The organism is Rhodococcus sp. NPDC058521 (genome assembly GCF_042719695.1).
In the GTDB taxonomy this organism is placed as follows: domain Bacteria; phylum Actinomycetota; class Actinomycetes; order Mycobacteriales; family Mycobacteriaceae; genus Rhodococcus_F.
Genome location: NZ_JBHXNL010000002.1, coordinates 283802 through 340827 on the forward strand (window position 1 = coordinate 283802; position 57026 = coordinate 340827).

Genomic DNA, 57026 nt, shown 5'->3' on the forward strand with positions numbered 1-57026 from the left:
CGACTCCGGTCGGCGGGCCTTCCCGCACGTTGGTCACCGCCGCGAACCGACCGTCGCCGACACCCAACCACGTTCCCCCGCTGGTGATGTCACGTCCGGCGACGATTCCGTTCTCCCACCTGTGGACGGGCTCGGTGGGGCGCCTGTAGAACTCGTCGCGGTTCGCTGCCACTATCAACGGGTATTCGGGGTGAACCTTCCACGCCACGAGAAGTAGGCACATACCCGGATCCTACGAGAGCGATTGCCGCATCCACGATCTGCTCTTCGGAGACGAGCACCTGCAACGCCGCGTCTCCGAGCGGGACGAAACTGTCGGCGCTGGTCACCCGGCTCATTGCTCCGCCGAATTCTGCATCGATCAGGGCGGCGAACACCCCTTCCGACACCCCACCGGAGCGCCGGGTCTCGTCGACTACGAGAACGCGGCCCGTGGCCGTTGCCTCACGGAGCAGGGCTTCCGTCGGCAACGGCACCAGCCAGCGCAGATCCGTGATCCTGGCCTCGATTCCTCGCTCACCGAGAGTTCGTGCTGCCCGAAGTGCGAGTGGTATCCCGTTTCCGAACGTCACGATCGTCAGATCCAACCCCGTGCCATACGTACGTATTGTCCCTATCGGGGTCCGATCCGAACTCGACGGATACGGGGCCAGCCACCCGTCGTCTCCCGTCTCGTACAGATCACGCTGGTGGTACAGGGCGATGGGTTCGAGAAACACGCACGGAACTCCGGAGACCTGAGTAGCGGCGACGCACGTATGCAGCATCGAAGCGGCGTCCGCCGGGTGCGAAGGCGACGCCACGACGATCCCGGGGATGTCTCGAAGCACGGCGATCGCGTTGTCGTTGTGGAAGTGGCCACCGAACCCCTTCTGGTAGCCATACGCAGCGACTCGAAGAACCATGGGGTTCCGGAACCTGCCTTCGGAGAAGAACCGCAGCGTGGCCGCCTCGCCCCGCAATTGATCCTCGGCATTGTGGAGGTACGCGAGATACTGGATCTCCGGGATCGGGAGAAAACCCGACAGTCCGGCGCCCAGCGCAAGACCGAGAATCGTCTGTTCGTCCAGCAGTGTGTCGAACACCCGGCCGGGCCCAGCTCGCGCCGCGAGACCCCGCGTAACCCCGTACACCCCGCCCTTACGGGCAACGTCCTCCCCGAAGACCAGCGCGCCTGGACAGGAATCCAGAATGTCGGCGAGAGCACGATTGACGGACTGGGCGAAAGTGAGCTGTTCGTCGCTACCCTCCACCGGCGCAATCGCCGCAAGAACTTCGGCTTCGGACGGCACCACCAGCGGTGCCATGATCTGCGCGACCGACGTGAGCGGGAAACACGCCGCCGCGGTCTCCGCACGAACGCGTACTTCCTCCCGCGCCGAATCGTACCTACCGAGCACTTCGGACACTGTGAGGCAACCTTTTTCGACCAGAGCGCGGGCCGTCGCGAGCACAGGATCGCGAGCCATGTCTGCTGCGACATCCTGGGTGTGGCGATACGCAGACTCCACGTCGGAACCGGCATGACCCATCAAGCGGACCGTACGCAGGTGCAGAAGTGCGGGTTTGCGATACGCGCGTACCCAATCCGCCGCACGCGTCGCCTCGTCGAAAGTGCCCACCACATCCGCACCGTCGGCCGTGAAGTACTTCAGTCCGGCTACACCGGAATACAACTCGGCTATCCAGCCCTCCGGGGTCGGGACACTGATACCGAGCCCGTTGTCTTCGCACACCAAGAGCAGAGGAAGTGCAATCCCTCGGTAGGCGATGTTGACGGCCGCGTTGATCGCGCCGGTGGCCGTCGAGTGATTGGCCGAGGCATCCCCGAAACTGCACACCGCCAACGCATCACGCGGCCACGGTGACGGTATCCCCAATTTCGCTGCCCGCGCAATCGCGAACGCAACACCCACCGAACGTGGAAGATGCGAGGCGATTGTCGAGGTCTGTGGAATCACCGCAATGTCCTTGCGGCCGAACACCTTGTGGCGGCCACCCGAGATCGGATCGTCCGACGCGGCGACGATTCCGAGCAGCACATCGAGCAGCGGATCGCCTTCGTCCACCTGCCTGGCCCGGGTCAGATAGAACCCGCCGGATCGATAGTGCAGCAACGCGGGATCGGTCGGACGCAGCGCAGCCGCCACCGCGACGTTGCCCTCGTGCCCGGACGAACCGATCGTGTAGTACCCCGAGCCCTGCGCACGCAACCGACGTGCCGCCAGGTCGAGATGACGACTGTCCACCTGGTCGTCGAACAGCTCGAGGCACCGACCCACGGTCAGGGACGAACCGGCACGCACCGGCTGGGAGAGCGGCGGGCGGGGCAGGACCTCGGACGGTAAGCCTCGGACACGTTCGAGGAAGTGCTCGTCGACCGGTTCCGCCATGGGAACCACTTCCTTCCGGACGCGCTCCACGTTTCCTGCTCGCCATTGTCGCCCGAACGCCCGCGGTGCGCTGGTATACGCTCGATGCTGCTATGAGCACCGACCAGAGCGAGCCCACCGCCGACACCCTGTTCACCTCGGTGGACGAGGTGAACGACCGGCTGTCCGCTGTCGGATACCTGCCGTCACTCGACATCGCAACGGCCGTGTTCCTCGCCGACTACCTGCACAAACCACTTCTCATCGAGGGGCCGGCAGGTGTCGGCAAGACCGAACTGGCCAAGGCGATCGCGGCGGCCACGAAGTCCGAGTTGGTGCGTCTGCAGTGTTACGAGGGCATCGACGAATCGCGGGCGCTGTACGAGTGGAACCACGCCAAGCAGCTGCTGCGCATCACCGCAGAACAGGGAACGGAGTGGGAAGCCACACGTGACCACGTGTTCACCGAAGAGTTTCTCCTCTCCCGTCCGCTGCTGACCGCGATACGCAACAACGAACCCACCGTGCTACTGATCGACGAGCTGGACAAAGCCGATATGGAGATCGAAGGACTCCTCCTCGAGGTGCTCGGCGACTTTCAGCTGACCATTCCGGAGATCGGCACCATCGAGGCGGTACGCACCCCCTTCGTGGTGGTCACGTCCAACGCGAACCGCGAGGTGTCCGAGGCCCTCAAGAGGCGGTGCCTGTTCCTCCATATCGACTTTCCGACACCGGAACTCGAGCTGGCGATCGTACGATCCAAAGTTCCGGAGCTGGACGAGACCGTGGCGTCCTCCGCTGTCGAAGTGGTGTCCGCATTGCGAAAGCTCGAGCTCCGGAAACCACCGTCCATCGCTGAAACGGTCGACTGGGCACGGACCCTCCGTGGACTCGGAGTCAGAGAGGTCGGCGACGCCGTCGTCAGATCGACAATGGGCGTACTGCTCAAGTACAAGTCCGATCACGAAACTGCAACCGAGAAACTGCATCTCGGCAACAAGCGGGGCAGCAAGTAGCGTGTCCACCAACGTGAACTCGGAGAAGCTCGTCGAGTTCGTCGGCGTCCTGCGTGAGCACGGCGTGGAGATCGGCACGAGCGACACGGTCGACGCTGCGGCAGCAACGGTGGTCCTCGGCCAATCCGATCGAGACCGCCTCCGGTCCGGCCTGGCCGCCACCCTCCTTCGCAGACCCGGTCAGCGCGAAGTCTTCGACCGAATATTCGCGCTGTTCTACGACGGGGGTGAGGCTGTGCCGCTTCCCCCGTCCACAGACGTCACCGAACTCCGAGAGATGGTTGTCGACGCAATTTCCGATGGGGACACGGATGGTGTTGCGACACTCGCAGAACAAGTCCTCGACTCGCTGGGCGCGATCGGCGGCGAAGGCTCGTCCGGATCGGGCAGAGGCGAGGGCCGAGCGCAGTTCTCTGCCTATCAAACATTTCAGAAACTCGGGTCCCCGGACGAACTCGCGAAAGAAGCACAGTCGCAGCGCGGTTCGACAGGGGACGACACCAGAGACGCAGTGTTCGCACTCGAAGCAGAGCGTCGGGCCGGCGAATTCAGAGCCCTCGTGGAAGCCGAGGCACTTCGTCGAGTGGCCCGCATACGGGGTGCGAAGAAGGTCGCCAAGAGCGCGGTGCGCGAGAGCACGGAGGATCGGGCTTTTCTATCGGCGAACCAGCGGGATCTGGCCGAGATGCGGAGGCTCGTCTACCCACTCGCACGGACACTTGCCACGCGAGTTTCGGCACGCCGACGCAAAGCCACTCGCGGCCGAATCGACATGCGCCGTACCGTTCGCAAGTCGATGGGCACCGGCGGCATTCCGATGCGACCGGTCCTCCAGGCACGCCGCCATGGGCGTCCCGACCTGATCATCCTCGCGGACATGTCCGGCTCCGTTGCCGGGTTCGCGGAGTTCACACTGATGCTCGTGCAAGCGATGCAGGACCAGTTCACGAAGGTGCGCAGTTTCGGCTTCGTGGACTCGTGCGACGAGATCACGCATATTTTTCGCCCCGGGGAGCCGCCGACAGCGGGCTTCGCCGACAGGGTCGTGGCCGAGACCGACGTCGCGCGCTTCGGTGGCAGCAATTACGGAACTGCGTTCGCCGCGTTCGGAGCGCAGTATCTCGACGCCATCGGTCCCAGAAGTTCGGTGTTGATACTCGGTGACGCCCGAACGAACTACGCAGATCCCAATGTCGCAGTACTGCAAGCCATGCGGGCGCGCGCCAAGAACATCTTCTGGCTCAATCCCGAGCCGGCGCGGTCGTGGTCGTCGGGCGACTCCGCAGCACACACCTACGCCGAGGTCGTGTCCATGTACGAGACGGGGACCGTCCGCCAACTTGCCGATGTCGTCGGCCGGTTGCTACCCACCTGATCCGCGCTACCGTCGATTACATGTACAGCACCGAGATAGAGGTTCGCACGGGCAACGTGGCGGTGGTGCACGATCTCACCACCGACATCGAGAAGTTCCTCGGGGATGCCGGTGCGGGGAACGGGCTGCTCCATGTATGGGTGCCGCATGCCACTGCCGGTCTCGCAGTCATCGAGACGGGGGCGGGCAGCGACGAGGACCTTCTCGCTGCGGTCGACGATCTACTACCGCGCGACGGCAGATGGCGACACCAACACGGTACCCCTGGACACGGGCGCGACCACGTTGTCCCGGCTTTCGCTCCGCCTTACGCCACGATTCCCGTCCTGGACGGCACAGCTGCCACGGGAGTCTGGCAGTCCGTCTGTCTCGTGGACACGAACGTGGACAACCCTGTCCGCAACGTCAGGTTCAGCTTCCTCCCTGGCTGAACGTGGCCTTCCCGGTCGCGAGGAAGCCGGTCAGTCGTCACCGTGTTCGTCGTAATGATCGCCGTGCGCTGCGTGTCGATGACCGTCGTGAATGTAGTCCACGTGATCCCCGTGCTGAACCGCCTCATGGCCACAGTCCGAGCCGTGGACGTGCGTGTGATCTTCGTGCGTGCGATGTTCGGCAGTGGTCATGATTCGTCCCTCCGACGAGCAGTCGACCGACTGGAGCCGGCCGGAAGGGCCCCGCTCATCTCCTGGTTCGAGGGTAGATCCCGAGATCATTCCGAGGCTAGTACTCGGAGCATTCGAAACCTCGACTCGAACCATTGACTCGAACTGGTGTTCGACCTAAAGTGGGTGCATGGGGTCGGGGGACGTTTTCTCGGGGGTGGAGTCATCGTCGGATGATGCGTGGCGGTTGGCGGATCGGGTGTTGTGTGATGCGGTGCTCGAGGTGTCGTCGCAGATCGCGGTGTTGGAGGCGCGGCGGGTGCGGTTGGTGGCCGAGGTCGATGCCCGCTGCCGGATGGACGTGCTGGGGTATCGGAATACGAAGATGTGGTTGGGGCACACCACATTGCTCGAGGTCGGTGCCGCAGGCAGGTTGATCGCGTTGGGTGCGGTGTTGGGGAAGTACCCGTCGGTGGGTGCCGCGTTGGATGCGGGTGAGGTGTCGATCGCGGTGGCGGGGCTGATCGTCGGGTTCTGCGAGAACCCGCCGGCAGGAATGCCCGCCGATGCCTTACCGGCGTGTGTGGACGCACTGTTGGTGGCGGGACGGGGACCGTTGGCGACCGCACCTGGGGTGCGGGCGGTGATCGCGAAACTGGAACGCATCTTCGAATCCGACACCCCACCACCGGCCGAGGACACCGACCGTAACGAATTTCATGCCTGCCGGACGTTGAACGGTCGGGTGGCGGTGAAGGCCGATTTGGATGCGGTATCCGGGGAAATGCTGTTGTCCGCGTTGTCCGGGCTCTGCGCGCCGCGCCCCGCCACCGACGGCACCAAGGATTCGCGTTCTCCGGCCAAGCGGCGGGCGGATGGGTTCACCGAACTGCTCCGCCGCTATTTGGCTGCCGGGGCCGGCCCGTCCGAGGGTGGTGTGAAGCCGCACCTGTCGGTGATGGTGAAGGCGGCCGATCTTGCCTCGCATCCGAAACCCGCTCCTGATTCCTCGGCCGCCGACTCGCATCGGGATCTGCTGTCCGATCCGGAACATGATCATGTGGGGTGGGCGTCGTGGATGGGTCCGTTGACGATCTCCACCACCCGCATGCTCGCCTGTGATTGTCTGCTCTCGGCGGTGGTCGTCGACCCGGACGGTGCCCCATTGGATGTGGGGGCCACGGTCCGCACGGTGACCGCGAAACAACGCCGCGCACTCGCGGTGCGTGATGGTGGGTGTGCGTTCCCGAACTGTGGGGCACCGGTGTCGTGGTGCGAAGGTCATCACATCGTGCACTGGGCCGATCACGGACCCACCAACCTGAACAATCTGGTGTTGCTGTGCAGGTTTCATCACCGCCTGATCCATCACTCCCAGTGGGAAGTGATCATGGGCGACGATCGGTATCCGTGGTTCCTGCCCCCACCACTTCCGGGTGAGCGACCGGTGTTGCCGTCGAACCGCCGCACCGGACACGAGCACACCAGGGCCGGACCCGACGCCGCCTGACCCACACCACCGACCAGCGCCGCCCACCAACCACCACCAGGCGGCGCCAAACGGCATGGGAATCAGGAGTATTCCCCGATCTCCTCGGCGAAGGCTAGACCGACGCGCGGGGCCGAACCCAGACCCGGTGTGCCACGGCGAGCAGCACCAGCCACGCGACACCGACGACGAGTGCTACCCGGGTGTCGGACACGAAGGCGAGCACTCCGATCACGAAGCCCAGGAAGACGATCGCCGCGATCTGTGCATACGGCCAGAACGGGACGGGGAAGGCGAGCTCGGTCGATTCCTGTTCACTCATGCGCCGCCGCGCCTGGAACTGGGACAGGAGGATCATGATCCATACGAAGATCGTCGCGAAGGTAGCGATCGACGCGATCACCAGAAAGACCTTGTCGGGGATCAGGTAGTTGAGCAGCACACCGACGAGCAGGGCTCCCGCCATGATCACCACGGTCATCCACGGAACTCCGTTGCGGGAGACCCGCTGCATCACTGCGGGAGCCTGACCGGCGCAAGACATTCCGTACATCATTCGGCCGGCACCGAATATGTCGCTGTTGATTGCGGACAGGGCGGCGGTAATGACCACGATATTGAGGACCGTCGCGGCAGAACCGATTCCGAGACCGTCGAAGATCTGGACGAACGGACTTTCGTCCGAGCCGATCTCCTGCCACGGATTTATCGCCATGATGACGGCGAGGGTGAGCACGTAGAACAAAATGATTCGCACCGGAACGGTATTCACGGCCCGAGGAATTGTCCGAGCAGGGTCTTCTGCTTCGCCCGCGGTGATTCCGATGATCTCGGTTCCACCGAAGGAAAACATGACAATGGCGAAACATGCTATGAATCCGCCGATTCCGGTCGCAAAGAACCCGCCGTCCGTCCACAGATTGGACACACCGACTTCCGTGTCGTGAATCCCGAATCCGAAGACGATAATTGCGGCACCGCCCACGATCATCGCGATGATCGCTGTGATTTTCACCAGCGTGAACCAGAATTCGAGTTCGCCGAAGGTCTTCACGCCGAGGAGGTTCACCGCACCGATGAAGAAGACGATCGCGAGCACCCAGATCCAGCGCGGCACGTCGGGGAACCAGAAGCCCATGTACACGCCGAACGCGGTGACGTCGGCGAGGCACACGATCACCATCTCGAACGTGTACGTCCACCCTGTGGTGAACCCCGCCAAAGAGCCGAGATGTCTTGTCGCATACTCACCGAACGATCCGGAGACCGGGCTCGCGACCGCCATTTCTCCCAGCGCACGAAGCACGATGTACACGGCCGCGCCGCCGATCAGATATGCGAGAAGTACCGAGGGCCCGGCACGGTCGATCGCTTCTGCCGAACCGTAGAAAAGCCCTGTGCCGATGGCGGACCCGAGTGCAATGAATCGAATGTGCCGAGCCGTCAGGCCACGCCGAAGTCCAGCCGATTCACCCTCGACCGAGGGGCCGGCGTCAATGTTGTCCATGTATCTGTGACCGAGTCAGTGAGCTGCTTTGAATGCCTCTTCGATCTCGGCGGGAATGCGGCCACGCGAGGACACCTCATAGCCGTTTGCGGCAGCCCAGTGACGGATCGCCTTGGTCTGTTCGCTGCTGCGGCGCGGGGATGAGGTCGACGAACCGGCCGTCCGCTTCTTGCCGCTTGCAACCTTCGCCGCATGCTCGATGTAGTAGCCCAGCTTGCGGTGGAATTCCTGCGCGTTCTTGTCGTTCAGATCGATTTCATATTCGGTTCCATTGACGGCGAAAACAATGTGTTCGCCTTCTCCGGACTCGATGGGCGTGTCGTCGAGATCATCCACCAGTTCAACAATTACTTTTCTTGCCACGAATCAATCCAATCGTCGGTGAAAACTCGATGACAAGATTACGTCGAGTTGTAGCAATTCCGCAAAGTCGGCGATGCCATTCACCGCACCCGACCTACAAAAACCGGACCGTCCGGTTTGTCACGATTCGGCGCGAAACACTCATGCGCGTACGTCGACCTTGGCATAGTGAGCGGTGTCCATCAGGCAAAACAGTGGGGTAGGCCATGGTCTCACGCGTTCTTCGTCCGTTACTCGTGCTTGCTGTGAGCGTCACGCTCGGTGCGGCTTTTGCCGGCGCCGGGACGGCGGCCGCCCAAGATCCACACACGGCGCCCGCATCGGTGCTCGGATTGCCGACGCCGGACCCGGACCCGTTCTACGCGCCGCCACCCGACCTCGCGGAGCGAGCGCCGGGGGATGTGCTGAACATTCGACAGATGCCCCCGAACCTGTACTTCCCGGGCAGCGCGGTATGGGAAGTCCTGTTCCGGTCGACGGATTCGCGTGGGCTGCCGATCGCTGCCAACACCACGTACTTGTTGCCACCGAACCATCAGCCGGACGGCCCTTTGGCGTCCTATCAGCACATCATCAATTCACTCGGACACAAGTGCAAGATCGCGACCGAGCTCTACACCAGCGACCCCTTCACGCAGATTCGTGAGGCCCCCGGTCTCAACATCGCGCTTGCCCGAGGATGGGCGGTTGCACTCCCGGATCATCTCGGTCCACGAATGGCGTACGGGGCGGCGAAGCTCGGCGGTCAGATCACCCTGGACGGAATTCGTGCCGTGAAGAAGGTTCCCGAGCTGGGTGTCACGAACAGCCAGGTGGCCTTGGGTGGCTACTCCGGCGGCGGCATGGCCACCGCCTGGGCGGCCGCTCTGGCCCCGAAATATGCACCGGAACTCGACATCGTGGGTGCTGCCCACGGCGGCACTCCGATGAACCTGACCACGATGGCCGAGGCCCTCGGCGTCAATCCGCACCCGGCATTCGGCCTCGCGATGGCTGCCGCGATCGGCCTCGAACGCGAATATCCCGATCGCATCCACCTGAGCAGCCAGTTGAACAATCAGGGCCGATGGCTACGCGGATTGATCAACAACGGGTGCACGAACGAGATCATGTTCTGGGGAGTCGGCAAGAATGCAGCCGAACTCACCGACAACCCGAACTTCATGGACGACCCCGACGCCTGGAAGGTGCTCGAGGAGAACAGCCTCGAGCTGTATCCGGGTGTCCCCGAGACACCGATATTCGAATGGCACAGCCCCACCGACGTCTTGATCCCGGTCGACGCGATCGACAGAACCACCGCACGCTATTGCGAGGCCGGCACGTACGTGAAGACGACGCTCACCCCGAGTCCGGACCACCTCTCGGCGGCCGCCCTGGGGCTGGTGCCCGCTTTGGACTGGATGGACGCTCGATTCCGGGGCGAGCCGCTACCTGCCACCTGCTGATATCGTCAGTTTCGACCGAGCAAGGGAATCCGGTGCGAACCCGGAACTGACGCGCAACGGTGATGGGCCCAAGCCCGAGTCCGAATACTTGCCGGGTCGTGCCTACACGCGGCCCGAACCACCTCGAGCTCCGCGAACGAGCCCAGAGCAGAAGGGCGCCCTTCTCGTGCGCACATCACATCTCCGGCGGGGCGCCGCACACGCGACGGCACTCCTGTTCGGAGCATCGCTTCTGGCGGGTTGCGGAACGTCACCCGAACCTGAATCCGGCTCGTCCAGCCTTTCCGAACAGCCGGGCGACACGGTATATCCACTGACCATCGACAACTGCGGCGAATCCGTCACGTTCGACGGGCCACCGCAGCGCGCGGCCTCGCTCTACCAGAGTTCCACCGAGATTCTTCTGTCCCTCGGACTTGCCGACCGCATGGTGGGCACGTCCACCTGGTTCGATCCGGTTCTGCCCGAGCTCGCAGCCGCCAACGAGCGTGTACCGCGACTTGCCGACAACGACCCTTCTCTCGAAACGGTCCTGGATACCGAACCCGACCTGGTCACCTCTGCAAGCGCACATACGTTCACGAGTGGCGTGGTGGCCGAACGCTCCCGGTTCGAACAACTCGGCGTCCATACGTACCAATCGCCGTCGGTGTGCACCGGCGCGACTGTCGAGGGCGACACGGTCACACGAAGCGAGAAACTCACCATCGAGACTCTCTATCGGGAGATCCGCGAGCTGGCCGCGATCTTCGATGTCCAGGAACGCGGCGCAGAACTGGTGGAACAACTTCGGGCACGAGTGGACGCGGCGAAGAATGCGTTGGCGGGCGACACCCCGTCCCCGAGCGTCGCCTTCTGGTTCTCCGGGATCGACCAGCCGTTCATGGCAGGCTGCTGTTCCGCGCCCGGACTGCTTGCATCCGAAGTGGGTGCCACCAACGTTTTCGAGGATTCGAGCGAGGATTGGCCCGAGATCGGTTGGGAGACGGTGGCGGACCGCGACCCCGAAGTACTGGTTCTCGGCGACCTCAGCCGCACTCGAGTGGAGGGTGACTCGCTCGACACCAAAATCGCCTTCCTCGAGTCCAATCCGGTGACCCGGGAGATGTCCGCAGTACCGGACCGGCGTTACGTGATTCTGACCGGTTCCGAACTCGATCCCGGGATACGCGAGGTAGCTGCCATCGAGAAGCTGTCGGCCGGGCTGCAGGGATCACCCTCCTGATCCCTGCAGAACCCGTCTCAGCCCACCGAGCCGGCAATCTGCCGCGTGCTCGCGTTGAGCCGGTTCCACGCGTTGATCGCGGCGATCTGAACGAGTAGCGCGGACAGTTGTTGTTCGTCGTAGACGTCGGCGGCGTCGCTCCACACGTCGTCGGGGACCGGTTCGGCGCGATCGCTCAGCCGGGTCACACACTCGGTGAGTGCGAGCGCAGCGCGCTCGGCGTCGTCGAAGTAGGGCGCCTCGCGCCAGGCCGATACCGCGAAGAGTCGCTCGTTGGTCTCGCCGGCCTGCTGCGCTTCCTTTGCGTGCATGTCGACACACACTCCGCATCCGTTGATCTGGCTCGCGCGCAGGTGGATCAGATGCACCGTCCGTTCCGGTAGATCGACGTCGCCGGTGGACGTGCTCAACGCGTAGAGCGCCTTCATCGCTTTGGGGAGAACCATCACCGGGTTCTTCATTCGTGCCTGCATCGCCGTCTCCTTCGTGTGTGGTTTTCGTTCGCCACACCTATGACGGAGCGGCCCACAACTTCGTGACAGCCGAAAGACCCGCAAGAAAGCCCTTGACATTGGATACTGCTACTATCCATACTTTGGATAGTAGCAGTATCCAACTCCGAAGGAGGGTAGATGCAACGACATACGCATTCACACGACGGCCAACTCGTCGTCTTTCTCATCGGGATGACGGTGAACCGCTGGTGGAGGCCTGATCTCTGGCTCCCCGCGCTGGTGGCGATGCCTCGCATGCTCCGTGAGCTGTCCCGGGAACCGGAGTACGGATTCCTCGGATACCGGATGACTTTCACGGGACTTCATCCCACCGTCATCCAGTACTGGAATTCGCTCGACAAGCTCTACGCCTACGCGAGCGACCGCACCGCCGAGCATCGCCCGGCGTGGGCGGCATTCAATCGACGCGCCGCTAAAACACCTGGTGCGGTGGGTGTCTGGCACGAAACCTACGTCGTCGACCGCGCGGAATCGGTGTATGTGGACACCCCCGAGATCGGGCTGGCCCGGTTCACGACCCGGGTACCTGTGTCCAAGGGAACGAACCACGCCAGGGCGCGTATCGAGCGCTCCGAACTACGAACGGAGAACTGACATGGAACCGCTGATCGCCCTGATTCTGGTCACGCTGGCGGTGGCCGCACTCGGCACGCTCGGTATCGATCGCTTCAAATCGTGGCCTGTCGCCCTTCGCGGCGGATTGGCCGCGATGTTCACCCTGACCGGCGTGGTGCACTTCGTCGGAATGCGTGAGGAGCTGATTGCGATGGTGCCACCCGCGCTTCCCAACCCAGGCCTTCTGGTCACGATCACAGGAATCCTGGAACTCGCGGGGGCGGTGGGCCTGCTGATCCACCGCACGGCACCGTTGGCCGCAGGCTGCCTGTGCGTCATGTTGTTGGTCATGTTTCCGGCGAACGTGTTCAAGGCACTCGACGGCCCCGTCGGGTTCTTCGACTCGCTGGTTCCGCGCACGATCATGCAGGTGATATTCGTGGGCGCGACCGTCGCCGTCGCACTCAGCCGAAGGGGAAGACCCAGCGGCGCAGAGCAAGAAAGCGCACTCCGCCCACAGCTCCACTGACCGCGATGACCAGAGCAGCCTGCACGATACCCGCGACCGCAGGAAAAGCCATCCCGACCAGCGCGAGGGTGGCGGTACTCGAAGCCATTCCGAGCAACGCGATACCGCCGCCCTCGCCTTGAGCCGTCAACCAGTGCACACGGCCGGCCGCATGGAAGGTCGTTCGTCTGTGCAACTCGTTCGCCAAGACGGTGCTGAGGAGTGCTCCGATCACGTTCGCCACCAACACGCCCTCGGAGCGAAGCAGCAGGAACACCACGCCGTACAGCACGTTGCTCGCCCCACCCACGAGCACGAAACGGACGAACTGATCGATCGCACGCTCGCCGTGCAGGTCCACTGCCCAGGCACGACGAGGGAGAGTGGTGTTGCCGAGAGTGGCCGTCACCTGCGTCTCCTTGCTTCGATTCCGCTCACCCCTCAGGAGCGGAACTGCGGATTCCGGTAATCTAACACGATCGGAATCAACAGTTCCGGTTACCGGCTACGATGTGACGATGCCGACACCACCCCTGCGCCGCGACGCCCAGGAGAACCTCCAACGCATCCTCGCGTCGGCGCGGATCGTCTTCGCCGAACGCGGTGTCGAGGCAAAACTCGCGGACGTCGCCAAACATGCAGGTGTGGGCGTCGGCACGGTCTACCGAAGGTTCGCGAGCAAAGACGAACTGATCCAAGCGCTCTTTCAAACCCGCGTGGACGAACTCGGTGCAGTCGCGACACGGGCAGAAGAGTTCGACGAACCCTGGGACGGCCTCGAGTACTTTCTCGAACAGAGCTGCCGAATGATGAACGCCGACCAGGGCCTCCGCGACCTCGTGATGAACGGCCGAATCAGCCGGGAGGCCATGCGGCAATCCCGCGAACACTACGTACGACGGCTCGAGGCGTTGATAGAACGAGCACAGAAGAACGGTTCCCTTCGAGCCGATTTCGAACCAGGCGATGTTCCGGCCATCATGTTCATGCTGCAGTCCACCAACGACTTCGCCGGCTCCCAGTCCCCAGGGCTGTGGCGCCGGATGCTGAGGATCATCCTCGACGGATTGCGATCGGAGCGCACCGAACCCAGCGCCCTTCCCGTCGCCGCACTCACCGCGACAGAACTCGGCAGCGCACTGCGCGCCCGACACTGCACACCGACGGAACCAGGCTGACTCCCGGATCCGTTGCCGGAACGTGATGTTCGAACGGCTAACGCCGACAGTGACGGGCACGACAAATGGGCATGAGTAAACCGAGCAGGTCGATTGCCAAACTGACAGCGGTCATGGCCATTGCACTCATTTCCGCCGCGTGCGCCGGCAACGAGGTTACCGGCGCGACCGAGTCGAGTCCGCCCGCCACATCGGCGCCCGCAGCCGAGAACCGGACTGCCCCTGCGATGCCGACCGCAGACACCCCAGCCACCGAAACCTCGGCCGGCAATCCCCCGGTCGGCAGCACTCCGGTCCTGGTGCCCCCATCCGCGGAGAACCCGGCCGCCCAGCCGGCAGACCCACCCAACCGTGACGACGCCACGGTCGACGCCCGCCACTATCAGCAAGGCTCGAACTACTACTTCCAGTCGCCCAGCGGCTCGATCATGTGCGGCATCACGGAGGGCCCGGAAGCCACCGGCTGCCAGATGATCGACGTCGACCCGACGCCGCCGGCGGAAATGCAGGAGTGCTGGAACCGGGAGAACACCAGCGGCGGTGCAAAGGTCAGCGGAACCGGCTCGGAGTACGTCTGCACGAACCAGGGCGTCTACGTCGGCGCACCCACGGACGGCGGAGACAGGGGTGGCGGACGCGTACTCGAGTACGGGGACGTGCTGATCGTCAGAGGCGTGGCGTGCACATCGGAAACCACCGGAGTCACCTGCTACATGGGACAGAACGGCTTCCACGTCTCGAAGGAAGCGACGAACCTCTTCTAGCGGAGCTACTACCCCTTACCGAAGCGGAGCTTCCAGGGCACCCGCGCGGACTCCAACTGCACGGCAAGGCTCATCTTCGACACGCCTTCGGTGCGCTCCTCGAAACGAATCGGCACCTCCGCGATCCGTAGCCCCTTCTTGACGACGCGGTAGTTCATCTCGACCTGGAAGGCGTAACCGTTGCTTTTCACCGAGGCCACGTCGATAGCCCGCAGGGTGTCGGCCTTCCATGCCTTGAAGCCAGCGGTCGCGTCCTTCACCTTCAGCTGCAGGATCGCGTTGACGTAGAAATTGGCCCATGCCGACAGCGCCTTGCGGTGCCAAGGCCACTCGCTGGCCGTGGCACCACCCTCGACGTAGCGCGAACCCAGGACGACGGCCGCATCCGTGGTGGTCAACACCTCGATCATGGCGGGAATGGCGGTGGTCGGGTGGGACAGGTCGGCATCCATCTGGATGACGATGTCGGCGTCCTCGCTCAGTGCGCGGGTCATGCCTTCCACGTATGCGCGCCCCAGGCCGTCCTTGACAGTGCGGTGCAGGACGCCGACGGGGATCGGGCCGTCGACGGCAAGCTTGTCGGCGACGTCCCCGGTTCCGTCGGGTGAGTTGTCGTCCACCACCAGGACGTGGAGGTTCGAGATCTTCAACGCCGCGAGAAGCTCGACGATCTTGGGCAGATTGTCGCGTTCGTTGTAGGTCGGGACCACGACAGTGACCTTGGGCGAGACGTTCTCCATATCAACCTTCGTACGATCTGTGCTCCCGACAGGGGCCGACTATCGGCCGTCAGCGAGGATGCCTTATGTCTTGACAATCTAGCGGCAATACCCCGGAACCCACGTATCCAGGTTTGCCAACTCGACGGTCGGCCCACGCCATGTGCGGACATATCGGACATACGGCGTTCACGTCAGATCGTAGAGCGTTACGCCGTCCACGGTGATCGGAGTGAAACTCTCCTGCACCCACGTGGCGATTTCGGAGGAGACACCATCGGATCCGCCAGGACCCATCCCGCCACAACGCACCGTTCGAGCCCGCCTACTTCGTTGTACACGGGTACGACCACGTCCAGAACGGTCGCGACATGCTCATGCCCATGGGCCGCGCTCAGCGGCCTGGGGAGGGAGCTCGTCGTCATGCATGCCAGGCTCGAGGCCCCAGCCTGCGACCCTCCTGGAAGGAGTCTGCCAGTTTCCTGCCGGTGAAGCCGTCAGCTGAAGAAGACTGCTGCGTTGTCGGCAAGATTCAGGAGCGGCTGCGGCCACACCCCGAGCGCCACCGTCAGGGCCGCGGCGAATCCGATCGCTCCGATCGTGCCCGCACCCGGTGTGACGACGTCCGGTTCGTCACCGTTCGGTTCGGTGAAGAACATCAGGACGATCACCCGAACGTAGAAGAACGCGGCAATCGCGCTGCTCAACACGCCGACGATCACCAGCGGCACGGCTCCACCCTCGACCGCCGCCTGGAACACGGCGAACTTGGCAACGAAACCACTGGTCAACGGGATTCCGGCCATGGCAAGGAGGAAGACCGCGAAAACCGTGCCCAACACGGGAGACGTCCGGCCGATGCCGGCCCAGCGGTCGATGCCGGCGACCTCACCGTCGCCGTCACGGACGAGTCCCACTATTGCGAAGGCGCCGAGGGCGGTGAACCCGTAAGCCACGAGGTAGAAGAGCGTCGCCGCGATCCCTTCTCGATCGGCGGCGATCACCCCGGTCAGCACGAAACCGACGTGAGCAACCGACGAATACGCCAGCATCCGCTTCACATCGGACTGTGTAACCGCGAGTATCGCGCCCACGGCCATGGTGAGAATTGCGACGGCCCACAGCATCGGGCGCCAGTCGTCCTTCAACTCGGGTAGGGCGACGGAGAAGATTCGCAGCATGGCTCCGAAGGCGGCAACCTTGGTCGCGGCCGACATGAAGGCCGTGATCGGTGTGGGCGCACCCTGGTACACGTCCGGAATCCACGAATGGAACGGCACCGCACCGACTTTGAAGAGCAGGCCCACCGAGAGAAGGGCCGTGCCGGTCAGGACGAGCACCGGCCCCTGCGCTTCGGTCGCGATGGCCGCACCGATACCGCTGAGGTCGGTGGTTCCGGAGTATCCGTACAGCAGGGCCGTCCCGTACAGGAAGAAGGCCGACGAGAATGCGCCGAGAAGGAAGTACTTGAGGGCTGCCTCCTGCGACAGCAGTCTGCGACGACGAGCAAGACCACACAGCAGGTACAGGGGAAGCGAAAAGACCTCGAGAGCAACGAACATCGTCAGGAGGTCACCCGACGCCGGAAAGAGGAGCATGCCGGCGACGGCGAGCAGTGCCAGCGGAAAGACCTCGGTCTGACGAATTCCGAGTGTCGTCGCCTCACGTTCGGCGACACTTCCGGGCACCGCCGATGCCTGCGGCGTGAAACCGTCCAACCCCGGTATGTCGCCTCGCGAAGCGATGCCACCACGCTCGGCGATCAAGAGCAGGGCGGCGATCGAGATCAGCAGGATGGTGCCTTGCAGGAAGAGGGCCGGTCCGTCGATCACCACGGAGCCGAGGGCGGCGAACTGCCCGCCGTCATCGCCGAGACTGCCCGCGAGAACGACCACTGCCACGAATGCCGCAACAAGACCCGCGACTGCGACGCCCAATTGGGACACGAATCGAACGGACTCCGACAGGAAGGCCTCGACGAGCACACTCACGACTGCGGCACCGAAGACGATCAGCATCGGAGCGAGAACACCGTATTCGATACTCGGCGCGTTCATGGTTGCGCAACTCCTTCCGCCGGCTGATCGACGTCGATGATCGAGTCGACTGCAGGGGTGATCACTTCGAGCGCGGGTTCGGGGTACATCCCCAGGAAGACCAACAGGACGAGTAGCGGCGCAACCACCGCTACCTCACGCCGAACCAGGTCGGGTACCCGCTTCGTCCGCTCCGGGCCGCCCATGACTCGTTGGTAGAGCCACAGAATGTAGACCGCTGAGAGAACCAGTGCACTGGTGGCGATCACGGCGGCCACCGGATACTGCGTGTAGGTACCGATCAGCACCAGGAACTCGCTGATGAACGGCGCGAGGCCGGGTAGGGACAGGGTGGCGAGACCTGCCACGAGGAACGTTCCGGCAAGGACGGGAGCGATCTTCTGCACCCCGCCGTGGTCGGCGATGATGCGAGTTCCGGTGCGGGACACCAGGAATCCTGCGATCAGGAAAAGCGCGGCGGTCGACAGGCCGTGGTTGACCATGTAGAGCGCGGAACCCACCTGGCCCTGCGAGGTCATCACGAAGATCCCGAGGATGATGAAGCCGAAATGAGAGATCGAGGTGAAGGCGATGAGACGCATCATGTCGGTCTGTGCGATGGCACACATTGCGCCGTAGACGATTCCGATCACCGCCAGGGTGATCACCACAGGCGCGAAGTAGTGAGCCGCATCGGGAAACAACTGCAAGCAGTACCGCAGCATGGCGAACGTGCCGACCTTGTCCACGACGGCCATCATGAGGACAGCGCTCGCGGGTGTCGCTTCGACGGCCGCGCCGGGAAGCCAGGTGTGGAAGGGCCAGAGGGGAGCCTTCACCGCGAAGGCGAACATGAAGCCGAGGAACAGGGCCTTCGCGATGGGTGAGTCGATCGTCAGCTCGCCGGAGGACACTGCGGCGACGATCTCTCGGAAGTCGAACGTGCCACCGTCGAACGGACTGTCCGAGCCCGCGGTGACGACATACAGCCCGATCACCGCGACGAGCATCACGAGTCCGCCGAAGAGGTTGTACAGCAGGAACTTCAGCGCCGCCGCTGATCGCTTGGCGCTCTTGGTCGGACCGAAGCCACCGATGAGGAAGTACATCGGGATCAACATGGCCTCGAAGAAGATGTAGAAAAGGAATACGTCGAGGGCCACGAAGGACATCAGGACCATCGACTCGACGACGAGAATCAGCGCGACATACGTATGTACGGACTTCGGGCGTGAATCCTCTGCAACGTCGTTCCATCCTGCTGCCAGGAGCAACGGTGCCAGGAGAGATGTGAGAAGCACCAGGCTCAGTGCGATTCCGTCGAGTCCGAGGATGTATCGGGTCCCGAAAGCCGGTATCCAGGCGTGCGACTCGACGAACTGGTACTGCTCGCCGGCAGAGTCGAACCCGATGGCAAGTCCCAGTGCGCATCCGAGGACCACGACGGACACCGCCGTGGCGGACCATTTGGCTGCCCACCCGCTACCCGCGGGGAGCAGCATGACACCGACGGCACCCACCAACGGCAGCAGCCACAGTACGGTCAGCCAGGGGAAGGTACTCACAGCAACCTCACCGCCATCATCGCGCCGACAAGGAGCGCAGCGCCCGCCAGCATGAACAGGGCGTAGGACCTGACGAACCCGGTCTGTATTCGACGGAACCTGCTCGAGAGCGACCCGACCGAAACTCCGAGACCGTCGACGGCGCCGTCGATCACGCGGTCGTCGGCAACGGCCAGGGATTGCGCCAGCACGCGGCCCGGTCGCATGAACACCTCCTCGTTGATCTTGTCTCCGTAGAGGTCTCGCCGTGCGGCAGCGGTCAGCGCCGAAACATCCTGGGGGGCTTCGACAGGAATGTCGTCGGGTGCCCGCGCATACGTTCGGTACGCGACGGCCACACCGGCGAGCACCACCGCGAAGGTGGTCGCCGTGATCACCCAGACCGGCACGCCGAGTTCCTCGTGATGTTCACCGACCACCGGCTCGAGCCAATGTTGCAGCGCACCACCGAAAGCGAGGGCGCCACCGGCCGCCACGGAGCCGATCGCGAGCAGAATCATCGGCCAGGTCATGACACCGGGAGACTCGTGCGGGTGTGCGTCCTGTCGCCAACGGCGTTCACCGAAGAAAGTCATCAGCATCACGCGCGTCATGTAGAACGCCGTGAGACCCGCACCGAACAGCGCTGCGCATCCGAGCACGATCCCGGAAGCGCCACCGGATGCGAACGCCGCCTCGATGATCTTGTCCTTCGAGAAGAACCCGGCGAAGGGTGGTATCCCGATGATCGCGAGATAGCCGAGCCCGAATGTCACGAACGTGATGGGCATGAACGTGCGCAACCCACCGAAACGTCGCATGTCGGTCTCGTCGTTCATGCCGTGCATCACCGACCCGGCACCGAGAAAGAGACCGGCTTTGAAGAAGCCGTGCGTCAGAAGATGCATGATCGCGAAGGCATACCCGGCGGGCCCCAGGCCGGCTGCCAGGACCATGTAACCGATCTGGCTCATCGTGGAAGCGGCGAGTGCCTTCTTGATGTCGTCCTTGGCGCAGCCGATGATCGCACCGAACAGCAAGGTCAAGGTACCGACGATCACCACCGCCACCTGAGCGGTGGGCGCAGCGTCGAAGACCGCACCCGACCGCACGATCAGGTACACACCGGCGGTCACCATCGTCGCGGCGTGGATGAGTGCCGACACGGGGGTGGGGCCCTCCATCGCATCGCCGAGCCAGGACTGCAGCGGCACCTGCGCCGACTTCGCACACGCGGCGAGCAGCAGCATCAACCCGATCGCGGTCACCGTTCCTTCACCGGTCGCCGCGACCCCACCGAACACCGTGTCGAAGTCGAAGGATCCGAACGTCGCGAACATGATCATCAGTGCGATCACCAGACCGATGTCACCGACCCGGTTGACCACGAACGCCTTCTTCGCTGCCGTCGCCGCATTCGGCTTGTGTTGCCAGAATCCGATCAACAGGTACGACGCCAGGCCGACTCCTTCCCAGCCCAGGTACAGGCCGAGGAAGTTGTCCGCCAGGACGAGGAGCACCATCGCGGCGAGGAACAGGTTGAGGTAGGCGAAGAACCTCCTTCGCCCCGGGTCATCCTTCATGTACCCGACCGAATAGATGTGGATCAGCGAGCCGACACCGGTGATCAGCAGCACGAAGCAGACGGACAGCTGGTCCAGCTGTAGACCGAAGTCGACCTGTAGATCCGCGACCGGAACCCAGGTGAACAGCGTCTGTTTCAGCGTTCGGACTTCGGTATTCGCTCCCAGCATGTGCACGAACTGCGTGGCCGCGACGACGAAGGACGCAATCGCAAGGGTGCAGCCGAGCAGATGCCCCCAGTGGTCGCTGCGTCGGCCGGCCAGGAGCAGCACGACGGCACCGGCCAGCGGCAGTCCAGGAAGCAGCCAGAGCGCATCCACGAGCACGGTCATCTCCCGTCCACGTCAGTACTTCAACAGGTTGGTGTCGTCGACCGAAGCCGACTTGCGGGCACGGAATATCGTCATGATGATCGCGAGACCTACGACCACTTCCGCCGCCGCCACGACCATCGTGAAGAAGGCGAAGATCTGACCGTCGAGATCGGCATGCATCCGCGCGAACGTCACGAATGCCAGGTTTGCGGCGTTGAGCATCAGTTCGATGCACATGAACACGACGATGGCGTTGCGGCGGAGCAGGACTCCCACCCCGCCGATGGTGAACAGTAGAGCGGAGAGGTAAAGGTAGTTCTCGGGATTCACGAGTTCTTCCTCTCCTGGTCTGCCGGGTCGTCGGGTTCCACGGGGGAGAGCAGCCGGTTGACGGACAGTGCCGAGAACGACCCATCGGCAAGCCGTGCCGGCACGTCCACCGCGTTGTGCCTCGCGTACACACCGGGACTCGGTAGCGAGGTGACCGGCGGCCCGGACTCGGAGTCCGCCCAACCCCGAAAGCGCTCCTCCGACAACTCGCGCTGAGTCTTGGGGCGTTGGAATCGTTCTCGGTGCGCAAGGACCATCGCGCCGAGGGTTGCGGTGATGAGCAGGGCTCCGGTCAGCTCGAAGGCCCAGACGTAGCGGACGAAGATCAGCTCGGACAGTGCTTCCACCCCGGATTCGCCGGGGGTACCGAGTTCGGCACCCGGTGCGCGGTCCCACAACATCGCCACGTTCCCGAGCCCCGCGATGAGGAGAACACCGAACCCGAGACCGGCAACAATGGCGGCTACGCGCTGCCCCTTGAGGGTTTCGACAAGGGACTCCGACGAATCCACGCCGATCAGCATCAGCACGAAGAGGAAGAGCATCATGACCGCGCCGGTGTAGACCACGATCTGGACCACGCCGAGGAACAGGGCGCCCTGCGCGATGTAGAAGACGGCGAGAACGATCATCGTCGTCGCGAGAAACAGCGCCGAGTACACGGCTTTCGTCGCACACACGACGCCGAGTGCACCGAGCACGGCCACGATCCCGAGGACCCAGAACTGAACGGCTTCACCTGTGGACGTCTGCGCGGCCGCAAGCACCGCATCCGAACCCGATACCAGCACGCTCGGCGTCAACGTCCCTCACCACCCGATTCGGGATCGTCGGCGTCTTCTCGTGGCACCAGCAGGCGGTCCTTGTCGTAGATGAGACCGGCCCGATTGTCGTCCACCATCTCGTAGTCGTTGGTCATCGTCAGTGCCCGCGTCGGGCAGGCCTCGATGCACAAACCGCAACCGATGCACCGCAGGTAGTTGATCTGATAGACCCGACCGTATCGCTCACCCGGGGAATAACGTTCGGTCTCGGTGTTGTCCGCGCCCTCGACGTAGATGGCGTCCGCCGGGCAAGCCCACGCGCACAGCTCGCAACCGATGCACTTCTCGAGACCGTTCTCGTGTCTGTTCAGTTGGTGGCGACCGTGAAACCGTTGGGCGGTGGCGACCTTCTCTTCCGGGTACTGCTCGGTGTTCGGCTTCTTGAACATCGTCTTGAACGTGACACCGAAACCTGCCACGGGACCGATGAATTCAGGCATCGTTACCCTCCTTCGATGAGACGAGCTGTCCGGGTAGCGGTGGAACGGGGAAGCCACCCGAGAACGCGTCGAACGGCTGCGGATCGACAGGGGTATCGGGATCGTCTGTGGGAACGTTCGCCTTGGCAGGGCCGATCACGCTTCGCACCATGACGGCCACGAAGGGCGTCACGACGATCCCGGCCACCGCGAGGGCGAGGTGATGATGTTCGAACCCTTCGTTGTGGAATGCTCGAACTACAGCCACCACCATCACCCACACCAGCGCGGCCGGAATCAGAACCTTCCACCCGAGGTTCATGAACTGGTCGTAGCGCAGTCGCGGCAGCGTGGCACGCAACCACACGAAGAAGAACAGGAAACCCCACACCTTCAGCACGAACCACAGAAGCGGCCACCAGCCGGAATTGGCACCGTCCCACATGCTCACCGGCCACGGCGCGCCCCATCCACCGAGAAACATCGTGGTGGCGAGTGCGGACACCGTCACCATGTTGATGTACTCGGCGAGCATGAACATGGCAAAACGCAGCGAGGAGTACTCGGTGTGGAACCCGCCGACGAGCTCGCCTTCGGCTTCCGGCAGGTCGAACGGTGCACGGTTGGTCTCTCCGACCATGGACGTCACGTAGATGACGAACGAGGGCAGAAGGAGGAATACGTACCAGATGCCGTTCTGCGCAGCGACGATCCCGGAGGTCGACATCGTGCTCGCGTACAGGAACACCGCGGCAAAGGTGAGTCCCATCGCCACTTCGTAAGAGATGACCTGCGCCGTCGAGCGCAGACCACCGAGCAGCGGATAGGTGGATCCGGACGACCACCCTGCGAGGACGATTCCGTACACACCCACCGACGTGACGGCCAGAATGTAGAGCACCGCAACGGGGAGGTCCGTGAGCTGCAACGGCGTTCGAGTCCCGAATATCGACACTCCGGGACCGAATGGAATCACCGCGAACGCCATGATCGCCGGAACCACCGCGATCACCGGGGCGAGCAGGTAGATCGGCTTGTCGATGCCGGCCGGAGTGATCCCCTCTTTGAGCGCCAACTTGATGCCGTCGGCGAGACTTTGCAGGATGCCGGCCGGACCCAACCGGTTCGGTCCCACCCGCATCTGCATCCAGGCCAGTACCTTCCGCTCGGCATAGATCGCGACGAGAACGGTGAGGACGAGGAAGGCGAAGATGCCGACCGCCTTCAGCAACACCAGCCACCACGGGTCGTGCCCGAAGGCGGACAGGTCGTACCGGGCACCCAGATGAGATCGGGCGGCCAGATGAGATGGAGCAGCGATCACGAGACCACCCCCAGCGCTCCCGGCCGAATACCGACGACGGAACCTGCGAGGGCCCCGAGTGACGCGTAGACCGTGCTGCCCGGTGAGTTGGTCGGCAGCCACACGACGGAGTCGGGAATCTCGGTGATCTCGAGCGGAAGGGTGACGGCACCTCGTTCGGTGTGGACGGTCAGTGCCTCGCCCTGGCGAACCCCTACCTGCTCCGCCGTCGCGGCGGACAGGCGTGCCACGGGAATGCGTGCGGTACCTGCAAGGTTGGGCTCGCCTGCCTGCAAGCTTCCGGAGTCGAGAAGCATTCGCCACGTGGCGAGCACGGCCTCGCCGGGGCCCGGATCGTGGACGTCGGATGGTGGGCGCGGTGGCATGGGTTCGGGCTGCCTGGCGAAACTGCCCAGCTCACCCAATTCGGCGCGGGCAGCTTCCGTATCCGAAAGCCCCAGTGTCACACCCATTCTCCGGGCCAGTACGTCGAGGACCCGCAAGTCGGACATCGCACCGGTCTCCCGTAGCGCCGTGTCGAACTCGCGGGGTCGTCCTTCCCAATCGACGAAGGTGCCCGATTTCTCGGCCACGGGCGCTATCGGAAAGACCACATCTGCTTGTTCGGTGACCGCTGATCGACGAAGCTCCAAGCTGACTACGAACTCCGCCCGTTCCAGCGCCGCGTTCGCGAATCCCGGGTCCGGCAGGTCCGCCGGGTCCACTGCGCCTATCAACAATGCGTCGAGTTCGCCCGAGTGGGCAGCGGCGAGTACGGCTGTTCCGTCACGACCCGGCGTAGCGGGTATGCCGACACCCCAGTGCGACTCGATCTCTCGGCGTGCCATCTCGTCGCCTACCGGTCGACCACCGGGAAGCAGGTTCGGCAGCGCTCCCATCTCGACTGCCCCCCGATCACCCGCCCGCCGTGGCACCCAGGCCAATCGGGCACCGGTCTTCTCGGAGAGTGCAACAGCAGCGGACAAGGCTCCAGGGATGACGGCCAACCGCTCGCCGACCATGATCACGGCTCCCGGTTGCCGCAGTCGGTCATCGCCGCACAGTGCGTCGAGGGCCTTCGCCTCGGTGCCCGGTACCGTTTGCAGGAGAGTTCCGGACATCTTCTGCAAGCCACGGGAAGCGTACGGCGCCACGGACAGAACCTGCAGTCCCTTCTTGCGTGCGGCCTTACGCAGGCGGAGGAAGACGATCGGTGACTCTTCTTCCGGCTCGAACCCGGCAAGAAGTACCGTCGGCGCGTTCTCCAAGCCCGAATAGGTCACCTCGAGCAGACGGCCCGCAACATGCGCGGCCAGGAACCCAGCTTCTTCCTCGCTGTGGGGACGCGACCGGAAGTCGATATCGTTGGTCCTCAACACCATCCGGGCGAACTTGGCGTAGGCGTAGGCGTCTTCGACGGTCGACCGTCCGCCGACCAGCACGCCCACTTCACGACCCGCCAGCCCATCTGCGGCCACCGCGAGCGCTTCCGGCCACGCGGCCGGTTCGAGTTGCCCGTTCGGCCGACGCACCAGCGGAGCGGTGATGCGATCGGGCTCGGTGGCGTAGGTGAAAGCCCACCGCCCCTTGTCGCAGTTCCATTCCTCGTTCACCTGCGGATCGTCACCTGCGAGCCGGCGAAGGACCTTGCCGCGGCGATGGTCGGTCCGCTGAGCGCACCCGCTCGCACAGTGCTCGCAGGCACTGGGGCTGGACACGAGGTCGAACGGACGAGCACGGAAACGGTATGTTGCGCCCGTCAACGCCCCCACGGGGCAGGCCTGCACGGTGTTGCCGGAGAAGTAGGACTCGAACTCCTGCTCGTAGATTCCGACCTGTTGAAGCGCACCGCGATCGAGCAACTCGATGAACGGATCGCCGGCGATCTGTTCCGAGAACCGGGTGCACCGCGCACAGAGCACGCAGCGCTCACGGTCCAACAGGACCTGAGAAGACAGCGGAATCGGTTTGGGGAAGGTGCGCTTCACGCCTTCGAAGCGAGAGTCTGCCTGCCCGTTGGACATCGCCTGATTCTGCAGCGGGCACTCGCCGCCCTTGTCGCACACCGGGCAGTCGAGAGGGTGGTTGATGAGGAGAAGTTCCATCACACCCCGCTGCGCCTTCTCGGCGACCGGGGACGTGTGCTGGGTGTTGACCACCATTCCGTCCGTCACCACGGTGGTGCACGAGGCGAGCGGCTTGCGCTGTCCTTCCACCTCGACGAGACACTGGCGGCAGGCCCCGACCGGATCGAGCAGTGGATGATCGCAGAAGCGCGGGATCTGTACACCGACGGCTTCGGCTGCCCGGATCACCAAAGTTCCTGCGGGAACGTGTACGTCGATTCCGTCGATCGTCACCTGCAGAAGCTTCTCGCTCGAACGTCGGGCGTCGCGGTCGGTGCTCGTCATATCTGTTGCACCCCTGCCATCAGAGTGGATCGGTGCGGATCGAAGGGGCAGCCACCGCTGCGGAAGTGCTCGAGATACTCGTCCCGGAAGTACTGGATGGAAGAGACGATCGGGCTGACGGCCCCGTCACCGAGCGCGCAGAATGCCCGACCGAAGATGTTGTCGGAGATATCGAGGAGCTTGTCGAGGTCGGCGTCCGTGCCTCGACCCGATTCCAGACGGCGCAGGATCTGCACCAGCCAGTAGGTGCCCTCGCGGCACGGTGTGCACTTGCCGCAGGATTCGTGAGCGTAGAACTCGCTCCACCCCAGCACTGCCCGCACCACACACGTCGTCTCGTCGAAGATCTGAAGAGCCTTGGTCCCCAGCATGGAACCGGCCGCGCTCACTCCTTCGTAGTCGAGCGGAATGTCGAGGTGCTGATCGGTGAGGATCGGGGTCGACGAGCCGCCGGGGGTCCAGAACTTCAACTGGTGCCCGATGCGGACGCCACCCGCATAACCGAGCAGTTCCCGCAGCGTGATGCCCAAAGGCGCCTCGTACTGCCCAGGCTTTCGAACATGGCCCGACAGGGAGTAGAGCGTGAAACCGGGGGACTTCTCCGAACCCATCGACCGGAACCAGTCGATTCCGTTCAGCATGATCGACGGAACACTCGCGATCGATTCCACGTTGTTGACCACCGTCGGGCTCGCGTAGAGGCCCTCGACCGCGGGAAACGGCGGACGCAGTCGCGGCTGCCCCCTGCGGCCTTCGAGAGAGTCGAGGAGCGCTGTTTCCTCGCCGCAGATGTAGGCACCCGCACCTGCGTGTACGACCACGTCCAGGTCGAATCCGCTACCGAGGATGTCCTTGCCGAGGTAGCCGGCTTCGTAGGCCTCCTCGACGGCAGTCTGCAAACGCCGCAGCACCGGAACCACTTCACCGCGAACGTAGATGTAGGCGCGATGAGCGCGAATCGCATAGGACGCGATGATGATTCCCTCGACGAGCGCGTGCGGTGTCGCCATCATCAGCGGCATGTCCTTGCACGTGCCCGGTTCGGACTCGTCGGCGTTGACCACCAGGTAGTGGGGCTTGGTGTCGCCCTGACCGTCCTGCCCCTGCGGGATGAACGACCACTTGAGCCCGGTCGGAAACCCAGCGCCGCCGCGCCCACGGAGGCCCGCGTCCTTGACCGTTTGGATGACATCGTCCGGGGCGAGCGTCAACGCCGTACGTAAACCCTGGTAACCCTCGTGCCGCACATAGGTTTCCAGAGTCCACGAACGCGGCTCGTCCCAGTAGCGACTCAACACCGGGGTCAACTGCATGTCACTCACCTCCCGATTGCCCGGCACCACGGCCGTTTTCGGGGATCTTCGGTGCCGTCATCGCCCGTTCCTGTGCCACGCGGAGGCCGGCGATGGTCTGCGGTCTCACCTCGGCGTCCGAAGCTCCCGGCCGGCGATCGGGGAATCCGGCGAGGATGCGGGCCGTCTCCTTGAAGGTGCAGAGGGTTGCGCCGCGCGTGGGTGTGACCGGTTTGCCGCTGCGCAGTTCGTCCACCAGTGTGCGGGCCGACTCCGGCGTGCTGTTGTCGAAGAACTCCCAGTTCACCATCATCACGGGAGCGAAGTCGCACGCGGCGTTGCATTCGATGTGCTCGACCGTGATCTTCGCGTCCCCGGTGGTGTCACCACTCGCCACACCGAGGTGATCCTCGAGAGCTGCCAGGATCGCGTCGCCACCCATGATCGCGCACAGCGTGTTGGTGCATACCCCGACCAGGTACTCGCCGGTGGGCTCACGCCGATACATCGAGTAGAAGGTTGCGACCGCAGCCACCTCGGCAACACTGAGCTCCAGGCAATCTGCACAGAACGCCACTCCGGCGGGCGTGATGTAACCGTCCTCGGACTGCACCAGATGCAGCAACGGCAGAAGGGCCGAGCGCGTGTCGGGGTACCTGCCCATGATCTGCTCGGCGTCCTCGCGAAGCCGCGTGACCACGTCCTCTGCGTACTCACGAGGAGCGTCGTCTCGTGAGGGGAGCGGCAAGCCCTGCGATACGGGCCCGAACTCGATGAACACCGGTTCGCTGGTCACCTGTCCACACCTCCCATCACCGGATCGATACTTGCCACCGCGGCAATGACGTCCGCGACCATTCCGCCTTCGCACATCGCCGCCACCGCTTGCAGATTGGTGAACGACGGGTCCCGATAGTGGACCCGATACGGGCGGGTGCCTCCGTCGCTGACCATGTGGACTCCGAGTTCTCCTCGGGGCGACTCGACACCTGCGTACACCTGACCGGGCGGGACCCGGAAGCCCTCGGTGACCAGCTTGAAGTGATGAATCAGCGACTCCATGGAGGTGTTCATGATCTTGTCCACGTGCTCTTGTGAAGTGCCCATCCCGTCGGGTCCGACGCTGAGTTCGGCGGGCCAACCCAGCTTCTTGTCGTCGATCATCACCGGACCCGGGCGCAGCTTGTCCAGGCATTGTTCGACGATCTTCAGCGACTGCTTCATTTCGTCTACCCGAATCAGGTAGCGGCCGTATGCATCACACGTGGTGACCGTGGAAACGTCGAACTCGTAGTTCTCGTACCCACAGTAGGGGTTGGACCTGCGAAGGTCGTAGGGCAGTCCCGTGGAACGGAGAACCGGCCCCGTCACGCCCAGCGCCATGCAACCCGTGAGGTCGAGGTAGCCGATGCCCTGGGTTCGCGCCTTCCAGATGTAGTTGTCGTTGAGCAGATCCTCCATGTCCTGCAAGCGCTTCGGCAGCAGGTCCAGGAGCTCACGAACCTTGCGGACTGCACCGGACGGAAGATCCTGCACCAACCCGCCCGGACGGATGTACGCGTGGTTCATTCGCAAACCGGTGATCTCCTCGAACACGTCGAGCACCAGTTCACGTTCACGGAACCCGAAGAGCATCGCCGTGACCGCGCCGAGTTCCATGCCGCCCGTTGCGAGGGCCACGAGATGTGATGAGATGCGATTGAGCTCCATCAGCATCACCCGAACGACGTTGGCGCGCTCGGGAATCTCCTCGGTGATGTCCAGCAGTTTCTCGACGCCCAGGCAGTACGCAACCTCGTTGAAGAACGGCGACAGATAGTCCATGCGGGTCACGAAGGTGACGCCCTGCGTCCAGTTCCGGTACTCGAGGTTCTTCTCGATACCGGTGTGCAGATAGCCGATTCCGCAGCGGGCCTCGGTGACGGTCTCACCTTCGATCTCGAGAATCAGACGCAGCACCCCGTGCGTCGACGGGTGTTGCGGACCCATGTTGACGACGATCCGCTCGTCACCGGACTCTCTTGCAGCCTGGACGATCTCGTCCCAGTCCTGTCCTGCCACCGTGTGCATCATCAGTAGTACCCCCGCCTTTCGTCCGGTGGTGGCACCTGCGCGCCCTTGTACTCGACCGGCACACCACCCAGCGGATAGTCCTTGCGCTGCGGGTGCCCCTCCCAGTCGTCCGGCATCTGGATACGAGTGAGCGCGGGATGACCGTCGAAGACGATTCCGAAGAAGTCGAACGTCTCCCGCTCGTGCCAGTCGTTGGTGGGGTAGATGCGGCACAGCGAAGGGATGTGCGGGTCCGAGTCGGGGGCCGAGACCTCGAGCCGGACCCGGCGATCGTGCGTGATCGACACCAGGGGATACACGGCATGCAACTCGCTTCCGTCGTCGCCCGGGAAATGCACTCCGTTGACGCCGAGGCACAGTTCGAAGCGCAGTGCCGGCGAATCGCGCAGTGTGGCCGCAACCACCGGAAGGTGTTCTCGCCGAACGTCCAGTGTGAGTTCGCCGCGGAACACGACCACTCTCTCGATTGCGTCCTCGTAGCGAACACCACTGCGCTGCAATGCGGTTTCGAGAGAATCCACCATTTCGTCGAACCAGCCGCCGTAAGGCCGCGATGATCCACCGGGAAGAACGATCCGGCTGGTGAGACCTCCGTACCCCGAGGTGTCACCCGTTCCGCGAGCACCGAACAGGCCCTTACGAATTCCGATGGACTCACCGGCGCGTTCGGTCATTTCAACAACCCCCTCGTCTCCATGAGGGTGGGTGACGCGAGTGCGGCTTTCTCGGCGGCCTCGATCGCCTCCTCGCGGTTGGCCCCGAGTGGCATGTCCGCGATCTTCTCGTGGAGAGTGATGATGGCGTTGAGCAGCATCTCGGGGCGCGGCGGACACCCGGGAAGGTAGATGTCGACGGGAACGACGTGGTCGACGCCCTGCACGATCGCGTAGTTGTTGAACATGCCGCCCGAAGAGGCGCACACACCCATGGCCAGCACCCATTTGGGTTCGGCCATCTGGTCGTAGATCTGCCTCAGTACCGGAGCCATCTTCTGACTGACCCGACCGGCGACGATCATGAGGTCGGCCTGACGTGGCGAACCGCGAAAGGGCTCCATGCCGAATCGTGCGATGTCGTAGCGGCCGGACACCGTGGACATCATCTCGATAGCGCAGCATGCGAGTCCGAAGGATGCGGGCCACAGCGAGCCCTTACGCGCGTATCCCGCGACCTCCTCGACGGTGCTCAGCAAGAAGCCGCTCGGTAGCTTTTCCTCGAGACCCATACCCTTTCAGCTCCCTGCTCGGATCGGTTCCGGTCCCGAGCTCGGTTCTAGTCCCAACTCAGACCACCCCGTCGCCACTCGTATGCGTACGCCACCGACACGTTGAAGACGAAGACAGCCATCGCCGCGAAGCCGAAGACCCCGAGAGCGTCGAAGTGAACCGCCCACGGGTAAAGGAAGACGATCTCGATGTCGAAGATGATGAACAGCATCGCGGTGAGGTAGTACTTCACCGGAAAGCGTTGGCCCACCCCGGGCTGGGACATCGGTTCGATGCCGCACTCGTAGGCGTCGAGTTTCGCCCGGTTGTACCGCTTCGGTCCGACCAGCGACGCGACCAGCACCGAGAACACCGCGAACGCCGCGGCGATGCCACCGAGGATGAGAATCGGAACGTAGACGTTCATGGCATACGACCTCCCCTCGCCCGCGTGTCCGGACTCGGCTCATGTCCTGCTCCCTGATTCTTCAGGTCCGCAACTCACACCGTTGTGAGCTGCAACACACACAGTACCGCCGAAGTGTGCACAGGGTGAGCAGTCGACACACAAGGCGCGTTGGGAGGTGTCACGACACCGAAAGGTACGCGCTTCGACGCTGCTCGAAGGCCAGTTTCTTTGGGAGACCGAGTATCTGGCGAAGGAGACCCTAAGTCGAAGGTCGGGTCTCCGCAGGATCGGAAAGGAGGTCCACGAGCGTCTGCGCCAGCCGGATCGGATCGATCGGCCGCGGCATCACCGCATCGGCTCTCGACCAGGACCCGAGCCAGGAGTCGTCGCTGCGGCCGGTGATGACGACGAGCGGCGGGCAGGGGTCGATCTCGTCGCGCGCCTGTTTGGCCACGCCCAATCCACCTGCCGGAACGGCTTCACCGTCCAGGATCGCCAGATCGACGTCGCCGGCGTCGAGATGCCGGAACACCATGGGAGCGGTGGCGACTTCCACGTAGACCAGCTCCGGGAGGCGTGCATCGAGGCGAGTACCCAGGCCGGCGGTCAACTCCGAACGCACCGACCTGTCGTCACTGTAGACGAGAACACGCAGCACACCACGGTCCGCGACGGCGCTCGGTTCGCTCACGAGGCCGATGCTACCGCGATGCGCGGTGGGCGGAGCCTCAGTTCACGTCGAGAATGTCGGCCCACGCGTCGACCGTCGGATCGGAAATCAGATCGACGAGATCGACCTGCGCACCGCTCTCACGCCACCGCTCGAGCAACGTCATGACGCGGACCGAGTCCAGGCCCTCGTCGAGCAGATTCGCCGTGTCGTCCACGTCGGCCACGGGGATTTCCAGAACCTCCGCGATGTCGTTGCGGATACGTTCACGAGTCAGCGCGCCTGTCAGTGCGTTACTCAAGGGGACCTCCATGCCGGCATTCGAAGCTTGATAAGTTAGTGCAGCCTAAGCATAGGGGTCGTGGTGTGCAACGCACGATACGACCGTGCTGAACTCGAACGTGAATGGATGACGATGGCTGGACTGTCCCGATACGCAATCGATCTCTCCCCACTGCGGACCAGTCGCGAGTTCAGATACATCTTCATCGCCCGCACGATCTCCATCTTCGGCCTCGGCCTACTGCTCGTGGCGGTCCCACTGCAGGTATACGACATGACCGGGTCCACCCTGGCCGTCGGTGCCGCAAGCATCGTGGTCGGCGTCTCGGTGTTCGTCGGCACCCTGTTCGGCGGCGTGATCGCCGACAGATACGACCGTCGCCCGGTTATCTCGATCGCCCGCGCAACCGCCGGTATCGCTTTCGCCATTCTCGCGATCAATGCGTTCCTTCCGACGTCGCACCTGTGGGTGATCTACGTCGCGGGCGTGATCGAGGGCCTGGCCGGCGGCATCTCCGCCACCGCGCTGATGGCAGTGATCCCGTCGCTGCTCCCGAAGGACAAGATGGCGGCGGCCGGCGCACTTATGACGGTGATGTCCGACCTCGGCACCGTCGCATCACCTGCCATCGGCGGTGTCATCATCGCCGCGACCTCCGTGGGCACGAACTACGTCCTCGCAGCCTTGTCGTCCGCACTGACCGCCTACTGCATCTCCCGACTTCCCTCGCTCCCGCCGCCGGTCCGCAACACCGAGGGACCGCTGCAGTCGATCGCGAGCGGATTCCGTTACGCAGCCAAGGACTCCGTGGTGGGTGGAACTCTGCTCGTCGGCTTCTGCGCCATGATGCTGACGGGTTGGAACGTCCTGTTGCCTGCCTACGCAAGCGAGGTTCTGGATGCGGGCCCGGGCACCACCGGCCTGCTCTACAGCGCGCCCGCCGTCGGCGCACTCCTAGGATCACTCACGAGCGGCTGGACCGGGACGGTGCGCAGGGGCGGTCTCGTCGTCTTCGTCGCCGCCATCATTGCAGCGGCCGGACTCGTCGGCGTCGGCTCGGTACCGATGTTCGCCGTCACGTTCCTCGGCCTCGTTGCACACGGCTTCGGGCGGGTCGTCGGCGACATTCTGCGCTACGCCGTCATCCAGACCGAAACTCCCGAGGAGTACCGCGGACGCGTAGCCGGCGTGTGGGGCGCACAGATCTCCACCGGCACGGCGACCGGTGCACTCGTGGCAGGTGCGGTCGGTGCCGCCGTCGGCCCACAGGAAGCGTTTCTGCTGTACGGCGCAGGCGGTGTGATCGCCCTCGGCGTGCTCGCACTCTTCCTGAGGGGACTGCGCGGCTACCGTGCCCACCAGGAGGAGCCGGCGAGCACGGTAGCGGGCTAGTCGAAGTTCGCGAGCGCCTCGTTCACCACGGCACCGACCTCGCCGATCCACTTGGGTTGCGTCATGTCCTTGTGCTCGCAGTCGAGGTCGTGGTTGACGATCGCTCCGTTCAGGAAAGGCTTCCACAGGTCGGCCGTCGCCGAGGTCGGTGGGTTCCTCGTGGCGGTGAAGAACAGCAGATCCGATTCCACCACGATCTGCGACGGCTCCGATTCGAGGCGCACCGCGTTCGCGAAGTTGTCGATCATCGCGGACGGAGTGTGCTCGTTGATTCCGGCGAGCGCGCTTCCCTCACCACGCAGGATGTCGATCACCTGCTGACGGTCGAGACCGTCCGCGAGTAGCGGTTCGGGGTCGTAGCCCACCATGTACAGCAGCGCGGCGAGTGCATCCTGCTCTGTGGGCATCGACGCCCAGGCGTCGGACGGGAACGAGTCGAGCATGATCAGCATGCCCAGTTCCTCACCCCGCTCCTGCAGAGCGCCCGCGATCGCGTGCGCGACCACGCCGCCCAGCGACCACCCGAGCAGGTGGTACGGCCCCTCGGGCTGGACCGAACGCATGTGTTCGAGATACTCGGCCGCCATGTCGGCGAGCGTTTCCGGTGGCCGCTTGGACGAGGACAGGTTCGAGGCCTGCACCCCGTACAGCGGGTACTGCTCGTCGATGTGTCGAAGCAGACCGGAGTAGCCCCAGCTGATTCCGCCGGCCGGATGAAAACAGAACAGCGGTGGCTTCGATCCCTCCGTGCGGAACGGCAGGAGCACGGCAAGCGCATCAGCGTCGTGGTCGTCGTCGAGTCGGCCCGCCAGTTGCGCAACGGTCGGCGCCGCGAACAGTGAAGCCACCGTTGCGTTCACGCCGAGCCGCGTCGCGATCGCACTCATCAGGCCTGCCGCCATCAGGGAGTGCCCACCGAGATCGAAGAAGCTGTCGTCGATACCGACCCGGTCCAGGCCCAGCGCTTCTGCGAACAGCTGGCACAGCACTTCTTCTCGGGCGGTGCGCGGCCCACGCTCGGACACCTGCAAGGACAGGTGCGGCACCGGCAGCGACGACTGATCGAGCTTCCCGTTGGGGAGGGTGGGGAACTCGTCGACGGCGATGTACGCGGCCGGAATCATGTAGTCCGGCAAGCGACTGGCAGCACGGCGCTGCAGTTGATCCGGGTCGATGCGCCCGCCTGGAACCGAGGTCGCGTAGGCGACCAGACGCTGATCGCCGGGCCTGTCCTCGCGAACGATGACGACCATGTGCTCGACGTCCCGGTCCGCGGACAGCACCGCCTCGATCTCGTTGAGCTCGATTCGGAAACCTCGCACCTTCACCTGCGAATCGGCGCGGCCGGTGAAGTAGATCTGCCCGTCGTGGCCCCACCACACGACGTCGGAAGTCCGGTACATGCGCTCACCGGGGGCGCCGAACGGATTCGCGACGAACCGCTCGGCACTCTTCCCGCTCTGGTTCCGGTATCCGCGAGTGACGCTTCCACCGGCCAGATACAGCTCGCCGGAGACTCCGGGCGGCGTGGGCCGCAAAGCCTGATCCAATACGTACGCATGCTTTCCCGGGTCGATCACTCCGATCGGGACCGGTCCGACGTGAGTGGGCTCCACCACGGCCAGCGTCGCATTGACTGTGCACTCGGTCGGACCGTAAGCGTTGAACAGGCGACGGCCCGGCGCATAGCGCTCGATGAGCTGAGGAGTCAGCTTCTCCGCACCGAGCATCAGATCCACACCGTCGGGAATGGGGTGCTCGGGTGGGAATGCGGCCGCGAAAGACGGTGGTACGCCGACGAAGTTCACATCGTGATCCGCGATCACCCTCGCGAGAGGTTCACCGGGCACGCGGTCCTCGTCGGTGGCGACCACCAGTGTGCCCCCGGACAGCAGACCCCACATCATCTGCCAGAACGCGAGGTCGAAGCTGATGGAGGAGAAGTGCAGTGCCCGCGTCGTGTGGTCCATACCGATCACGTCGGACTGCAGGGACAGCAGATCCGCGATTCCGCGATGCGGTACGACAACGCCCTTCGGTACACCCGTCGAGCCGGACGTGTAGATCAGATAGGCGGCATCGTCGAGGTGCAGCGGACGGGGCCGGTCGGCGTCGGTGGGAGCAGTGGCGGACCGGCCTCGCAGCTGTTCCTGCACAACGGGATCGTCCACGTCCACGATCGGAACCGACGTACCCAATGGGCTTCGGTCCGGAACGCCCGCGGACGAGGCCAGCACCGCCACCGGTTCGCCGTCGGCGAGCATGTGTGCGATGCGGTCGGCGGGGTACGTCGGGTCGATGGGGAGGTAGGCCGAACCCGTCTTCAGGATCGCGAGCACACCCACGATCAGCTCGGCCGATCGATCGATCGCAACAGCGACGACCGTTCCCGGTCCAGCGCCCTGCGAGAGCAGTTGGTGAGCAAGGCGATTGGCCCGCTCGTCGACCTCGCGGTAGCTCAGCGACACCGCCGGCCGGACACCGGGTCCGACCGCCAACGCCTCTGCGTCCGGCGACGCAGCCACCTGCGCCGAGAAGTACTCGTCGAAGGTCCACCTGGGAATCTCGTGGGTGACATGGGACCACTCACCGAGAACGAGACCCCGCTCCTCTTCCGTGAGGATGTCGAGACGAGCGATGGACTTGTCGTGGTCTGCGACGAGACGCTCGATCACCACGATCAGACGGTCGGCAAGCGAATCGACGGTGGCGTCGTCGAACAGTTCCGTCGAGTACTCGAAGGTGACCTCGGCTCCCGCACTGTTCGGCAATTCCGAGAAGCGCAGCGCAAGATCGAATTTCGCCGTCGTCGCATCGAGCATGCGCACCGAGGAGGTGGTCCCGTCGAACTGCCGAGCATCCGCGTCCTGCTTCCAATGCGACAGCATCACCTGGAACAGCGGGTGCCTTGACGACGAGCGTGGTGGATTCACCAACTCGACAATGCGATTGAACGGCACGTCGGAGTTGTCCACCGCGCCTAGATCCACCGACCGCACGCGATCCAGCAGTTCGTCGAACGTCGGCGCACCCGAGACGTCGGTACGCAGAACGACGGTGTTGATGAAGCACCCCACCATGTCGTCGAGGTCTGGATGTGCGCGACCGGCAACAGGAACACCGAGGGCGATGTCCTCGCCGGCACCGAGTCGCTCGAGCAGCACGGCCACCGCCGCGTGCACGATCATGAAGAAGCTCGCCCGCCGCTCGGCGGCAAGAGAATCGATGGCCGCGTGCAGGTTCGAATCCAGCACGCGAGTTAGGCCGGCTCCGCGATTGGTCGGCAGGGCCGGGCGCGGCCTGTCGGTGCGCCAACCCAATTCGAGGGGCAGATCGGCCAGATGCGCATCCCAGTACTCGAGCTGCTGCTCCAACAGAGGCGTGTCGTCGCCCGGCCCGGTTCCGATCCGTTCGCGCTGCCACAGCGCCACGTCCGGGTATTGCACGGGAAGGGGCGAGAAGTCGGGCTGCAACCCGACTGTGCGCGCGTTGTAGGCGAATGCGAGATCGTCGAGAAGTCTCGACTGTGACCATTCGTCGCCGATGATGTGGTGCATCAGCAGCACCAGCGTGTGCTGGGGCTCGTAGAGCACGGCCCGCAAGGGCGGTTGTTCGGTGAGGCCCAGACCCACCCGCGCCATCGCGTCGATGTGCTCCTGGATGTTTCCGATGTTGGTCACCCGCTCGAGCCTGACCTTGGATGCGGCGGCGGGCAAGACCACCTGGTGTGGCGCACCGTCGACGACAGGAAAGACGGTGCGCAGCGACTCGTGACGGCCGACCACGTCGGCGAGTGCCGAACTCAACGCGTCACCGTCGACACCGTCGTGGAAGTCGACGGCGAGAGCGAGCAGATACGTACCACCGCCCGCTGCACTGTCGAGGAACCACAGCCTCTCCTGCGGCGGGGACAACGGGAGCGGCGTGCGTTCCGAAACACCTCGACGCGTGGGTCGGGTGGGCAGGGAGGACCGCGTGGGTACCTGATCGGCCGAGTCTTCGAGCCGGGCGGCGAGACCGGCCACCGTGGGCTGGTCGAAGATGTCGGCGACCCGCACGGCCACACCGAGATCGGCTGCCACGGCCGAGACGAGGGCCGCTGCTGACAGCGAGCTGCCGCCGAGGTCGAAGAAGCTGTCGTGCACGCCGATTCGTTCGGCATCGAGGACCGCAGAGAAGTGCGGAAGAAGCGCAGACTCCAGTGCGGTTCGGGGAACGTCCGCCGCCGACCCGCGCCACTGCGGCTCGGGGAGTGCTTTCTTGTCGACCTTTCCGTTGTTCGTCAGAGGGAGCCGATCGAGCACCACCAGCAGGGACGGCGCCATGTATCCGGGGAGCGTCCGCACGACGTGCGCTCGAACGACCTCGTCAAGTCCTTCGGATGCGACCCCCGGGGAGGGAACGACATATCCGACCAGACGCTGCTCTCCGGCGTGCTCCACCACGTCGACGACTGCCGCACCGACCTCGGGAACCTCGGACAGCGCAGCGGTGATCTCGCCCAGTTCCACACGGTAGCCACGCAACTGGACCTGGTCGTCCGCGCGTCCGCGGTACTCGAGGGAGCCGTCGACGTACCGCACACGGTCGCCGGTCCGGTACATCCGCTCACCCGGTGCGGCGAAGGGGTCTGCGACGAACCGGGCGGCACTCAGGCCCGGTCGATGTAGGTAGCCGGGAGACAGTCCGGGTCCCGAGACGTACAGTTCGCCGGTCACGCCCGGCGGCACCGGCCGCAGCCCGGAACCGAGGACGTATGCGCGAAGGTCACCGAGCGGCACCCCGATACCGACTGCACTCGGATCGGTCACCTCGGCGGCGGTCACATGCACGGTCGTCTCGGTGATCCCGTACAAGTTGACGAGCTGCGTACGTTCGGGGCGAGCGTTGTCGAACCAGGTACGCAGGGCCGCGGCATCGAGCGCTTCGCCTCCGAACACGATGTATCTCAGGGCGATTCGATCGAAGGCTTCGGCATCCTTCAGTGCAGATGTGAGGTGACCGAACGCCGATGGCGTCTGATTGAGGACGGTCACTCGTTCGTCCACCAGCAGGCGCACAAGGTCCGCAGGCGACCTCAGCGTGTCCTCGGAGACGGTGACCAGGCGCCCGCCGTGGAGCAGAGCACCCCACATCTCCCACACCGAGAAGTCGAAGGCGTACGAGTGGAGCAGGGGCCAGCAATCCGATTCGGTGAAATCGAACCAGTCGCGCGACTGCTCGAACAGGCGAATCACGTTGCTGTGCGGTATCGGAACACCCTTCGGCGCACCGGTGGAGCCCGACGTGTAGATGACGTAGGCGATGTCGTCCGGCCGGGCCGCGTCGAGTCCGCCGGGAGCGTGCTCCGAAATGCCCTCGGGCTCTTCGACTCGCGGCACGCCAGAAAGCAATTCGGTCTCGCCTATTGCGAGGGCGGGACGAGCGTCGTCGAGGATGTGCCGTACGCGTTCGGCCGGGGAGTGCGGATCGATGGGCAGATACGTAGCCCCGCTTCGCAAGACGGCGACGATCGCAACGATCAGTTCGGCACTGCGTTCGAGACCGATCGCCACCACCGTTCCGCGACCGGCGCCCTGTTCGCGCAACCGGGCGCCCAATGCGGCACTCCGCCGATCGAGCTCCGCATAGCTCATGTCGTCCACGGCGATGCGGTCGCGCGAAGCCTCGACCTGCTGCGCGAAAGCCGATGCGAGAGTGAGTGCACGAGTGGACGCAGGGCGTTCGACCCGGTTCAAACCGGAGAGGTTTTCCCATTCGGCGCCGTCACGTGGTGAACAGATGTCGAGGGCACGAAGCGGGGCCGATGGGTCGACGGTGGGCAGCAACTGCAGGTAATGCGCGAAACGCTGAGCATGCGACTCGATCTCGCGAGCGGTGTAGCCATCCGGATTGCCGGCCACCTCCAGGATCAGGTCGTCGCCGTTTCCGGTCAGCGAGATCGTCAGGTCCTCCACCGGGCCCGTTGCAATCTGATGGACCGCTCCGACGATCTCCCCGAACCTGGCGGTGCTGTTGAACGGCTTGACGTTCACCACGGGCTCGTGCGTGTCGCGTGCGGTGCGCACTCGCTGAGCCGACTTCATGTGGGTGAACGACTCCGTGACACGATCGATCAGATCGCCGATGCCCCCGGGAGCGACGTCCAAGGTGAGGGAGACCACATTCGTGGCAGTGACGGGCGAGCGGAGTTCGACGCCCTGCCTGGCGAGTACGGGCACTCGAATACGAACGGTGGTGTCATCGGCATGCGCGGCCAGGTAGGCCGCGGCAGCGGCATACACCGCCTCGGTCCAGGATCCGTCACGTTCCGAGGTCAGCTCGCGCAGGCGTTGAACGACGCCGCCGCCCAGCAGCAACGAGCACCGGTGGGCCTCCACCGCAGGGCGTGATCCGGGCCCGCTCCGAGCGATGTCCGCCTCGCTCTCCCGCACGTTCTCGTCCGTGGCCATCGCAGCCTCGACGTGCTCGGCCAACGACGGGAACTGCGCCGGCCGGGGCTCCTTCTCTGCCGCCAGCGCGGTGTACAGCGCCGCGACACGCCTGATGAGGAGCGAGTAGCCGTATGCGTCGAGCAGGATGTGGGGCGCTCGGAGATACCACAGCACCGCATCGCCGGTGCACAGGAGTGCGGTGCGGGCCAGCGCCTCGGTACCGGACAGGTCGATGGACCCGCCGAGATCCGCGGACATCCACTCCAGCGCATCCTCACGGCTGCCTGCGGTCACGCTCTCGAGGGCCGGGCGTCGGCCTGATTCGACGGACTGGGTGACGGAGTTCGGGTCCCCGTCGCCCGCTCCGGGCTCCTGGTCGAATGCGACCGAAAGTATCTCCGCCTCGTCCAGGACGGTGTCGATTGCGCGCTGCAGGATGGACACGTCGACGTCTGCAGGAAGCTCGACATACTCCGCGGTGGTATACACGGAACCTGTGGCATCGAGCTGGTGGGCCGCCCACAATTCTCTCTGGGCCGCGGTGAGCGGAACAGCACGGGTCGACCGGGTGGCGAGCGAGGGTGACATCGGGCGGACGCTCCTGTTGCTTTCTTCGACGGCGTTCAACTCTTCAACTTCCAACTTCTCGATTGATCAGGCTAGCCTAACCATATGAGCACTCCGGCTGTCAGCTCCGCCCTCCCTCGCTTCGTACTTACTCGCCCCGAGTTGGTCGTCGAATCATTCGGTGCCAGAAACACTTTCAAAGATCCTCGCGTTGCCGCAGCCGCGCTCAGGCGAGGTGAGGCGTCGTCTCTGGTCGGAGCCCTCCCGTTCGACACTGCAGAACCGTGCTCACTCACCGAACCGGACGAACTGCGTAAATCGACCCCACCCTGGCAGCTTCCCGAATCGGGCGTGAACACCAAATCACCCGGACTCGGGAGTGTTTCGCCCGCAGTCTTCGAACCCGACGACGACACCCACGCCAAGCGGGTCGCAGAGGCGCTCGGCGTGATCGACAGCGGCAAGCTCGAGAAGATCGTGTTGTCCAGAAAGGCGCAGGTCACCGCGACCGCACCGTTCGACCCCCACGCAGTCCTCGGTCGCCTCGTCCGTGCGGATGCGAACGGGAACGGATACCTGACCCAACTCGACGACGGCGCAACACTCGTGGGATCGAGCCCGGAGGTTCTCATCCGCCGCCGAGGTACCACGGTCACATGCCACCCGCTGGCCGGTTCGGCACGCCGGGAACCCGATCCCGTTCGAGACGACGCGGTGGGCAGAGAGCTCCTCGCATCCACGAAAGACCTGCACGAGCACGCATTCGTGATCGACTCGCTCCGCCACGCACTCGCGCCGCTGTGCTCCGAACTCGACGTTCCCGCCGGCCCCGAGCTGACCGGCACCCCTCAGTTGTGGCACCTGGGCACACCGATCACCGGCACTCTGAACGACCCGAGCATCACCGCACTCGATCTGGCGTTGGCAGTACATCCGACGCCCGCCGTGAACGGAACACCTGCCGACGCCGCAATGGATTTCCTCCGCGGCATCGAACCGGACAGGGGCTTCTATGCCGGGACGGTCGGCTGGTGCGACGGCGACGGTGACGGCGAATGGATGGTCGCGATCCGTTGTGCGCGAATCAGTCCCGACCGGCATGCGGCAACGGCATACGCCGGCGGCGGAATCGTGGCCGGATCGGATCCGAGCCGCGAGGTGTCGGAGACTCTCACCAAGTTCCGGACGGTCCTCGCGGCCTTGGGATCCGATTCAGCCGACCTCGAGTGGTGACAACGCCGTCACGAGAGCGTCCGTGGTGGTGACCACGCCGCAGCGTTTGGCGGTGTAGGTCAACGCCATCAGGTGCTCGTCACGACTGAAGTCGGCAGTGGCGTCGGCGACCATGAACGGCTGCACGTCTTCCATGAAGGCGTCGGCAGCGCTGAGCATGCACCCCATGTGGGCGTACACACCGCTCACGATCAGCTGGTCACGTCCGTGGTGAGCGAGTAGCTGCCGAAGGTCCGTGCGCTGGAACGCCGAGTAGCGCCACTTGGTGACCTGGATGTCACCCGCTCCGGGCGTCAGCGCATCCACGACTTCGGTGTCGCGGCCCCACGTCAGTCCCGGCCCCCAGAAGTCGCCGAGAATCCCGCGACGTGACGGATGCTGGTCTCCGGGCTGCATCGTGTAGATCACCGGAATTCCGGCCGCCTCACAGGTTTCGCGCAGCCGAACGATATTGGCGAGCGCGGAGCAGATCGGTTCGGCGCCCATGTCGTACGCATCGATGAAGTAGTTCTGCATGTCGTGGATCAGCAACGCCGCCCGGTCATGGTCGAGTCGCCACGGCACTTTCGCTTCCGGGACTTCCTCGATGGTCGGCGGCTGGTAGGGGGAGATGGGCGGGATGGCCATGAGAATCCTTTGTTTCAAGTCGTTTACAAGTGTGCGGTGTCGTGACCGGTCACGCGTCGAGCGTGGCGCCGCCATCGACCCGCAGGTCGTGAAGTGTGATATGCCGTGCTGCATCGGAAGCGAGAAAGAGTGCACTGGCAGCGATGTCGTCTGCCTTCGCGATCCTTCTCAGTGGAATACCCAACCGATACCGGGAGGGGTCACCGGCGATGACCTTTTCCGATTCGTCCTCGCTGGACCACATTCCACGCAGCATGTCCGTATCGGTCGATCCCGGGGAGATGATGTTGCAACGGATTCCCCTGTGTGCCAGCTCGAGTCCGAGAGAGCGGACGAAGGACGTTGCGGCAGCCTTGGAGGCTCCGTACGCCGCCATGCCGGCTCGTGGCGTTGCACCCGCATTCGAACCGATGACCGTGATGGATGCGGGCCCTGCCATCACTCGCGCAGCTGCGCGAGTGACGTTCATGGTTCCGGTTGCGTTGACCTGCATCGTCTCGAACCAGTCTGCATCGGTCAGGCTGTCGACAGGCCCGCTGGACAACACTCCGGCGGCGTGGATCAGCGAAGACGGAGCGCCCAATTGCCCGACCAGAGACCCGAACGCAGAGTCGACGTCGCCCGAGTCCCGCACGTCCACCTGTGACGCTGGAACTCCCAGTGTTGCACCGAGTTTCAGTACTGCTTCGTCACGATCGAGCAACCACACGCTGGCGCCGGCATCGATGAATGCATGCGCAGTTGCCGATCCGATTCCTCCACTTGCACCGGTGACGACCACTACCTTGCCGGTCACCCCGGGCACGTTCGATCCACTCCCAACCATTCGGTTAGGCTAACCTTCGGCCTTGGTCCTTGCAATCGGTAACTACATGCTCCCCGAACGGAGGCAACGCAACGGTGAACAACGGAACCGACTTCACACCGTGGCCGGACGAACTGGCACAAAGCTACACCGAACAGGGCATTTGGGCAGGCAAGACGTTCGGAACGGTCCTTCACGACGTCGCCGCGTCCACACCGGATGCAGTCGCGGTGATCGACGCCGAGCAAACATGGACATTTCGGGAACTGGACTCACGTGTCGACGCGCTGGCCTCGGGTTTTCACGATCGAGGAATCGGCACGGGAGACCGCGTCCTGCTTCAACTTCCGAATATCGCCGAGTTCGTCGAGATCACCTTCGCGCTGTTTCGCTCGGGCGCGGTGCCGGTGTTCGCCCTCCCCGCCCATCGCAGCACGGAGTTGACCGCCATAGCTGCGGCGAGTGGTGCCATCGCGATGATCGTCACGGACCAACACCTGGATCTGGCCCTCGAGACCCGTGAGGTCACCGATGGACTGGACGCGGTGATTCTCGTCGGGCCGTCGGAGAAGGACACCGCCAAGGTGAACACTCTCGACGCTTTCCGCACCCCGGACGGGCAACTGCCGGACGGCCCGAAGGCTTCGGACGTTGCCTTCCTTCAGCTTTCCGGCGGTAGCACCGGGATTCCCAAACTCATTCCCCGCACGCACGACGACTATCTGTACAGCGTGGTTCGCAGCGCGGAGATCTGTGAACTGAACTCGAACTCGGTGTACATGGCCACGCTGCCCGTTGCACACAACTTTCCGATGAGTTCTCCCGGCATTCTCGGTGCGATCACGGTCGGCGGAACAGTGGCGTTGGCCGCCGCCCCGTCTCCCGACGTGGCCTTCCCCATGATCGAACGGGCAGGCGTCACCATCACCGGTTTGGTTCCGCCGCTCGCCCGACTCTGGACCGAAACCCGCGAACGTGGCAACGCAGCAGATCTGAGCAGCCTGAAGACGCTACAGGTGGGGGGAGCACGGTGCCCCGACGAATTGGCGCAACGCATCGATGCCGCCTTCGACGGTGCCCTCCAGCAGGTCTTCGGCATGGCAGAGGGCCTGGTCTGTTACACGCGGCTCGACGACCCGCGTGAGCAGGTGACGACGACGCAGGGTCGACCGATGTCACCGCACGACCAGATCCGGCTCGTCGACGAGAACGATGACGACGTCCCGGCAGGTGAAGCGGGCGCCCTCATCACGCAGGGGCCGTACACGATCCGTGGCTACTTCCGAAACGAGGAGGCGAATGCCCGTTCGTTCACCGCGGACGGATGGTACCGGACGGGCGACATGGCCCGGCTCGATTCGGCCGGGAACGTGATCGTCACGGGTCGTGCGGCCGACCATGTGAACCGCGGAGGCGAGAAGGTGTCCGCAGAAGAACTGGAAGAGCACCTTCTCGCGCACCCGCAGGTTCGTGATGCCGTGGTCGCAGCGGTTCCGGACAAATACCTCGGTCAGCGCACGTGTGCGTTCGTGATCGCGGTGAACCCGGACGAACCGCCGAAACAGGGCGCGGTCCGAAAGTTCGTGCGGGAACGCGGACTTGCCGAATGGAAGATCCCGGACCTCGTGCGTGTCATCGACTCGTTCCCCGAGACCGGCGTGGGTAAGACCAGCCGGAAAGACCTTCGGGTCGCCCTCACCGCACAGGGCGAGGGAACGAACTAGGCGGCGATGACGCCCGCTACCGGGATTCGTCCCGCCACGGCAACCCGGAAATCGTTCATCGCGCGCTCAACGTGGTTGGAACTCGAGACCACGACCGCGCCGGTGGCGCCACGCGATGCCAAGATGCCGTTGGTGTTTCGGGCATTTTCGATGGTCGACCGAGAAGTGCCCTCTTCGGTGATCCTGCCTGCCCACACGCCGTTTGCGACGAGCCAGTCGCGCATGGCGCGGGCTTCGGTGATTCCGGACTGCGGGACGCCCCCACTGGTGATGATGGGCGTGAACGGGTACTGACGAGCAAGCTTCAGCGCGACCTGCAGACGCTCGTGCAGAACAGGCGGCATGGAGCCGTCACGGTTGAGACCCGCACCGAGTACGACGATGTTGGTACCCAACGGATTCAGATCCAACATGATGGGCGATTGCGGGGTGAGAGTCTCGGCTGCGGTGCAGCGGACGATGATGTCGCGAATATTGGTCTGGCAGCCGCCGACCGTCGACAGAACTCCATTGATGATGGTGGTGGGTGTGATGTCCGCCTGCGCGGCCGGCGCACTCGTCACTGCAACGCCTGCAGTGACGAACGACGCTGTCAGCACTCCCCATCCGGACAGACGCTTCTTGGTTGGCACCATTGCGGGTTCCCCCCTCGTGTGTCGGTTACGTCACAAGGTAGACCACGTTGTCGACCTGATCGTCACGATTCGGGTAATTTCATCCGATTCACATCTCGGATTCATCAGCCGAATCCGGACCGACCATACCCATGAATTCGTCATCGGGCCCTGGTCTGCACTCGAAGGATGTTCCCCGACTCGGTCCCGACCATCAGGTCTCCGTCCGCGCGAAGCGCAACGGACGTCATCGGCTCACCGCTCAGAATCTCGCAGGTCGTGTGAGCTTCCGGGTCGATTCGAACGAGCTTACCGAGGGTCGTTGCCAAGTAGAGGTTGCCGTCCTCGGCGGCGACGAGATCGTCCGGCAACGCCGGCAAGGAAACCGGGCCGGGCATCAGTCGAGCCACGGAGCTACGCCTCGCCGGGTCGTCGATCGACATGCGGACGATCTGGGCGTCCAGACTCGCCATCGTGGTCACGTAGAGGGTGTCGCCGTCGACCGTGATCCCGTTCGCTCCCAGGAGTGTGGCGCGGCGGGTCCAGTCCACATCGGTCGTCCCGTCCGGCCGGATGCGCACGACGCCGGAACCCGTGTCGCCCACGTACAGATTGCCCTCGCGGTCGAAGTCGGCGCCGTTGGCCATCGTCAGGTCGGTCACGAACTGCTGCGGTACCGGTGCGGGATCGGACGGGTCGAACCGCACGACGCCACTGTCGGGCGGTCCCGGAATGGCGCTGGCCGGAAGGTTGCCGAAGGTGACGTAGAGCAGCCGGTCGGGTCCGAGGGCGATGGCGCCCGGAGCGGGAACCGGAACCCGAGCGGTCACGTTGCCGGCCGAGTCGTAACGCCACACCTCGCTGCGCGCAACGCGCGAGACCCACAGGTTTCCGTCAGCGTCGTAGCCGATGTTCTCGGCGAAATCGAGGAGCGGAACGCGTGCGGCGATCTCGGTGTGCGCTTCCGACGCGCACGCTCCGGGCGCGGCCGCCACCGGATGCGCGCCGAGGCCCACCGTTGCCACCGCGGCGACGACGACACCGGATGCCCACCTCAGGGCGTTTCCACGTCGAAGCTTCGGGTGTGGTCCGCCGTGCGGCATCTCGATCCCCCGTCGACGAGGCAGGCAGTCGGATGTGCTGCCGGTTCGAAAGCCTAGTGGTGGACTGCGACCGACGTGGGCGTTCGGCGACTCGTCGACTGATCGGACGCAGCGGTCTACCCTGTCCTGGGTGTCGGGCAGTCTGGTGAAGCCGAATCGAAGGGGCCTCGCATCTCGCGAGGTGGTTCTCGACGCAGCCGAACGGGTGATGGCCGAGCACGGTTTCGAGGGTGCAACGATCGCCCGAATCGTGGCCGAAGCGCAGGTGCCGCTCAGTTCCGTCTATCACTACTTCGGGTCCAAGGACGGCGTGCTCCTGAACGTCGTCGAGCGTGGTGCGCACCGCTTGCTCACCGCGCTCTCCTCATATCCCGTCCCCCGGGGCAGTCGACTGGAGAAGCTCACAGTGTTCGCGAAGGCGCTCGAATCCGAGCTGGAGAAGGCGCCTGCGTTCCTCGGTTTGATGATGTCGGTGGCCATCACCCCCGGCGCGTTCAACGGTTCCGGCACCCAGGAAGTGGTTCGCGAGGCGCGGACGGCTGGCTTCTCGGCGATTCGCGACGGACTGTCACGCATCTTCGAACTCGAGCCGGATTGCGAGACGAACCTTCATCTCACCCGCTATGTACTTGCGAACATCGACGGTGCGGTTTTCGCCAGAAAGTCGGACGACGTGCCGGTGCGGAGCATCCTCACGCACCTGCCTGCTGCCGTCATCGGGATCCACGACTCGCTCGACTCCGGCGACGTGGTTGAATCCTGAATGAGGTACGCCTCACTTCATTCGTCATACGCTGCTCCGACGGTGTCGTTCACCAGACAGACGCCGACAGACTGCGCGTATTCGAGGTTCCCTCCTTCACCGGCAGCATTGCCGAGGACATCGGTGTGGCGCGACGCGACACCGGGCCACGACGGCCCGCCTGGTCCTCGAGGAACTGGCAGCCAACCTCGGCCGAGTCTCCTGTTCAGAGCGCTGACAGGGCCGTCGGAGGTGATCACGGCAGTGCCCTGCAGAGGCCAGCAGGTAGCCTTCACGGGATGGATGCGGTGAAGATCGACGGGATCGAACGCTCCCGCGATGTGGACGACAGGGCGGTGACACTCGGTCCTCGTCTGCCCGCTCTTTGAACGTGATTGCCATTTCGAGAGGAGCAGACAGTTGACGGAATCGAAGTCCGAATCGAACCCCAAGAACCCCGAGAAGGGGTATGTAGCCCTTCTCGGTTGGAGCCTGAACGCCATCGAGGCAGTGGATCGGTTCGACCGTCGTTACCTGGTGGTCGCGCCCGACTGGGCCGAGGATTACTGCAAAGAACACGGCATTCCCTATGTGCCGTGGAATTTCGAGCGGCTCAACGACCGTTCGATGGAGATCGCGGAGACCCTGAAGGAAAAGGGTGTCGACGTCGCGATACCGCTTTTCGAGGAGACCGTCGAGTGGGCGGGTGCCATCAACTCCGTACTCCTCGACAACCCGCGCCTGTTCGGCCAGTCGCTGCTGCTGCGCGACAAGGCGCTGATGAAGCGCCGTGCACAGCTCGGTGGCATCCGAGTAGGCATCTTCGAGGAAGCTCACGAACGTGACGACGTCATTCGCTTCCTCAAGCGTGTGAACCAGACTCTCCTCAAACTGGACGGCGACCCGAACGACCCCATCCACCTCAAGGCATTCGACAAGGCCGGCTGCCTCGGGCACCGGGTCATTCGTACCCCCGACGAGGTGGACACGATTCCCGACGAGGAGTTTCCCGTCCTCATGGAGTCCCATCTCGACGGGTGGGAGTTCGCGGTCGAGGCCTGGATCCACAACGGCAAGATTCGCTTCCTCAACATCTCCGAGTACGTGACTCTCGGCTACTCCGTGTTCGTTCCTGCCACACCGGAGCTGGAGAAGTACCGCCCCGAAATCACCCGGCAGATCGAGAAATTGATCAAGACGTTCGACATCGACTTCGGGTTCGTGCATCCCGAGTACTTCGTGACGAGCGACGGCGAAATGTACTTCGGTGAGGTGGCTTACAGGCCGCCGGGCTTCAAGGTGTTCGAATTGCTCGAACGCGCTTACGGTTTCAACGCCTACCAGGGCCTCGTTCTCGCGTTCGACCCGAAGACCACCGAGGAAGAGATCGAGGCATTCTTCCCGGAGGAGGTCGTGGGTGCGAAGGGGCACGCCGGTTGCTTCGGCGTCTATCCCCGCCGTCGCGTGGTCAGCCAGCTGGCGATGCCGGAGGAGACCGAAGACCACGAGTACTTCGAATCCCACGAGCTCACAGCACCGTTGGAGGAAACCGTCACCAAGCGGACCGCCTTCGGTACCCACTGGGGTCTGCTCTATTTCTTCGGCGACGACCCCTATGTGATGCGTGACCTCTTGAAACAACAGGAAGAACTCGACTTCTACGTCTGAGGACGCAGGTCGGTTCATACGTGAGGATTCTCGGTTGACTTCGACCAGCAGTGATGCGAACAGCAGTAGCGCCGACCCGCAGGGCGATTCCCGGCGGCTGGACAAACGTCTGTCCGGGCTCGACGAGGCGACCCGGGGCCTGGCAGAGACCAGCGACTTCGGTAAGCAGGTCAAGCTGCGTCCTGTTCTCGACGCGCTGCGACTCGTGCTGCTACAGCCCGGCGGTGCGGCTGCGATCGCGGCTCGCGCCCAGGGTCTCGACGAGGCCGGTCTGTTCGACGGAACGGACTGGGCCTCGCCGCAGATTCTGATCCCGGCGCTGACCAAGGGCACACTGCGCAGCAGCAATTCCGACACCGTGGTGCTGGAGGCAGTCAACGAGCTGCGGCTCCTCGCGGTGGCCAAGGGGGAGTACGAGCATCCTCTGATTTCCGCGGAGGACGCCCGTCAGCATCTCTCCCAGGTACTGGCGATCAACCTGTCCCTGCTGTTCACGCCGCCCAGCGAGGCTGAGCGTGAGCAGCAGGGGCGCATGGCGCAGGTGACACGAAGCCTGTTTCGGTACCTCGGCGAGAACGTGGGGTACGAAAACATCCTCGACAATCTCGTGGAGGAGATCTGGCGCATCCTTCGCCAGCGGCCGATCCAGGTCGATCAGGTCAAGAAGATGATCACCCAGATCGCGATCTACCGAAACGACCCGGACGTCGATCTCGGTTCGAGCGGCGGTGGCGCGGACCGCCTCATCAGCAGCCTGTTCGGCACCACCGATGCCTGCCGGGAGGATCCCGGCGTCGACGTCTACCTCGGACGCCTGGAGGCGATGGACAGCAGCGGGTTGCAGTACGAGGCTGCAGGTTTCGCCCGCGCCATGCACGACACCGGTTTGGTGTCGCCCTACCACGCGGTTCTGCTGCGGTACCTCCTGGAGAAGGGCGAGTATCTCGTCGGCGAAGCGCTCGGCCTTTCCAGCACCGGACGCGACTGCCTGCTGTGTTACCACGATCTGGTCCGCAGCATCATCGACGAGGCAGTCCACGTCGAAACCGCGCAGTGCATCTACGGTCTCGCGCTCATGCTCGAGCGCGGGATCCTCTACCAACCGCCGGTGGCGCCGTCCATGTGGCGTCAACTCGCACAACCGCTCTCGCAATACTCCCGCGATCGATTGACCGAGACTTTCGGGCCGACACCCGGACCGCGCGCGCGGCTGCTGTCCGGTCTGCTGTCGGTACTCGGCCAACCGCTCGGAATCGGACAGGGTGACAACCCCACATGCCAGTCGGCGAGGGCACTGTCGATGTGGTCGTACAACGATCCCGACTACCTCATGCAGATCGTGGTGTGGGCGGCCCGAGACGACGAGATCGTCATGCACTTCGAGGGCCGGCCCATCTCGTCCAACGAAAGCGAATCCGGTGTCGCGACAACCCTTCCCGTCGATCTCGATCCGGTGTCGCTCTTGGTGGTGCCGCACCTGGACCGAATCTACGCCGAGATGGGGCGCAGGTGCCTGGGCCGCGAGGGCGACCCACACCGTTGGGTCAACCCCGAGTTCCACGGTTGGTGGTCGGGGCGAGGTTTCCGGATCGACGTCGATGTCGCTACCGGCAACCTCACCGATCTCGACGGGTTCCTGCGGCACTTCTACGCGAGCTACCACCCGTACTACAACGGCAATCAGCCGCTGATTCACCCACAACCCGCGGGAATCGCCGTGACCGACAGTGCGGCCCGATTCATCGGGTGGCACGCGATCACCATTCTGCGCGTCAGCCTCGACCCGCAAGAGGTGATGCGGGTGTACTTCTTCAATCCCAACAACGACAGCGGTCAGGACTGGGGTGACGGCGTCGTCGTCAGCACAGCTGGCTGCGGCGAGCGCTTCGGCGAGGCATCGCTGCCTTTCGAGCAGTTCGCGTCGCGCCTGTACATCTTCCACTTCGACCCGCTCGAGCCCGGCGAGCTGGCCAGCGTCACGCAGGACGAGCTCGACCGAGTCGAGGGGTACATCCACCGCAGTTGGGGTGCGGAAAGGATGGGCCAACCGGCAGACTGAGCGAATGCTGAAGCTTCGCATCCTGTCGCCCACGGCGATGACCGACGATCTGGTGGAGATCCTCGAGGCCGACTCCGCGGTGAGCGGTATCGCCCTCATGCGAGGAGCTTCGGTGAAACCGGTGGGCGACGTGATCCTCGCCGACCTGGCCCGTGAGGCCACGAACGACCTCCTCGACGAACTGCGGGAACTCGGTCTGCACCGCGCGGGAACGATCACGATCGAGCCCGTGCAGACGTGGCTCTCACACAACGGGTTCGATGCCGAGATGCATACTCCCGGCAGCAGCGCGGACGCCGTGGTCTGGGCCGAGGTCGCACAGCGCTCGTACGACGAGTCCGAACTCAATTGGACCTATCTGAGTTTCATGAGTCTCGCCACGCTCCTCGCCGCGGTCGCCATCGCCAACGACTCGCAGATTCTCATCATCGGCGCCATGGTTCTGGGCCCCGAGTTCGGCGCGATCGCCGCCCTCGGTGTGGCACTCGTGCTCCGGCGTTTCGTCCTGTTCGCGGTGGCTGTACGGACCCTGATTCTCGGATTCGTGGCCGCCATCGGGGTGACTACCCTGTTGTGTCTCCTCGCGCGCGTACTGGGCTGGATCACAATCGAAGATGTCACCGGCCCGCGTCCGGCCACCGCGTTCGTCTACACCCCCGACAAGTGGTCGTTCATCGTCGCGGTGATCGCGGCTGCCGCCGGTGTCCTGTCGGTCACCTCCGCCAGGTCCGGCGGGCTGATCGGCGTATTCATCTCCGTCACCACTGTTCCCGCCGCAGGCAACATCGCCCTGGGCATCGCCTTCGGCGCCGGCTCGACCACCTGGGGCAGCCTGACCCAGCTGTCGATGAACCTCGGCGGCATGGCGGTAGCCGGGTGGGCCACTCTCGCCCTGCAGCAAGCTCTTTGGTCCCGCGTAGTCGTGCGCCGACCCAGGTTCCTTCGCGGACACCGTCCAATACCGTGAGCCTCCGTCACAACGGTAGACATTTGCAACGCTAAACAACAGCGACAGGGGAACCACTCACGGAGGATGATCGAAGCTGTCGACCCTGCCCAATCCAGCGTACGTGGTCAGGGGATCAGAAGACGATTCAGTCACAATCCAAAGAGATGAGCGTCATGCCTGTCGTCGAACAATCCGTCACCATTGCCCTCCCTCCTTCGGAAGTATGGGACTTCCTTGTCGATGCCCAGAACTGGGCCACATGGGAATCGTCGGTGCTCGAATGCGAGCAGACCAGCGAAGGGCCGCCTGGTGTCGGTGCCCGGTGGCGCGGAGTGAATCGAGTTCTGGGGAAACGAATCCAATGGGAGTCCGAGTTCGTCGAGTTCGAACCAGGAAAGGGAAGCACCAGCAAGTCGGTGGAAGGGGGCGACCTGACCTTCACCGCCACAACGAGACTGGAAGACGTCGATGGCGGCGGTAGTACTTTGCTGACCTACCGACTCGACATCGACAGCGGCATCGGAGGGATCTTCGGCAAGTTGTCGGACCCGATCGTTGCAAAGGCTCACTCCCGCACGGTTCGGGCCAGCCTGGACAATCTTGCGGACCTCATGACCACCGACAACTGAATCCGTCCCCACCCTGTTCCTCTTCGGCAACCCGCACCACGAGCTTGCCGAAATTCCGTCCGGCCAAAAGTCCCATGAATGCCTTTGGCGCATTGTCAATTCCGTCGACGATGTCTTCCTTGTAGGCGATCTTTCCTTCGGCGATCCATTTCGCGACGTCGCGTCGAAAGTCTGCCTGCAGAGCGCGGACGAACTCGGTCTGGATGAACCCACGGATGGTGAGGCTCTTGGTCAGCACCGATCGAAAGAATCCCGGCAACCGGTCCGGGCCCTCGGGAGCTTCGGTGGTGTTGTACTGGGCCACCAAGCCGCACACCGGAACCCTCGCGTACGTGTTGAGCAGTGGAAATACGGCCGAGGCCACCGCGCCGCCCACGTTCTCGAAGTACACGTCGATTCCGTCCGGCACTGCAGCCTTCAGATCGTCCGCGAAGGTCGGCGAGCGGTGATCCACGACCGCATCGAAGCCGAGTTCGTCACGAACGTGAGCACACTTGTCGGGGCCACCCGCGATACCGACGGCGCGGGCGCCCTTGATCTTGGCAATCTGTCCCACCGCGGAGCCCACGGGCCCGCTGGCCGCCGCCACGACGACGGTCTCGCCTTCCTTGGGCTTACCGATCTCGAGGAGGCCGGCATAGGCGGTGAAACCCGGCATCCCCAGGACGCCGAGCGCTGTCGACAGCGGGGCGGCAGATGCATCCAGTGGGCGTACATGATCACCGTTCTCGACTGCGTGGGTCTGCCAGCCCGAGTAGGAGAGCACCCGATCGCCCGGGGACAGCTTCGGGTGCCGCGACTCGACGACCTCGCCAACGGTGCCGCCGACCATCACGTCCCCGACCTCCACCGGGTCTGCGTACGACTTCGCCGTGCTCATCCGGCCACGCATGTACGGATCGAGCGATAGGTACAAGATTCTCAGGAGCACCTGCCCGTCGGCGAGCGACGGCAGATTCGCCGCCTCTATCCGGAAGTTGTCCGCGCTGGGCTCGCCGTCGGGCCTGGACGCGAGAACGATTCGGGTGCTCTGCACCGGAGAGTCACTACTCATGGGAGCCTGCCTACGCTCGAGGTCGTTTTCCGAAATCGTACGCAACCGAAACCGCCGAGCGCCTACGCTGGGATTTCATGGCCTACGACCAGGAGCTTGCCGACCGGATCCGACAGTTGACGAGCGGAGATCGGGCGATCACCGAGAAGGCTATGTTCGGCGGCCTGGCATTTCTGGTGGACGGCAAGATGGCCGTCGCAGCTGGCGGTAAAGGCGATCTGCTCGTCCGTGTGGGCCGAGCCGACATGGCCGATCTCATGGCGACGACCTCGGCCGACGTAGCTGTCATGGGAAGCCGCGAGATGCGCGGTTGGGTCACGATCGAACCCGAGCATCTCGAGACCGATTCCGACCTGTCGTTCTGGGTTCGGCGCGGCGTCGCCCATGCGCGGACTCTGCCCGCCAAGAACTGACGGACAGAGTTAGCGACCGGGCTTGTCTCAGTGCGCTTGGATGCCGATGTAGTGGAAGAACCCGTGCCCTGCGGCGGTCTCGCACTGGAAACTTCCGTGGAAGCCGGTCCAGCAGCGCGAGCCTGCGTGTGACACCTCGGAACCACGAGTTGCACCCTCACCGACCGGATAGCCGACGTCACTGATGTTCGGGTTTCCACCCTCGAGCGTGTATGCACCTGGATTGAATCCCGGGTGTGCGGGCGCCCAGTCGACGTCGGCGACGACCTGGTCAACGCGGAACGGGACGGGGAAATCGGCACTACCACCGAGATCGATCGTCATCTGATCACCACCGGTCACATCGCAACCCACGACGCCGTTGTCGTCGATCGCGCACTGGAAGTTGCCGGACGAGAAGTGGATCGGACCCGCAGCCTCGTCTGCCTGAGCGGGCGATGCCATCAGTGCGGATACGGCTGCTGCTCCGAAAACGACTCCGGCCGCCTTCATCGACGTGGACTTCGGCATGGTTCTGCACCTTCCGTGGGAATTGTTACCTGCAGTAATGATTGTCGTGTGATCGGCGGGCACTGTTACGCCGATCACCGGAATTTCGACAGACGGCAGACTTTCGTGTGTTCTGGAGACATGACATTCAGCAGTGGATTCGGAGCCGTGGACAAGACCCAGATCCTGCAACAAGCGGGCGAACTGAATGGCCTCGCCGAGCCCAAAGGTCTCGTGGTGACCACGAACCAGGTCGCGGATTTCGTCCTGTTCAACGTCCGATCGAAAACCGACCCCGACGACAGGGGCCGCGCGTTCTCCTACGAGGACGCCAAGGCCTACATCATCGGTCGTTCGGCGTCGGACTGAGCGACCGACCGGCGTACGGTCGAGTCCATGGCCGACGAAGAAGTTGCACCCTGGGACGACATCTACAGCGGCAAGGCAGAGGACTTCTCCGGTCCGGTGCCCTGGAACATCGGTGAACCCCAACCCGAGATAGCCGAGCTGATCGCTCGCGGCAAGTTCCACAGCGAAGTTCTCGACGCCGGCTGTGGTCACGCGGAGACCTCGCTGCACCTCGCGGCGCAGGGCTACACGGTGGTGGGGCTCGACCTATCTCCGACAGCGATCGCCGCGGCCACCCGGGCCGCGAAGGACCGCAACCTGGCCAGCGCCACCTTCGAAGTCGCGGACATCAGCGCCTTCACCGGTTACGACGGACGATTCTCGACCATCGTGGACAGCACGCTGTTCCATTCGCTACCAGTCGATCGGCGTCGGAGTTACCTCGAATCCGTGGCACGGGCAGCAGCGTCCGGCGCGTCGTTCTACATCCTGGTGTTCGAGAAGGGTGCCTTCCCCGAAGGGGAGGGTCCGAACGCGGTCACCGAAGACGAACTGCGTCAGGCCGTCGCGCCATTCTGGAACATCGACGAAGTTCGGCCGGCGTTCATCCACGCCCTTCAAGCGCCGCCCGAGGGTTCGGACATCGAACTCGACGACAAGGGACGAGCACTGCTTCCCGCGTTCCTCTTGTCCGCCCACCTCCCCCTGTGAGTGGTTGACGAGTCCAGGGACTCGTCAACCACTCACAGGCCGTTCTTGTACTCCATGGCGTAGGCGATCTTTCCGGGCTTGTCGTCGGTGTACGGTTTCGAGAGTTTGTCGAATTCGCCCTTGTCCGCAGACTTTCCGCCGTTCCACTCCTGTAGCGCCCCGAGGTCGGCGGCCGTGCGGCCACTGTCCACCACCTGGTCGCGGGGGAGTTCGACCTGTGCCCTCGTAACCTGTTCGACCGTCTTCAGGTAACTGTCGCGATCATTCGAATCCCATGCACCCAGATCGACTGCACCGGAATCTCGCAGCCACGCACCCCAGTAGAACTCCTGGAACTCGGTGCTTCCCGACTCGAATCCGACGTCGCGACCGAAGTAGACGGCACTGCGGTACTTGTCGTCGGCGAACTGCGACAGCCCCACTCCCGACGGAAGCTGTTCCACCGGAACCGTATTGCCGTCGACATCACGGTTCCACACCCACTTCCGGTTCTCCATCTCGGACCAGAACCGAGCATCGTCGAGGTCCGCCAGATTGGCGACAACTCGAAGTCGCACATGCATGTTCGGTCCACCATCAGGCGTCTCGAAGAAGGACGTCAGCGTGTGATGACCATCCGTGAGAATAAGGGACGCCGCCCGGGCCGATGACAACGGTCTTCATCGCTTCGACAGTGTCGTCCGACTCCTGTCCTACAGGCACGGTGCAGGAGAACGACGCGGGATCGTCCAGCCTGGCATCGGGCCCCGCCTCGGCGGCTTCTTCCTGTCCGTTGGCCTCGCACCAGTCGTCGAACTTCTTGTTGATCTCGTCCTTGCCGAGGGTGTATCGCCCCAGCTTGTAATAGATCTCGTCATAGCCGACGGACGGCTGGGTTGCGCGCACATCACCGATCCGAACATCGAGAAGGTCGCCCTCCTCAGCGCAGGCATACCCGCTTGCCTTGCCTGCAACCGATCCCGTTCCGAATCCTGCACCTTGTGCGCACGCAGCGGCGGACTGCATCACCGCCGGGGCGGCAACGGCAGTTCCGTTCCCCGCCGCCAGGACACCCAGAGCTGTCAACGCACTTCCGATGAACGCCTTGGTGGCCGGACTCTTCACGGAATGCATCGGCGGATCTCCTCAT

At 64.0% G+C, this 57026-nt stretch carries 54 protein-coding genes and 1 riboswitch (1 of these 55 cut by a window edge); of the genes, 21 read left to right on the top strand and 33 right to left on the bottom strand.

Annotated elements, in window-relative coordinates; all coding sequences use genetic code 11:
* Both ACFWO3_RS05565 and ACFWO3_RS05570 read right to left on the bottom strand, forming a co-directional pair.
* Window positions 1-172, bottom strand: the start of a protein-coding gene (locus tag ACFWO3_RS05565; RefSeq protein WP_378574621.1) for an NRDE family protein. The gene continues 524 nt to the left of window position 1, outside the view; only the first 172 of its 696 coding nucleotides appear in the window; its start codon is at window positions 170-172; its stop codon lies off the left edge, out of view.
* Window positions 90-2393: a thiamine pyrophosphate-dependent enzyme gene (locus tag ACFWO3_RS05570; RefSeq protein WP_378574623.1), complete on the bottom strand. Its 2304-nt coding sequence runs from the start codon at window positions 2391-2393 to the stop codon at window positions 90-92. Before ACFWO3_RS05570 ends, ACFWO3_RS05565 begins: the two co-directional genes overlap by 83 nt.
* Window positions 2394-2485: 92 nt before the next feature.
* Between ACFWO3_RS05570 and ACFWO3_RS05575 the strand changes: the two genes are divergently transcribed.
* Genes ACFWO3_RS05575 through ACFWO3_RS05585 form a run of 3 tightly spaced genes read left to right on the top strand, consistent with a single transcriptional unit; the run spans window position 2486 to window position 5197 of the window.
* On the top strand, window positions 2486-3391 hold the full coding sequence (locus tag ACFWO3_RS05575) for an AAA family ATPase (protein ID WP_378574625.1): 906 nt from the start codon (window positions 2486-2488) through the stop codon (window positions 3389-3391).
* 1 nt (window position 3392) lies between these two features.
* Complete coding sequence (locus ACFWO3_RS05580; protein WP_378574627.1) at window positions 3393-4766, top strand: VWA domain-containing protein; 1374 nt, start codon at window positions 3393-3395, stop codon at window positions 4764-4766.
* A 20-nt stretch (window positions 4767-4786) separates the two neighbouring features.
* Window positions 4787-5197 carry a YjbQ family protein gene (locus ACFWO3_RS05585; RefSeq protein WP_378574629.1) on the top strand — a complete coding sequence of 137 codons (411 nt, stop codon included), beginning with the start codon at window positions 4787-4789 and terminating at the stop codon, window positions 5195-5197.
* 30 nt (window positions 5198-5227) lie between these two features.
* Here ACFWO3_RS05585 and ACFWO3_RS05590 read toward each other — a convergent pair whose 3' ends face one another.
* A complete protein-coding gene (locus ACFWO3_RS05590) occupies window positions 5228-5389 on the bottom strand; it encodes a zinc transporter permease (RefSeq protein ID WP_378574631.1) in 162 nt (53 codons plus the stop codon).
* A 169-nt stretch (window positions 5390-5558) separates the two neighbouring features.
* On the opposite strand from ACFWO3_RS05590, the gene ACFWO3_RS05595 reads away from it, so the two are divergent.
* Entirely contained in the window at window positions 5559-6878 is a 1320-nt protein-coding gene (locus ACFWO3_RS05595; RefSeq protein WP_378574633.1) for a DUF222 domain-containing protein, read from the top strand.
* Between the two features lie 94 nt (window positions 6879-6972).
* Here ACFWO3_RS05595 and ACFWO3_RS05600 read toward each other — a convergent pair whose 3' ends face one another.
* Both ACFWO3_RS05600 and ACFWO3_RS05605 read right to left on the bottom strand, forming a co-directional pair.
* On the bottom strand, window positions 6973-8364 hold the full coding sequence (locus ACFWO3_RS05600; protein WP_378574635.1) for an amino acid permease: 1392 nt from the start codon (window positions 8362-8364) through the stop codon (window positions 6973-6975).
* A 15-nt stretch (window positions 8365-8379) separates the two neighbouring features.
* Window positions 8380-8727, bottom strand: coding sequence for an Lsr2 family protein (locus ACFWO3_RS05605; RefSeq protein ID WP_378574637.1), 348 nt, complete (start codon window positions 8725-8727; stop codon window positions 8380-8382).
* Between the two features lie 206 nt (window positions 8728-8933).
* Here ACFWO3_RS05605 and ACFWO3_RS05610 point away from each other — a divergent pair, with 206 nt between their 5' ends.
* Both ACFWO3_RS05610 and ACFWO3_RS05615 read left to right on the top strand, forming a co-directional pair.
* A complete protein-coding gene (locus tag ACFWO3_RS05610; protein ID WP_378574639.1) occupies window positions 8934-10175 on the top strand; it encodes a lipase family protein in 1242 nt (413 codons plus the stop codon).
* A riboswitch (cobalamin riboswitch) is annotated at window positions 10165-10286 on the top strand. It overlaps the preceding gene by 11 nt.
* A 55-nt stretch (window positions 10287-10341) precedes the next feature.
* Window positions 10342-11400, top strand: coding sequence for an ABC transporter substrate-binding protein (locus ACFWO3_RS05615; protein WP_378574642.1), 1059 nt, complete (start codon window positions 10342-10344; stop codon window positions 11398-11400).
* Window positions 11401-11417: 17 nt separating this feature from the next.
* On the opposite strand, the gene ACFWO3_RS05620 is transcribed toward ACFWO3_RS05615, so the two are convergent.
* Complete coding sequence (locus ACFWO3_RS05620) at window positions 11418-11873, bottom strand: carboxymuconolactone decarboxylase family protein (protein WP_378574644.1); 456 nt, start codon at window positions 11871-11873, stop codon at window positions 11418-11420.
* 159 nt (window positions 11874-12032) lie between these two features.
* Between ACFWO3_RS05620 and ACFWO3_RS05625 the strand changes: the two genes are divergently transcribed.
* Together ACFWO3_RS05625 and ACFWO3_RS05630 are read left to right on the top strand one after the other, a co-directional pair.
* The gene (locus ACFWO3_RS05625) at window positions 12033-12509 is read left to right on the top strand and encodes a DUF4188 domain-containing protein (protein WP_378574646.1); all 477 of its coding nucleotides are present in this window, start codon (window positions 12033-12035) and stop codon (window positions 12507-12509) included.
* Window position 12510: 1 nt separating this feature from the next.
* Window positions 12511-12999, top strand: a complete 489-nt coding sequence (locus ACFWO3_RS05630) for a DoxX family protein (protein WP_378574648.1) — start codon at window positions 12511-12513, stop codon at window positions 12997-12999.
* On the opposite strand, the gene ACFWO3_RS05635 is transcribed toward ACFWO3_RS05630, so the two are convergent.
* Window positions 12935-13387 (bottom strand): GtrA family protein, encoded by a 453-nt coding sequence (locus ACFWO3_RS05635; protein ID WP_378574650.1) that lies wholly within the window; start codon window positions 13385-13387, stop codon window positions 12935-12937. The two genes, ACFWO3_RS05630 and ACFWO3_RS05635, sit on opposite strands and share 65 nt — an antisense overlap.
* 109 nt (window positions 13388-13496) lie before the next feature.
* Here ACFWO3_RS05635 and ACFWO3_RS05640 point away from each other — a divergent pair, with 109 nt between their 5' ends.
* Both ACFWO3_RS05640 and ACFWO3_RS05645 read left to right on the top strand, forming a co-directional pair.
* Window positions 13497-14156, top strand: a complete 660-nt coding sequence (locus ACFWO3_RS05640) for a TetR/AcrR family transcriptional regulator (RefSeq protein WP_378574652.1) — start codon at window positions 13497-13499, stop codon at window positions 14154-14156.
* A 113-nt stretch (window positions 14157-14269) separates the two neighbouring features.
* The gene (locus tag ACFWO3_RS05645; RefSeq protein WP_378574654.1) at window positions 14270-14920 is read left to right on the top strand and encodes a hypothetical protein; all 651 of its coding nucleotides are present in this window, start codon (window positions 14270-14272) and stop codon (window positions 14918-14920) included.
* Between the two features lie 8 nt (window positions 14921-14928).
* On the opposite strand, the gene ACFWO3_RS05650 is transcribed toward ACFWO3_RS05645, so the two are convergent.
* The 17 genes from ACFWO3_RS05650 to ACFWO3_RS05730 all read right to left on the bottom strand — a co-directional run bounded on the left by ACFWO3_RS05650 (window position 14929) and on the right by ACFWO3_RS05730 (window position 32354).
* Window positions 14929-15660: a polyprenol monophosphomannose synthase gene (locus ACFWO3_RS05650; protein WP_378574656.1), complete on the bottom strand. Its 732-nt coding sequence runs from the start codon at window positions 15658-15660 to the stop codon at window positions 14929-14931.
* 476 nt (window positions 15661-16136) lie between these two features.
* Complete coding sequence (nuoN, locus tag ACFWO3_RS05655; protein WP_378574658.1) at window positions 16137-17696, bottom strand: NADH-quinone oxidoreductase subunit NuoN; 1560 nt, start codon at window positions 17694-17696, stop codon at window positions 16137-16139.
* On the bottom strand, window positions 17693-19240 hold the full coding sequence (locus ACFWO3_RS05660; protein WP_378574660.1) for an NADH-quinone oxidoreductase subunit M: 1548 nt from the start codon (window positions 19238-19240) through the stop codon (window positions 17693-17695). Before ACFWO3_RS05660 ends, nuoN begins: the two co-directional genes overlap by 4 nt.
* Window positions 19237-21135, bottom strand: coding sequence for an NADH-quinone oxidoreductase subunit L (gene nuoL, locus ACFWO3_RS05665; protein ID WP_378574662.1), 1899 nt, complete (start codon window positions 21133-21135; stop codon window positions 19237-19239). The genes ACFWO3_RS05660 and nuoL overlap by 4 nt, the downstream gene beginning before the upstream one ends.
* Before the next feature lie 12 nt (window positions 21136-21147).
* Entirely contained in the window at window positions 21148-21447 is a 300-nt protein-coding gene (gene nuoK / locus ACFWO3_RS05670; RefSeq protein WP_378574664.1) for an NADH-quinone oxidoreductase subunit NuoK, read from the bottom strand.
* Window positions 21444-22250 (bottom strand): NADH-quinone oxidoreductase subunit J, encoded by an 807-nt coding sequence (locus ACFWO3_RS05675; RefSeq protein ID WP_378574666.1) that lies wholly within the window; start codon window positions 22248-22250, stop codon window positions 21444-21446. Before ACFWO3_RS05675 ends, nuoK begins: the two co-directional genes overlap by 4 nt.
* Complete coding sequence (gene nuoI / locus ACFWO3_RS05680) at window positions 22247-22711, bottom strand: NADH-quinone oxidoreductase subunit NuoI (RefSeq protein ID WP_378574668.1); 465 nt, start codon at window positions 22709-22711, stop codon at window positions 22247-22249. Before nuoI ends, ACFWO3_RS05675 begins: the two co-directional genes overlap by 4 nt.
* Window positions 22704-24116, bottom strand: a complete 1413-nt coding sequence (gene nuoH, locus ACFWO3_RS05685; RefSeq protein WP_378574670.1) for an NADH-quinone oxidoreductase subunit NuoH — start codon at window positions 24114-24116, stop codon at window positions 22704-22706. Before nuoH ends, nuoI begins: the two co-directional genes overlap by 8 nt.
* Window positions 24011-26404 carry an NADH-quinone oxidoreductase subunit G gene (locus tag ACFWO3_RS05690; protein WP_378574672.1) on the bottom strand — a complete coding sequence of 798 codons (2394 nt, stop codon included), beginning with the start codon at window positions 26402-26404 and terminating at the stop codon, window positions 24011-24013. The genes nuoH and ACFWO3_RS05690 overlap by 106 nt, the downstream gene beginning before the upstream one ends.
* Window positions 26401-27717, bottom strand: a complete 1317-nt coding sequence (gene nuoF, locus ACFWO3_RS05695) for an NADH-quinone oxidoreductase subunit NuoF (protein WP_378574674.1) — start codon at window positions 27715-27717, stop codon at window positions 26401-26403. The genes ACFWO3_RS05690 and nuoF overlap by 4 nt, the downstream gene beginning before the upstream one ends.
* A 1-nt stretch (window position 27718) precedes the next feature.
* On the bottom strand, window positions 27719-28492 hold the full coding sequence (nuoE, locus tag ACFWO3_RS05700; protein ID WP_378574676.1) for an NADH-quinone oxidoreductase subunit NuoE: 774 nt from the start codon (window positions 28490-28492) through the stop codon (window positions 27719-27721).
* Entirely contained in the window at window positions 28489-29769 is a 1281-nt protein-coding gene (gene nuoD / locus ACFWO3_RS05705) for an NADH dehydrogenase (quinone) subunit D (RefSeq protein WP_378574678.1), read from the bottom strand. The genes nuoE and nuoD overlap by 4 nt, the downstream gene beginning before the upstream one ends.
* Window positions 29769-30443 carry an NADH-quinone oxidoreductase subunit C gene (locus ACFWO3_RS05710; protein WP_378574681.1) on the bottom strand — a complete coding sequence of 225 codons (675 nt, stop codon included), beginning with the start codon at window positions 30441-30443 and terminating at the stop codon, window positions 29769-29771. The genes nuoD and ACFWO3_RS05710 overlap by 1 nt, the downstream gene beginning before the upstream one ends.
* Window positions 30440-30994 carry a NuoB/complex I 20 kDa subunit family protein gene (locus ACFWO3_RS05715; RefSeq protein ID WP_378574683.1) on the bottom strand — a complete coding sequence of 185 codons (555 nt, stop codon included), beginning with the start codon at window positions 30992-30994 and terminating at the stop codon, window positions 30440-30442. The genes ACFWO3_RS05710 and ACFWO3_RS05715 overlap by 4 nt, the downstream gene beginning before the upstream one ends.
* Before the next feature lie 47 nt (window positions 30995-31041).
* Complete coding sequence (locus ACFWO3_RS05720; RefSeq protein WP_378574685.1) at window positions 31042-31401, bottom strand: NADH-quinone oxidoreductase subunit A; 360 nt, start codon at window positions 31399-31401, stop codon at window positions 31042-31044.
* Window positions 31402-31642: 241 nt separating this feature from the next.
* Complete coding sequence (locus tag ACFWO3_RS05725; protein WP_378574687.1) at window positions 31643-32074, bottom strand: hypothetical protein; 432 nt, start codon at window positions 32072-32074, stop codon at window positions 31643-31645.
* 37 nt (window positions 32075-32111) lie between these two features.
* Window positions 32112-32354 carry a phosphopantetheine-binding protein gene (locus ACFWO3_RS05730; RefSeq protein ID WP_378574689.1) on the bottom strand — a complete coding sequence of 81 codons (243 nt, stop codon included), beginning with the start codon at window positions 32352-32354 and terminating at the stop codon, window positions 32112-32114.
* Window positions 32355-32468: 114 nt separating this feature from the next.
* Here ACFWO3_RS05730 and entS point away from each other — a divergent pair, with 114 nt between their 5' ends.
* Window positions 32469-33728, top strand: coding sequence for an enterobactin transporter EntS (gene entS / locus ACFWO3_RS05735; RefSeq protein ID WP_378575006.1), 1260 nt, complete (start codon window positions 32469-32471; stop codon window positions 33726-33728).
* Here the strand turns inward: entS and ACFWO3_RS05740 are convergent.
* Window positions 33725-40750 (bottom strand): amino acid adenylation domain-containing protein, encoded by a 7026-nt coding sequence (locus ACFWO3_RS05740; RefSeq protein WP_378574691.1) that lies wholly within the window; start codon window positions 40748-40750, stop codon window positions 33725-33727. The two genes, entS and ACFWO3_RS05740, sit on opposite strands and share 4 nt — an antisense overlap.
* A gap of 84 nt (window positions 40751-40834) precedes the next feature.
* Here ACFWO3_RS05740 and ACFWO3_RS05745 point away from each other — a divergent pair, with 84 nt between their 5' ends.
* Window positions 40835-41962, top strand: a complete 1128-nt coding sequence (locus ACFWO3_RS05745) for an isochorismate synthase MenF (protein WP_378574693.1) — start codon at window positions 40835-40837, stop codon at window positions 41960-41962.
* On the opposite strand, the gene ACFWO3_RS05750 is transcribed toward ACFWO3_RS05745, so the two are convergent.
* Together ACFWO3_RS05750 and ACFWO3_RS05755 are read right to left on the bottom strand one after the other, a co-directional pair.
* Window positions 41942-42589: an isochorismatase family protein gene (locus ACFWO3_RS05750; RefSeq protein ID WP_378574695.1), complete on the bottom strand. Its 648-nt coding sequence runs from the start codon at window positions 42587-42589 to the stop codon at window positions 41942-41944. The genes ACFWO3_RS05745 and ACFWO3_RS05750 overlap by 21 nt on opposite strands.
* Before the next feature lie 49 nt (window positions 42590-42638).
* Window positions 42639-43415, bottom strand: coding sequence for an SDR family oxidoreductase (locus ACFWO3_RS05755; RefSeq protein WP_378574697.1), 777 nt, complete (start codon window positions 43413-43415; stop codon window positions 42639-42641).
* Window positions 43416-43489: 74 nt separating this feature from the next.
* On the opposite strand from ACFWO3_RS05755, the gene ACFWO3_RS05760 reads away from it, so the two are divergent.
* Entirely contained in the window at window positions 43490-45118 is a 1629-nt protein-coding gene (locus ACFWO3_RS05760) for a (2,3-dihydroxybenzoyl)adenylate synthase (protein ID WP_378574699.1), read from the top strand.
* Here the strand turns inward: ACFWO3_RS05760 and ACFWO3_RS05765 are convergent.
* Both ACFWO3_RS05765 and ACFWO3_RS05770 read right to left on the bottom strand, forming a co-directional pair.
* Window positions 45115-45753 (bottom strand): YdcF family protein, encoded by a 639-nt coding sequence (locus ACFWO3_RS05765; protein ID WP_378574701.1) that lies wholly within the window; start codon window positions 45751-45753, stop codon window positions 45115-45117. The genes ACFWO3_RS05760 and ACFWO3_RS05765 overlap by 4 nt on opposite strands.
* Window positions 45754-45893: 140 nt before the next feature.
* Entirely contained in the window at window positions 45894-46835 is a 942-nt protein-coding gene (locus ACFWO3_RS05770) for an SMP-30/gluconolactonase/LRE family protein (protein ID WP_378574703.1), read from the bottom strand.
* Window positions 46836-46965: 130 nt separating this feature from the next.
* Between ACFWO3_RS05770 and ACFWO3_RS05775 the strand changes: the two genes are divergently transcribed.
* From ACFWO3_RS05775 to ACFWO3_RS05795, 5 genes are all read left to right on the top strand, one after another.
* On the top strand, window positions 46966-47598 hold the full coding sequence (locus tag ACFWO3_RS05775; RefSeq protein WP_378574706.1) for a TetR/AcrR family transcriptional regulator: 633 nt from the start codon (window positions 46966-46968) through the stop codon (window positions 47596-47598).
* Between the two features lie 606 nt (window positions 47599-48204).
* Entirely contained in the window at window positions 48205-49245 is a 1041-nt protein-coding gene (locus tag ACFWO3_RS05780) for an acetyl-CoA carboxylase biotin carboxylase subunit family protein (RefSeq protein ID WP_378575008.1), read from the top strand.
* Between the two features lie 34 nt (window positions 49246-49279).
* Window positions 49280-51304, top strand: coding sequence for a hypothetical protein (locus ACFWO3_RS05785; protein ID WP_378574709.1), 2025 nt, complete (start codon window positions 49280-49282; stop codon window positions 51302-51304).
* 4 nt (window positions 51305-51308) lie between these two features.
* Window positions 51309-52271, top strand: a complete 963-nt coding sequence (locus ACFWO3_RS05790) for a DUF389 domain-containing protein (protein ID WP_378574711.1) — start codon at window positions 51309-51311, stop codon at window positions 52269-52271.
* 146 nt (window positions 52272-52417) lie between these two features.
* Window positions 52418-52882: an SRPBCC family protein gene (locus ACFWO3_RS05795; protein WP_378574713.1), complete on the top strand. Its 465-nt coding sequence runs from the start codon at window positions 52418-52420 to the stop codon at window positions 52880-52882.
* On the opposite strand, the gene ACFWO3_RS05800 is transcribed toward ACFWO3_RS05795, so the two are convergent.
* Window positions 52863-53936, bottom strand: a complete 1074-nt coding sequence (locus ACFWO3_RS05800; RefSeq protein ID WP_378574715.1) for an NADP-dependent oxidoreductase — start codon at window positions 53934-53936, stop codon at window positions 52863-52865. The genes ACFWO3_RS05795 and ACFWO3_RS05800 overlap by 20 nt on opposite strands.
* 77 nt (window positions 53937-54013) lie before the next feature.
* Here ACFWO3_RS05800 and ACFWO3_RS05805 point away from each other — a divergent pair, with 77 nt between their 5' ends.
* Entirely contained in the window at window positions 54014-54349 is a 336-nt protein-coding gene (locus ACFWO3_RS05805; protein WP_378574718.1) for a TfoX/Sxy family protein, read from the top strand.
* A gap of 27 nt (window positions 54350-54376) precedes the next feature.
* On the opposite strand, the gene ACFWO3_RS05810 is transcribed toward ACFWO3_RS05805, so the two are convergent.
* Window positions 54377-54859: a hypothetical protein gene (locus ACFWO3_RS05810; protein WP_378574720.1), complete on the bottom strand. Its 483-nt coding sequence runs from the start codon at window positions 54857-54859 to the stop codon at window positions 54377-54379.
* Between the two features lie 120 nt (window positions 54860-54979).
* Here ACFWO3_RS05810 and ACFWO3_RS05815 point away from each other — a divergent pair, with 120 nt between their 5' ends.
* Together ACFWO3_RS05815 and ACFWO3_RS05820 are read left to right on the top strand one after the other, a co-directional pair.
* Entirely contained in the window at window positions 54980-55207 is a 228-nt protein-coding gene (locus ACFWO3_RS05815) for a hypothetical protein (protein ID WP_378574722.1), read from the top strand.
* 27 nt (window positions 55208-55234) lie between these two features.
* Window positions 55235-55897, top strand: a complete 663-nt coding sequence (locus ACFWO3_RS05820) for a class I SAM-dependent methyltransferase (RefSeq protein ID WP_378574724.1) — start codon at window positions 55235-55237, stop codon at window positions 55895-55897.
* A 32-nt stretch (window positions 55898-55929) separates the two neighbouring features.
* Here ACFWO3_RS05820 and ACFWO3_RS05825 read toward each other — a convergent pair whose 3' ends face one another.
* Window positions 55930-56550 (bottom strand): ParB/Srx family N-terminal domain-containing protein, encoded by a 621-nt coding sequence (locus ACFWO3_RS05825; RefSeq protein WP_378574726.1) that lies wholly within the window; start codon window positions 56548-56550, stop codon window positions 55930-55932.
* Window positions 56474-57010 carry a hypothetical protein gene (locus ACFWO3_RS05830; protein ID WP_378574728.1) on the bottom strand — a complete coding sequence of 179 codons (537 nt, stop codon included), beginning with the start codon at window positions 57008-57010 and terminating at the stop codon, window positions 56474-56476. Before ACFWO3_RS05830 ends, ACFWO3_RS05825 begins: the two co-directional genes overlap by 77 nt.
* Window positions 57011-57026: the final 16 nt, after the last annotated feature.

What these genes read in the sequence shown, in the direction of transcription:
- ACFWO3_RS05570 (WP_378574623.1), bottom strand. Translation starts at nt 2,393, where the DNA reads ATGGCGGAACCGGTCGACGAGCACTTCCTCGAACGTGTCCGAGGCTTA.
- ACFWO3_RS05575 (WP_378574625.1), top strand. Translation starts at nt 2,486, where the DNA reads ATGAGCACCGACCAGAGCGAGCCCACCGCCGACACCCTGTTCACCTCG.
- ACFWO3_RS05585 (WP_378574629.1), top strand. Translation starts at nt 4,787, where the DNA reads ATGTACAGCACCGAGATAGAGGTTCGCACGGGCAACGTGGCGGTGGTG.
- ACFWO3_RS05590 (WP_378574631.1), bottom strand. Translation starts at nt 5,389, where the DNA reads ATGACCACTGCCGAACATCGCACGCACGAAGATCACACGCACGTCCAC.
- ACFWO3_RS05595 (WP_378574633.1), top strand. Translation starts at nt 5,559, where the DNA reads ATGGGGTCGGGGGACGTTTTCTCGGGGGTGGAGTCATCGTCGGATGAT.
- ACFWO3_RS05600 (WP_378574635.1), bottom strand. Translation starts at nt 8,364, where the DNA reads ATGGACAACATTGACGCCGGCCCCTCGGTCGAGGGTGAATCGGCTGGA.
- ACFWO3_RS05610 (WP_378574639.1), top strand. Translation starts at nt 8,934, where the DNA reads ATGGTCTCACGCGTTCTTCGTCCGTTACTCGTGCTTGCTGTGAGCGTC.
- ACFWO3_RS05620 (WP_378574644.1), bottom strand. Translation starts at nt 11,873, where the DNA reads ATGCAGGCACGAATGAAGAACCCGGTGATGGTTCTCCCCAAAGCGATG.
- ACFWO3_RS05625 (WP_378574646.1), top strand. Translation starts at nt 12,033, where the DNA reads ATGCAACGACATACGCATTCACACGACGGCCAACTCGTCGTCTTTCTC.
- ACFWO3_RS05630 (WP_378574648.1), top strand. Translation starts at nt 12,511, where the DNA reads ATGGAACCGCTGATCGCCCTGATTCTGGTCACGCTGGCGGTGGCCGCA.
- ACFWO3_RS05640 (WP_378574652.1), top strand. Translation starts at nt 13,497, where the DNA reads ATGCCGACACCACCCCTGCGCCGCGACGCCCAGGAGAACCTCCAACGC.
- ACFWO3_RS05645 (WP_378574654.1), top strand. Translation starts at nt 14,270, where the DNA reads ATGGCCATTGCACTCATTTCCGCCGCGTGCGCCGGCAACGAGGTTACC.
- ACFWO3_RS05650 (WP_378574656.1), bottom strand. Translation starts at nt 15,660, where the DNA reads ATGGAGAACGTCTCGCCCAAGGTCACTGTCGTGGTCCCGACCTACAAC.
- nuoN (WP_378574658.1), bottom strand. Translation starts at nt 17,696, where the DNA reads ATGAACGCGCCGAGTATCGAATACGGTGTTCTCGCTCCGATGCTGATC.
- nuoL (WP_378574662.1), bottom strand. Translation starts at nt 21,135, where the DNA reads ATGACCGTGCTCGTGGATGCGCTCTGGCTGCTTCCTGGACTGCCGCTG.
- nuoI (WP_378574668.1), bottom strand. Translation starts at nt 22,711, where the DNA reads ATGCCTGAATTCATCGGTCCCGTGGCAGGTTTCGGTGTCACGTTCAAG.
- ACFWO3_RS05690 (WP_378574672.1), bottom strand. Translation starts at nt 26,404, where the DNA reads ATGACGAGCACCGACCGCGACGCCCGACGTTCGAGCGAGAAGCTTCTG.
- nuoF (WP_378574674.1), bottom strand. Translation starts at nt 27,717, where the DNA reads ATGCAGTTGACCCCGGTGTTGAGTCGCTACTGGGACGAGCCGCGTTCG.
- nuoD (WP_378574678.1), bottom strand. Translation starts at nt 29,769, where the DNA reads ATGATGCACACGGTGGCAGGACAGGACTGGGACGAGATCGTCCAGGCT.
- ACFWO3_RS05710 (WP_378574681.1), bottom strand. Translation starts at nt 30,443, where the DNA reads ATGACCGAACGCGCCGGTGAGTCCATCGGAATTCGTAAGGGCCTGTTC.
- ACFWO3_RS05715 (WP_378574683.1), bottom strand. Translation starts at nt 30,994, where the DNA reads ATGGGTCTCGAGGAAAAGCTACCGAGCGGCTTCTTGCTGAGCACCGTC.
- ACFWO3_RS05720 (WP_378574685.1), bottom strand. Translation starts at nt 31,401, where the DNA reads ATGAACGTCTACGTTCCGATTCTCATCCTCGGTGGCATCGCCGCGGCG.
- entS (WP_378575006.1), top strand. Translation starts at nt 32,469, where the DNA reads ATGGCTGGACTGTCCCGATACGCAATCGATCTCTCCCCACTGCGGACC.
- ACFWO3_RS05740 (WP_378574691.1), bottom strand. Translation starts at nt 40,750, where the DNA reads ATGTCACCCTCGCTCGCCACCCGGTCGACCCGTGCTGTTCCGCTCACC.
- ACFWO3_RS05745 (WP_378574693.1), top strand. Translation starts at nt 40,835, where the DNA reads ATGAGCACTCCGGCTGTCAGCTCCGCCCTCCCTCGCTTCGTACTTACT.
- ACFWO3_RS05750 (WP_378574695.1), bottom strand. Translation starts at nt 42,589, where the DNA reads ATGGCCATCCCGCCCATCTCCCCCTACCAGCCGCCGACCATCGAGGAA.
- ACFWO3_RS05755 (WP_378574697.1), bottom strand. Translation starts at nt 43,415, where the DNA reads ATGGTTGGGAGTGGATCGAACGTGCCCGGGGTGACCGGCAAGGTAGTG.
- ACFWO3_RS05765 (WP_378574701.1), bottom strand. Translation starts at nt 45,753, where the DNA reads ATGGTGCCAACCAAGAAGCGTCTGTCCGGATGGGGAGTGCTGACAGCG.
- ACFWO3_RS05770 (WP_378574703.1), bottom strand. Translation starts at nt 46,835, where the DNA reads ATGCCGCACGGCGGACCACACCCGAAGCTTCGACGTGGAAACGCCCTG.
- ACFWO3_RS05780 (WP_378575008.1), top strand. Translation starts at nt 48,205, where the DNA reads ATGGAGATCGCGGAGACCCTGAAGGAAAAGGGTGTCGACGTCGCGATA.
- ACFWO3_RS05790 (WP_378574711.1), top strand. Translation starts at nt 51,309, where the DNA reads ATGCTGAAGCTTCGCATCCTGTCGCCCACGGCGATGACCGACGATCTG.
- ACFWO3_RS05795 (WP_378574713.1), top strand. Translation starts at nt 52,418, where the DNA reads ATGAGCGTCATGCCTGTCGTCGAACAATCCGTCACCATTGCCCTCCCT.
- ACFWO3_RS05800 (WP_378574715.1), bottom strand. Translation starts at nt 53,936, where the DNA reads ATGAGTAGTGACTCTCCGGTGCAGAGCACCCGAATCGTTCTCGCGTCC.
- ACFWO3_RS05805 (WP_378574718.1), top strand. Translation starts at nt 54,014, where the DNA reads ATGGCCTACGACCAGGAGCTTGCCGACCGGATCCGACAGTTGACGAGC.
- ACFWO3_RS05810 (WP_378574720.1), bottom strand. Translation starts at nt 54,859, where the DNA reads ATGCCGAAGTCCACGTCGATGAAGGCGGCCGGAGTCGTTTTCGGAGCA.
- ACFWO3_RS05815 (WP_378574722.1), top strand. Translation starts at nt 54,980, where the DNA reads ATGACATTCAGCAGTGGATTCGGAGCCGTGGACAAGACCCAGATCCTG.
- ACFWO3_RS05820 (WP_378574724.1), top strand. Translation starts at nt 55,235, where the DNA reads ATGGCCGACGAAGAAGTTGCACCCTGGGACGACATCTACAGCGGCAAG.
- ACFWO3_RS05830 (WP_378574728.1), bottom strand. Translation starts at nt 57,010, where the DNA reads ATGCATTCCGTGAAGAGTCCGGCCACCAAGGCGTTCATCGGAAGTGCG.